At 42.9% G+C, this 57,671-nt stretch carries 56 protein-coding genes and 4 tRNA genes (2 of these 60 cut by a window edge); 30 read left to right on the top strand and 30 right to left on the bottom strand.

The features are described from left to right. From FTT75_RS04635 to FTT75_RS04615, 5 genes are all read left to right on the top strand, one after another. Positions 1-270, top strand: the 3' portion of a protein-coding gene (locus FTT75_RS04635) for an NUDIX hydrolase (protein ID WP_180185958.1). It extends 216 nt beyond the left edge of the window; the window shows 270 of its 486 coding nt (coding positions 217-486); the start codon falls outside the window, past its left edge; it ends in the stop codon at positions 268-270. A gap of 4 nt (positions 271-274) precedes the next feature. Then, positions 275-1,414, top strand: coding sequence for a tRNA 2-thiouridine(34) synthase MnmA (gene mnmA, locus FTT75_RS04630; RefSeq protein ID WP_005096469.1), 1,140 nt, complete (start codon positions 275-277; stop codon positions 1,412-1,414). A gap of 7 nt (positions 1,415-1,421) precedes the next feature. Next, on the top strand, positions 1,422-2,153 hold the full coding sequence (hflD, locus tag FTT75_RS04625) for a high frequency lysogenization protein HflD (protein WP_005096468.1): 732 nt from the start codon (positions 1,422-1,424) through the stop codon (positions 2,151-2,153). Positions 2,154-2,207: 54 nt separating this feature from the next. Then, on the top strand, positions 2,208-3,596 hold the full coding sequence (gene purB / locus FTT75_RS04620) for an adenylosuccinate lyase (RefSeq protein ID WP_180096464.1): 1,389 nt from the start codon (positions 2,208-2,210) through the stop codon (positions 3,594-3,596). Positions 3,597-3,685: 89 nt separating this feature from the next. After that, the gene (locus tag FTT75_RS04615; protein WP_180000818.1) at positions 3,686-4,327 is read left to right on the top strand and encodes a DUF2238 domain-containing protein; all 642 of its coding nucleotides are present in this window, start codon (positions 3,686-3,688) and stop codon (positions 4,325-4,327) included. Positions 4,328-4,397: 70 nt separating this feature from the next. Here the strand turns inward: FTT75_RS04615 and FTT75_RS04610 are convergent, their stop codons facing one another. From FTT75_RS04610 to FTT75_RS04565, 10 genes are all read right to left on the bottom strand, one after another. Beyond that, the gene (locus FTT75_RS04610) at positions 4,398-4,634 is read right to left on the bottom strand and encodes a hypothetical protein (protein WP_005096465.1); all 237 of its coding nucleotides are present in this window, start codon (positions 4,632-4,634) and stop codon (positions 4,398-4,400) included. A gap of 27 nt (positions 4,635-4,661) precedes the next feature. Beyond that, positions 4,662-5,123 carry a hypothetical protein gene (locus FTT75_RS04605; RefSeq protein WP_005096462.1) on the bottom strand — a complete coding sequence of 154 codons (462 nt, stop codon included), beginning with the start codon at positions 5,121-5,123 and terminating at the stop codon, positions 4,662-4,664. A 109-nt stretch (positions 5,124-5,232) separates the two neighbouring features. Continuing rightward, on the bottom strand, positions 5,233-6,195 hold the full coding sequence (gene sohB / locus FTT75_RS04600; protein WP_180000819.1) for a protease SohB: 963 nt from the start codon (positions 6,193-6,195) through the stop codon (positions 5,233-5,235). A 71-nt stretch (positions 6,196-6,266) separates the two neighbouring features. Continuing rightward, the gene (locus FTT75_RS04595; protein ID WP_180000865.1) at positions 6,267-6,914 is read right to left on the bottom strand and encodes a hypothetical protein; all 648 of its coding nucleotides are present in this window, start codon (positions 6,912-6,914) and stop codon (positions 6,267-6,269) included. A gap of 89 nt (positions 6,915-7,003) precedes the next feature. Further along, positions 7,004-7,918 (bottom strand): phosphate ABC transporter ATP-binding protein PstB, encoded by a 915-nt coding sequence (gene pstB, locus FTT75_RS04590; RefSeq protein ID WP_218209208.1) that lies wholly within the window; start codon positions 7,916-7,918, stop codon positions 7,004-7,006. A 13-nt stretch (positions 7,919-7,931) separates the two neighbouring features. Continuing rightward, positions 7,932-9,323, bottom strand: a complete 1,392-nt coding sequence (gene pstA, locus FTT75_RS04585; RefSeq protein ID WP_005096458.1) for a phosphate ABC transporter permease PstA — start codon at positions 9,321-9,323, stop codon at positions 7,932-7,934. Continuing rightward, positions 9,323-10,702, bottom strand: a complete 1,380-nt coding sequence (pstC, locus tag FTT75_RS04580; protein ID WP_005096457.1) for a phosphate ABC transporter permease subunit PstC — start codon at positions 10,700-10,702, stop codon at positions 9,323-9,325. The genes pstA and pstC overlap by 1 nt, the downstream gene beginning before the upstream one ends. 104 nt (positions 10,703-10,806) lie before the next feature. After that, the gene (locus FTT75_RS04575) at positions 10,807-11,838 is read right to left on the bottom strand and encodes a substrate-binding domain-containing protein (RefSeq protein WP_005171700.1); all 1,032 of its coding nucleotides are present in this window, start codon (positions 11,836-11,838) and stop codon (positions 10,807-10,809) included. A gap of 429 nt (positions 11,839-12,267) precedes the next feature. Next, entirely contained in the window at positions 12,268-13,800 is a 1,533-nt protein-coding gene (locus tag FTT75_RS04570; protein WP_005096455.1) for an aspartate aminotransferase family protein, read from the bottom strand. A gap of 3 nt (positions 13,801-13,803) precedes the next feature. Next, a complete protein-coding gene (locus tag FTT75_RS04565; protein ID WP_180185957.1) occupies positions 13,804-15,177 on the bottom strand; it encodes a diaminobutyrate--2-oxoglutarate transaminase in 1,374 nt (457 codons plus the stop codon). Between the two features lie 476 nt (positions 15,178-15,653). On the opposite strand from FTT75_RS04565, the gene FTT75_RS04560 reads away from it, so the two are divergent. Together FTT75_RS04560 and FTT75_RS04555 are read left to right on the top strand one after the other, a co-directional pair. After that, on the top strand, positions 15,654-16,358 hold the full coding sequence (locus FTT75_RS04560; RefSeq protein ID WP_180185956.1) for an SIMPL domain-containing protein: 705 nt from the start codon (positions 15,654-15,656) through the stop codon (positions 16,356-16,358). Positions 16,359-16,522: 164 nt separating this feature from the next. After that, complete coding sequence (locus tag FTT75_RS04555) at positions 16,523-17,119, top strand: phosphatase PAP2 family protein (protein ID WP_005096450.1); 597 nt, start codon at positions 16,523-16,525, stop codon at positions 17,117-17,119. Positions 17,120-17,193: 74 nt separating this feature from the next. Here FTT75_RS04555 and proB read toward each other — a convergent pair whose 3' ends face one another. Continuing rightward, positions 17,194-18,327, bottom strand: coding sequence for a glutamate 5-kinase (gene proB, locus FTT75_RS04550; protein ID WP_005096449.1), 1,134 nt, complete (start codon positions 18,325-18,327; stop codon positions 17,194-17,196). A 27-nt stretch (positions 18,328-18,354) separates the two neighbouring features. Beyond that, positions 18,355-19,572: an Obg family GTPase CgtA gene (gene cgtA, locus FTT75_RS04545; protein ID WP_180000441.1), complete on the bottom strand. Its 1,218-nt coding sequence runs from the start codon at positions 19,570-19,572 to the stop codon at positions 18,355-18,357. A gap of 265 nt (positions 19,573-19,837) precedes the next feature. On the opposite strand from cgtA, the gene FTT75_RS04540 reads away from it, so the two are divergent. After that, positions 19,838-21,031 (top strand): MFS transporter, encoded by a 1,194-nt coding sequence (locus FTT75_RS04540; RefSeq protein WP_180185955.1) that lies wholly within the window; start codon positions 19,838-19,840, stop codon positions 21,029-21,031. Positions 21,032-21,153: 122 nt separating this feature from the next. Here FTT75_RS04540 and FTT75_RS04535 read toward each other — a convergent pair whose 3' ends face one another. From FTT75_RS04535 to uvrB, 6 genes are all read right to left on the bottom strand, one after another. Then, positions 21,154-21,360, bottom strand: coding sequence for a hypothetical protein (locus FTT75_RS04535; protein ID WP_180185954.1), 207 nt, complete (start codon positions 21,358-21,360; stop codon positions 21,154-21,156). Positions 21,361-21,698: 338 nt separating this feature from the next. Further along, positions 21,699-22,073, bottom strand: a complete 375-nt coding sequence (locus tag FTT75_RS04530; protein WP_005171768.1) for a helix-turn-helix domain-containing protein — start codon at positions 22,071-22,073, stop codon at positions 21,699-21,701. Positions 22,074-22,260: 187 nt separating this feature from the next. Next, a complete protein-coding gene (locus FTT75_RS04525) occupies positions 22,261-23,718 on the bottom strand; it encodes a glyceraldehyde-3-phosphate dehydrogenase (RefSeq protein WP_159515944.1) in 1,458 nt (485 codons plus the stop codon). Between the two features lie 251 nt (positions 23,719-23,969). Beyond that, positions 23,970-24,902, bottom strand: coding sequence for an EamA family transporter RarD (rarD, locus tag FTT75_RS04520; RefSeq protein WP_180185953.1), 933 nt, complete (start codon positions 24,900-24,902; stop codon positions 23,970-23,972). 163 nt (positions 24,903-25,065) lie between these two features. Further along, a complete protein-coding gene (locus FTT75_RS04515) occupies positions 25,066-25,653 on the bottom strand; it encodes a lipocalin family protein (RefSeq protein WP_180185952.1) in 588 nt (195 codons plus the stop codon). Between the two features lie 144 nt (positions 25,654-25,797). Then, the gene (gene uvrB / locus FTT75_RS04510; RefSeq protein ID WP_005096439.1) at positions 25,798-27,819 is read right to left on the bottom strand and encodes an excinuclease ABC subunit UvrB; all 2,022 of its coding nucleotides are present in this window, start codon (positions 27,817-27,819) and stop codon (positions 25,798-25,800) included. Between the two features lie 233 nt (positions 27,820-28,052). On the opposite strand from uvrB, the gene FTT75_RS04505 reads away from it, so the two are divergent. Beyond that, entirely contained in the window at positions 28,053-28,841 is a 789-nt protein-coding gene (locus FTT75_RS04505) for a hypothetical protein (protein WP_180096460.1), read from the top strand. A 280-nt stretch (positions 28,842-29,121) separates the two neighbouring features. Here FTT75_RS04505 and FTT75_RS04500 read toward each other — a convergent pair whose 3' ends face one another. Next, the gene (locus tag FTT75_RS04500; protein WP_074383020.1) at positions 29,122-29,301 is read right to left on the bottom strand and encodes a hypothetical protein; all 180 of its coding nucleotides are present in this window, start codon (positions 29,299-29,301) and stop codon (positions 29,122-29,124) included. Between the two features lie 438 nt (positions 29,302-29,739). Here FTT75_RS04500 and FTT75_RS04495 point away from each other — a divergent pair, with 438 nt between their 5' ends. The 4 genes from FTT75_RS04495 to FTT75_RS04485 all read left to right on the top strand — a co-directional run bounded on the left by FTT75_RS04495 (position 29,740) and on the right by FTT75_RS04485 (position 33,191). After that, complete coding sequence (locus tag FTT75_RS04495) at positions 29,740-30,810, top strand: OmpW family protein (RefSeq protein WP_074383021.1); 1,071 nt, start codon at positions 29,740-29,742, stop codon at positions 30,808-30,810. A 154-nt stretch (positions 30,811-30,964) separates the two neighbouring features. Further along, complete coding sequence (locus FTT75_RS04490; protein WP_005171778.1) at positions 30,965-32,179, top strand: MFS transporter; 1,215 nt, start codon at positions 30,965-30,967, stop codon at positions 32,177-32,179. Beyond that, positions 32,172-32,306, top strand: a complete 135-nt coding sequence (locus tag FTT75_RS15805) for a hypothetical protein (protein WP_005096435.1) — start codon at positions 32,172-32,174, stop codon at positions 32,304-32,306. The genes FTT75_RS04490 and FTT75_RS15805 overlap by 8 nt, the downstream gene beginning before the upstream one ends. A gap of 555 nt (positions 32,307-32,861) precedes the next feature. Next, a complete protein-coding gene (locus FTT75_RS04485; RefSeq protein ID WP_100355231.1) occupies positions 32,862-33,191 on the top strand; it encodes a four-helix bundle copper-binding protein in 330 nt (109 codons plus the stop codon). Positions 33,192-33,329: 138 nt separating this feature from the next. On the opposite strand, the gene sthA is transcribed toward FTT75_RS04485, so the two are convergent. Next, positions 33,330-34,745: a Si-specific NAD(P)(+) transhydrogenase gene (gene sthA / locus FTT75_RS04480; RefSeq protein WP_100328758.1), complete on the bottom strand. Its 1,416-nt coding sequence runs from the start codon at positions 34,743-34,745 to the stop codon at positions 33,330-33,332. A gap of 213 nt (positions 34,746-34,958) precedes the next feature. Here sthA and lipA point away from each other — a divergent pair, with 213 nt between their 5' ends. From lipA to FTT75_RS04465, 3 genes are all read left to right on the top strand, one after another. Next, positions 34,959-35,972, top strand: a complete 1,014-nt coding sequence (gene lipA / locus FTT75_RS04475; protein ID WP_180072149.1) for a lipoyl synthase — start codon at positions 34,959-34,961, stop codon at positions 35,970-35,972. Between the two features lie 708 nt (positions 35,973-36,680). Further along, positions 36,681-39,185, top strand: coding sequence for an acyl-CoA dehydrogenase (locus FTT75_RS04470; RefSeq protein ID WP_180185951.1), 2,505 nt, complete (start codon positions 36,681-36,683; stop codon positions 39,183-39,185). Between the two features lie 169 nt (positions 39,186-39,354). Beyond that, positions 39,355-39,744, top strand: coding sequence for a carboxymuconolactone decarboxylase family protein (locus FTT75_RS04465; RefSeq protein ID WP_180185950.1), 390 nt, complete (start codon positions 39,355-39,357; stop codon positions 39,742-39,744). Positions 39,745-40,084: 340 nt separating this feature from the next. Here the strand turns inward: FTT75_RS04465 and FTT75_RS04460 are convergent, their stop codons facing one another. Next, a complete protein-coding gene (locus tag FTT75_RS04460) occupies positions 40,085-40,342 on the bottom strand; it encodes a hypothetical protein (RefSeq protein WP_180185949.1) in 258 nt (85 codons plus the stop codon). Positions 40,343-40,478: 136 nt separating this feature from the next. Then, complete coding sequence (locus FTT75_RS04455) at positions 40,479-41,660, bottom strand: trypsin-like peptidase domain-containing protein (protein WP_180185948.1); 1,182 nt, start codon at positions 41,658-41,660, stop codon at positions 40,479-40,481. Positions 41,661-41,830: 170 nt separating this feature from the next. On the opposite strand from FTT75_RS04455, the gene FTT75_RS04450 reads away from it, so the two are divergent. The 7 genes from FTT75_RS04450 to FTT75_RS04420 all read left to right on the top strand — a co-directional run bounded on the left by FTT75_RS04450 (position 41,831) and on the right by FTT75_RS04420 (position 44,630). Next, on the top strand, positions 41,831-42,589 hold the full coding sequence (locus FTT75_RS04450; RefSeq protein WP_180185947.1) for a Nif3-like dinuclear metal center hexameric protein: 759 nt from the start codon (positions 41,831-41,833) through the stop codon (positions 42,587-42,589). 153 nt (positions 42,590-42,742) lie between these two features. Beyond that, a complete protein-coding gene (locus FTT75_RS04445; protein WP_100328762.1) occupies positions 42,743-43,369 on the top strand; it encodes a superoxide dismutase in 627 nt (208 codons plus the stop codon). 147 nt (positions 43,370-43,516) lie between these two features. Then, positions 43,517-43,592 (top strand) — tRNA-Asn (locus tag FTT75_RS04440). Positions 43,593-43,597: 5 nt separating this feature from the next. Further along, positions 43,598-43,673 (top strand) — tRNA-Asn (locus tag FTT75_RS04435). Positions 43,674-43,966: 293 nt separating this feature from the next. Beyond that, a tRNA-Asn gene (locus tag FTT75_RS04430) sits at positions 43,967-44,042 on the top strand. 6 nt (positions 44,043-44,048) lie between these two features. After that, a tRNA-Asn gene (locus FTT75_RS04425) sits at positions 44,049-44,124 on the top strand. A gap of 62 nt (positions 44,125-44,186) precedes the next feature. Then, entirely contained in the window at positions 44,187-44,630 is a 444-nt protein-coding gene (locus FTT75_RS04420) for a DUF2726 domain-containing protein (RefSeq protein WP_005096422.1), read from the top strand. 1 nt (position 44,631) lies between these two features. Here the strand turns inward: FTT75_RS04420 and FTT75_RS04415 are convergent, their stop codons facing one another. The 6 genes from FTT75_RS04415 to glnA all read right to left on the bottom strand — a co-directional run bounded on the left by FTT75_RS04415 (position 44,632) and on the right by glnA (position 49,552). Next, complete coding sequence (locus FTT75_RS04415) at positions 44,632-44,889, bottom strand: hypothetical protein (protein ID WP_005096421.1); 258 nt, start codon at positions 44,887-44,889, stop codon at positions 44,632-44,634. Between the two features lie 135 nt (positions 44,890-45,024). Beyond that, a complete protein-coding gene (locus FTT75_RS04410) occupies positions 45,025-46,239 on the bottom strand; it encodes an alpha/beta fold hydrolase (protein ID WP_180075729.1) in 1,215 nt (404 codons plus the stop codon). A 135-nt stretch (positions 46,240-46,374) separates the two neighbouring features. After that, entirely contained in the window at positions 46,375-47,253 is an 879-nt protein-coding gene (gene ubiA, locus FTT75_RS04405; protein WP_005096418.1) for a 4-hydroxybenzoate octaprenyltransferase, read from the bottom strand. Between the two features lie 6 nt (positions 47,254-47,259). Next, on the bottom strand, positions 47,260-47,727 hold the full coding sequence (locus FTT75_RS04400; RefSeq protein ID WP_159515955.1) for a chorismate lyase: 468 nt from the start codon (positions 47,725-47,727) through the stop codon (positions 47,260-47,262). A gap of 35 nt (positions 47,728-47,762) precedes the next feature. Next, positions 47,763-48,041: a hypothetical protein gene (locus FTT75_RS04395; RefSeq protein WP_005096415.1), complete on the bottom strand. Its 279-nt coding sequence runs from the start codon at positions 48,039-48,041 to the stop codon at positions 47,763-47,765. A 95-nt stretch (positions 48,042-48,136) separates the two neighbouring features. Continuing rightward, positions 48,137-49,552 carry a type I glutamate--ammonia ligase gene (gene glnA / locus FTT75_RS04390; RefSeq protein ID WP_180185946.1) on the bottom strand — a complete coding sequence of 472 codons (1,416 nt, stop codon included), beginning with the start codon at positions 49,550-49,552 and terminating at the stop codon, positions 48,137-48,139. Between the two features lie 811 nt (positions 49,553-50,363). On the opposite strand from glnA, the gene FTT75_RS04385 reads away from it, so the two are divergent. The 7 genes from FTT75_RS04385 (at position 50,364) to FTT75_RS04355 (ending at position 55,763) form a co-directional block, all read left to right on the top strand. Then, positions 50,364-50,948 carry an aminodeoxychorismate/anthranilate synthase component II gene (locus FTT75_RS04385; RefSeq protein ID WP_100355236.1) on the top strand — a complete coding sequence of 195 codons (585 nt, stop codon included), beginning with the start codon at positions 50,364-50,366 and terminating at the stop codon, positions 50,946-50,948. A 9-nt stretch (positions 50,949-50,957) separates the two neighbouring features. Then, on the top strand, positions 50,958-52,004 hold the full coding sequence (trpD, locus tag FTT75_RS04380) for an anthranilate phosphoribosyltransferase (protein ID WP_005096410.1): 1,047 nt from the start codon (positions 50,958-50,960) through the stop codon (positions 52,002-52,004). 20 nt (positions 52,005-52,024) lie between these two features. Further along, positions 52,025-52,831 carry an indole-3-glycerol phosphate synthase TrpC gene (gene trpC / locus FTT75_RS04375; protein WP_005096409.1) on the top strand — a complete coding sequence of 269 codons (807 nt, stop codon included), beginning with the start codon at positions 52,025-52,027 and terminating at the stop codon, positions 52,829-52,831. Positions 52,832-53,026: 195 nt separating this feature from the next. Further along, positions 53,027-53,710 carry a Smr/MutS family protein gene (locus FTT75_RS04370; RefSeq protein WP_074383030.1) on the top strand — a complete coding sequence of 228 codons (684 nt, stop codon included), beginning with the start codon at positions 53,027-53,029 and terminating at the stop codon, positions 53,708-53,710. A 93-nt stretch (positions 53,711-53,803) separates the two neighbouring features. Beyond that, positions 53,804-54,352, top strand: a complete 549-nt coding sequence (gene folE, locus FTT75_RS04365; protein WP_005096407.1) for a GTP cyclohydrolase I FolE — start codon at positions 53,804-53,806, stop codon at positions 54,350-54,352. Positions 54,353-54,635: 283 nt separating this feature from the next. Then, a complete protein-coding gene (locus FTT75_RS04360; protein WP_005096405.1) occupies positions 54,636-55,073 on the top strand; it encodes a hypothetical protein in 438 nt (145 codons plus the stop codon). A gap of 129 nt (positions 55,074-55,202) precedes the next feature. Next, a complete protein-coding gene (locus FTT75_RS04355; protein WP_180075681.1) occupies positions 55,203-55,763 on the top strand; it encodes a DUF4385 domain-containing protein in 561 nt (186 codons plus the stop codon). A gap of 19 nt (positions 55,764-55,782) precedes the next feature. On the opposite strand, the gene FTT75_RS04350 is transcribed toward FTT75_RS04355, so the two are convergent. Next, positions 55,783-57,171 (bottom strand): diguanylate cyclase, encoded by a 1,389-nt coding sequence (locus FTT75_RS04350; protein WP_180185945.1) that lies wholly within the window; start codon positions 57,169-57,171, stop codon positions 55,783-55,785. Between the two features lie 163 nt (positions 57,172-57,334). Continuing rightward, positions 57,335-57,671: the final stretch of a DUF4105 domain-containing protein gene (locus tag FTT75_RS04345; RefSeq protein WP_180185944.1), read on the bottom strand. 1,550 nt of this gene lie beyond the right edge of the window; 337 of the gene's 1,887 nt are visible here — the last part of the coding sequence; the start codon falls outside the window, past its right edge; it ends in the stop codon at positions 57,335-57,337.

Below are 57,671 nucleotides of genomic sequence, written 5' to 3'. Positions count from 1 at the left end.
TATACCTATACCCCACCGATGTTCCCGGATCGTACATATTTTCGTTTCTGCTTTTTAGCCAAATCCATTGACTATGACCCAAATGCCACTTTAGATACAGATATTGTCGGCGCAGTCTGGATGACGCTCGATGAACTGATTGAATCTGCTCGTGCGCGTAGTCCATTGGTGATTAAAGCCGTGCAAGATGCGCTTTCAGGTCAAAAATACCCTTTATCGCTCATTTACGAGCACCAAAATTCTCCCTTAATTTCAAATTTGGATGCCTAATCCTATGCAACAACGTGTCATCGTCGGTATGTCGGGTGGTGTAGATTCATCTGTTTCTGCTGCGCTTTTACTTCAACAAGGTTATCAGGTTGAAGGTCTTTTCATGAAGAACTGGGAAGAAGATGACGGCACAGAATATTGCACGGCGATGGATGACCTTGCCGATGCTCAGGCTGTCTGCGACAAAATCGGGATTAAACTGCATACCGCAAACTTTGCCATGGAATATTGGGATCGTGTATTCGAGCATTTTTTAGCAGAATATGCGGCTGGCCGTACCCCAAACCCAGACATTTTATGTAATAAAGAAATTAAATTCCGTGCCTTTCTAGATCATGCGGTGAACTTGGGTGCAGACTTTATTGCCACAGGTCATTACTGTCGTCGCGGTGCAACCATGACCAATTCGCGCGGTGAAGAATACGCACCACTCTTACGTGGTGTTGATCAGAATAAGGATCAAACCTATTTCCTGCATGCCGTACATGGTCGTGAAATTAACAAGACATTATTCCCTGTCGGTGAAATTGAAAAGCCGCAAGTCCGCAAAATCGCTGAAGAATTAGATCTTGCTACGGCGAAGAAAAAAGACTCGACCGGGATCTGCTTTATTGGTGAGCGCCGATTTAATGACTTCTTGAAGCAATATTTACCGGCACAACCCGGAAAAATCGTGCTGGAAGACGGTAAAGAGGTTGGTGATCATCACGGCTTAATGTACTATACGCTCGGTCAACGCGGCGGCATCGGTATTGGCGGAATGAAAGGCGTCGCGGAAGGTGCCTGGTTCGTATTACATAAAGATATCGAAGGCAATCGTCTGGTGGTGGGTCAAGGCCATGAGCACCCACTGATGCAAAGCACCATGCTTTGGAGTGAAGCGATTGACTGGGTGGCCGGCGAGCAGGATATTCCTGAAACAGGTTTCCGTTGCACGGCCAAAACCCGTTACCGTCAGACTGATCAAGCATGTACGGTGTACCAAGATTCAGAATCACCCAATGGTGTACGTGTGGAGTTTGATGAACCACAACGTGCAGTGACCCCAGGTCAAAGTGTGGTGTTTTATTCAGGTGAAGTTTGTTTAGGCGGTGGTGTGATTCATCATACCAATGCACCTAAACCTGATTTTATAAAAGGATGAATTCGGCATGACGGAGTTACCATTTCAACCAGCCACAACGTTGAATACTCGTCAAAATCGCGCTTTGGCGTTAGCGGGTGTGTTTCAGGCCACCCAGCTGACCCATATGACCGCATTGAGTGGTCAGCAAAGTATTGGTGAAAACGGTAACTTTTATTTTGAACAGTTGATTAAAGCCAGTCTCAATATTCGTCCCGGCAATAACGAAAATGCCCAGACCCTAGACTTTTTTAATCAACTGGCCGATATTTCCTTAGGCTTAAAAACATTAGAAAGCAGCATTATTCAACCCTTCAATACTTCGCCAAAATCCAGAATTCCAAAACTTTCCAGCACCAAACTTCCAATGAGCTATGCCATGGCACTTCTTCAATTAGAAAAGAAGGTCTATAGCAATCCCAAATTTGTTGAAATTATTGAACAGTCCCAACAGAAAATTCTCAGACAGCTTTCCTTTTTCGATAACAATTACCTGCACCCCAGCATCATTGCCAATCTGGCTCAAACCTATGTCGATACTGCGGGATCAATCAATCCGCGCATCATGGTTCGTGGCAATGCCGAAGCCTTTAAAGATGCCGGACATACCAACCGCATCCGTGCTTCCCTCTTTACCGGTTTGCAAATGGCACACCTGTGGCGTCAGCTTGGTGGCAGCTCCTGGGGCATGGTATTTGGTAAACGCAAGTTGCTAAAAGATATTCAGAATCTGGCGCGTTTACAGTTTCAGGTGGTTTAACTGATACTGCACGTGTTTCGTTTTACGTTTAATTCCAAAATCTAAGGAATCGATATGAACGCTTTAACTGCACTTTCTCCATTAGATGGACGTTACGCGAGCAAATGTGATGCTCTACGTCCCTTTCTTTCTGAGTTTGGTTTAATCCATGCTCGTGTGACTGTTGAAGTGCGTTGGTTACAGGCGCTTGCAAACCATCCGGAAATTACTGAAGTTCCGGCATTTTCAAGCGAAACTAATGCAGCGCTTGATGCGATTGTAAGCAATTTCTCTGAAGATGATGCCAATCGTATCAAAGAGATCGAACGCACCACCAACCACGACGTTAAAGCGGTTGAATATTTCCTGAAAGAAAAAATTGCCAATATCGACGAATTGAAAAATGCCGGTGAATTCATTCACTTTGCATGTACGTCTGAAGATATTAACAACCTGTCACATGCTTTAATGCTGAAAAGCGGTCGTGATGTACTGGTTGCATCTATGCAGCAAATCATTGATTCAATTGTTGCACTTTCTGAAAAGCATGCTGACCAGCCAATGTTGTCTCGTACGCATGGTCAAACTGCAAGCCCAACGACGTTGGGTAAAGAAATGGCGAACGTGGCTTACCGCCTTGCACGTCAAATCAAACAGTTCAAAAATGTTGAACTTCTAGGCAAAATCAATGGTGCAGTAGGTAACTACAATGCGCACTATTCTGCTTATCCAGACATCAACTGGCCTGCGCATTCACAAGCATTTGTGGAATCTTTGGGTCTAGATTTCAACCCGTACACCACACAAATCGAGCCACATGATTATATGGCTGAACTGTTTGATGCCCTGCGTCGTTTCAACACTATTCTGATCGATTTCAACCGTGATGTTTGGGGTTATATCTCGCTTGGTTTCTTCAAGCAAAAGCTAAAAGATGGCGAAGTCGGTTCTTCAACCATGCCACATAAAGTAAACCCGATTGACTTCGAAAACTCTGAAGGTAACTTGGGTCTTGCCAATGCTGTACTTGCACACCTTGGGGAAAAACTGCCAATTTCTCGCTGGCAGCGTGACCTGACTGACTCTACTGTGCTGCGTAACATGGGTGTTGGTTTTGCACAAAGCTTAATTGCTTTCGAAGCATGTGCTAAAGGTATCGGCAAACTTGAACTCAATGCTGCACGTATCAATGAAGACCTGGACAATGCGCAAGAAGTATTGGCTGAACCAATTCAAACAGTAATGCGTCGTTACAACGTTGAAAAACCATACGAAAAATTAAAAGCCCTGACTCGTGGTCAGGCCATGACTCGCGACATGATGGTTGATTTCGTAAACGGTAACGAGTTAGAAGCTGTTCCAGCTGCTGATCGTGCGCGTCTAGCTGAAATGACACCTGCTTCTTATACAGGTAATGCTGCTGAACAGGCCAAACAAGTGGCTGAGCTGATTGCTAAAATCTAATTTAAAATAAGACCAAAAGGCGAAGCTCAGGCTTCGCCTTTTTATTTATAATGTGTTTTATTCTAAAAACGATATTTCATCATAACGACATGATTGAGCAGCGACTTTCCGCCAAGCATTATGCGAGCCTGGGTATTTTAATTCTGGCGATTCTGCTTGCCAGTATTCGTCCTTTAGAACTGGAAGCGTATCTCTTGCATCAGGCAGGTACAGCTTTCATGCTTATCATGCTGCTGGTCTGTCTGTATAAAATTGGGCTGAATTTTTTAAGTTTTAATTTATATATCCTTTTCCTGATTGTTCATGTGATTGCTGCGCATTATCTGTATTCTTATGTGCCTTATAACCAATGGATCGAACAGATTTTTGGCTTTCATCTGAATGAAGTCATGCATTGGTCACGCAATATGTTTGACCGTTTTGTCCATCTGGCCTACGGATTATTACTTTATCCAATTTTCTATCGCCTGTTTCAGGTCTGGTTGCCGCAGCAAAGACCTGTGGTCATTTTCCTGCTGGTGATTCAGTTTGTGGTGGCCAGTAGCATGCTCTATGAATGGCTGGAATGGCTGATTGCCATTGGTTTATCTCCTGAGGAAGCTGAAAACTATAATGGACAACAAGGTGATATGTGGGATGCGCACAAAGACATCTTGCTTGCTACGATTGGCGCGGCGATAACAGGCGGTCTGCAGTTGATACCGAAAAATCAAAAAAGCCCACCGAAGTGAGCTTTTAAAATCAAAATCTTATTGAATTAAGGTTTGTGATCAACTATTTCATTACATTCATATTTTTCACTTATGAAAGTGGGCAATATTGCATCCAGTCATCTTTCATTTTTTGCAATTCATTACCCGTCAACATTTCGCTGTAATAAATAAAATAGCTTGCATCAGGATATTGAATTTCATGTCTATACATCATCCCACGTAGAGAAATAGAAAATTCTTCTGGGAAATCATCCAAGTTCAATTCTTCAAACTCGTAATTAAAATAACAGTTTTGTGTTGCAAGATATGCTTCAGCTATAGCCATGTTTCTGCTCTAACAATAAAATATGCTTTATTTTATCCGATTAGCTGTAGGGATGTTTTGCATTTCAGTCGGTTCAATCCATTGAACAAACTTAGATTCTGACAAATGTGGATATTTGAACTTATCTAAATATTCAAAGCAGACCTTTTGAGCTTTCGGCATTTTCTCTAGATGCTGATCGAAGAGTAAATGGCGACTATATTGAGCACCATCAAAGCGAATAATCACACCTTCAAACTCCTTACCACCTCGAGTTTTATGCACCTGATAAGACTGCACCACACCACATGCCTTCGATGGAATAACAGGCGGATCATCTGGCTTTAACACAGCATATAGAATAAAGAGACATGTCCCTGGGATAAAACCCAGCCAAAATAAAAGTTTTTTTTGATCTTCATTTTGTAACTTGGCTTCAGCGTACAATGCACATGCTATCGGACAGATCGCGATAGTCAGAAAACCTAAAACAAGAATAAGGGTGAGCATGCCAGTAAAAGCCGCATTGAATTAGATCTTTTATAGTATACTAACAATAACTTAAGGCATAAAAAAGCTCACCGCAGTGAGCTTTAATATATATTCAATTTTAACTGAATTAGAGTTTAGGATCGCGCATTTGTACCAGATTTGCATTGGCTTTGCTTAAGCCTTCCATGACCTTATTCATTACGGTTGGAATCAATGAATCCGCAATTTGCGCTGCCTGTAAACCCAGCTTTTCACCCAAGGTTGGTTTCTTGCGGGTCTGGATCGAATAAACATCATGTTGCGTCAGCAAGTGCAGTAAATATTCATCTGAAGTTTGCAGTTTATCTACCAGATTTAAATCCAGTGCATCACGACCATACCAATGCTCACCGGTTGCCACTTTTTCCACATTCAGCTGCGGACGGTATTTTTCTACAAAATGTTTGAACAAGGCATGCGTTTGCTGTAACTCTTCTTCAAACTTGGCCTTCCCTTCTTCGGTGTTTTCACCAAACATGGTCACGGTACGTTTGTACTGACCTGCGGTATAGAGTTCAAAGTCGATTTTATTGTCTTTCAGCAGACGGTTAAAGTTAGGCACTTGAGCCACCACCCCAATCGAACCGACAATCGCAAATGGTGCAGACACAACTTCATTTGCGATACACGCCATCATATAACCGCCACTGGCCGCTACTTTATCGACACAGATGGTCAAGTGAAAACCGGCATCACGTAAACGTACCAGTTGAGCAGCGGCCAGACCATAGCCATGCACCATACCACCCGGGCTTTCTAAACGCACCACAACACGGTCACGGCCCGCTTTAGCCGTGGATAAAATCAGGGTAATTTCTTCACGTAAACTTTCGACCGCAGAAGCGGCCATATCGCCCTTAAAATCGAGTACATAGATTTTTTGATTGGTTTTCTTGCGTGCACGGCCTTCTTTTGACAGCTGTTGTGACAACTGCAAAAGCTCCAGTTTAGAGCCAGTCGTTTGCGCTATTTTTTTTCGTTGTTCATTGATACGCGCATTTAAATGACTGACACGGATTTCAGCGGGCAGTTTCGGACTATGAAATAACATAAAAAATCTATTCTCTATTTAATTCGGCTTATATCCTTAGATTAGGTCAATTCTGATTTTTTCAACAGCATTTATTGATCTTGTTGCCAAGCATGTCCACGACGAATCAATAATTTATATTGATTCATAATTTCATTGATCGCGAACAAACGAAAATACCAAATAAATAAAAGTGTATAGATTACAGCTATAATCGAAGCATTCATTGGCCACCAGGTTAATATAATAAAACCTCGATGACTTGTCCCCGAAGGGGTCATCAATGAATATACCGCAATAAAAAAAATGATCGTAATAAGCACAAAGAAGTATTCACCAAAACGCGTATGCATTAATGGTTTCTTGCCCTTCTCTTGTGCTTTTAGATAACGATGAAATTTAAATTGAGCATGTGCTGTAATATAAACACGCCATTTTTGTTTAACTTCAATATTATATTTTTGATGCTTTAACATATAAAAAATCACAAAGCCCAAGAAAGTATTCACGATCACAAACACGTCATAGAGCCAACGATGATAGTTGGTCATTCCCTGACTTTGTGAAGTAATGAACAAGCCTTCATAAGGGACAATCAAGGCTAATATGATACTAAACAGCACCATCACTAAACCAAAATATTGATGAGTATATACTGTGCCGAATAGGCTTCGAAACATATCTTTCATCGCGATTTGCGTCAGTTTAGCTTTTTCTTTAAATTCAGGTGTCTGTTGCATTATCATTATAAATCTTAAAAAACTTATAGAACATAACAAAAAACAGAACCCTAAGATTCTGTTTTAAAAGATTTATTTTTAAAATCGTATTAACCAAAACGCCCTGTAATATAAGCTTCAGTCAATTGATGGTCTGGTTGGGTAAAGACTTTCTCGGTCGCATTCACCTCAATTAAATCACCCAGATGGAAATACGCAGTACGGTCAGATACACGCGCTGCCTGTTGCATGGAGTGGGTTACAATCGCAATGGTATATTGAGTTGAAAGCTCAGAAATCAGCTCTTCTACTTTTGCTGTTGCAATTGGATCCAGCGCAGAACATGGTTCATCCATCAGAATCACTTCAGGCGAAACTGCGATGGTACGCGCGATACATAAACGTTGCTGCTGACCACCTGACAAACCTGTTCCCGGCTGATTCAAACGGTCTTTTACTTCTTCCCACAAACCGGCTTTACGCAAACTGCCTTCGACAATTTCTTCAAGATCGTATTTATCACGTGCAAGACCATGTAATTTCGGGCCGTAAGAAACGTTGTCAAAAATAGACTTTGGAAACGGGTTGGGCTTCTGGAATACCATACCGACTTGAGCACGTAGCAAGACCACATCCAGGTTTGGATCATAAATGTCCTGATTGTCCAGCATGACTTTACCGGTCACACGACAACTGTCAATGGTGTCATTCATGCGGTTTAGGGTACGCAGAAAGGTTGACTTACCACAGCCTGATGGCCCAATAAAAGCAATCACTTCATTTTCATAAATGTTCAGGTCAATGCCTTTAATCGCTTCCGCTTCACCATAGTACACATGCACATCAGATGTACTCAGTTTCACATTTGTCGACTTTTCATCTTTTTTGCTGCTACTTTGCATATCGAATTGGGAGACAAACGATGTTGCTGGCTTTGGTGTAGCCTCATCATTAGTGAATTGTGTCTGTTGTGGATTCACGGATTGATCCTTTTTTAAGGAGTTTTGAATAACAGTTGTGTTCATGATTCTGCCCCTATTACCAACGGACTTCAAACTTTTTACGTAACCAGATGGCCAGACTGTTCAAGCTGATCATCATGGCCAGAAGTACAATAATTGCTGCTGCGGTACGCCCTTCAAAGAAGTTACGTAACTCATTGCCCTGCCATAAGAAAATCTGCACAGGTAACGCTGTAGACTGATCAAATGGTGTGGCTGGAACGCTGGCAACAAAAGCACTCATCCCGATTAATAACAATGGTGCGGTTTCACCTAATGCCTGCGCGACCCCGATAATGGCACCAGTTAAAATACCCGGCAAAGCCAATGGCAAGACATGATGGAAAACCGTTTGCAGTCGTGAAGCACCCAAGCCCAACGCTGCCTGACGAATCGAAGGTGGAACCGCTTTAAGCGATGCACGTGTGGTGATGATGACAGTTGGCAAAGTCATCAGACTCAGCACCAGACCACCGACCAGAGGGGCCGATAGCGGTAAATGCATCCAGCCAATAAAGATCGCGGCACCCAGCAAACCAAACACAATCGATGGCACTGCTGCCAGGTTGTTGATGTTGACTTCGACAATATCGGTAATCCAGTTTTTCGGCGCAAACTCTTCCAGATAGATCGCAGATGCCACCCCAATTGGAATCGAGATAAAGATCACGATCATCATCATGAACAGTGAGCCCATGAAAGCGCCTGCCAGACCTGATGTTGCCGGTGAACTACGCGAGTCAGGGCTGGTAAAAATATTAGTATTGAAACTGTTTTCGATTACACCTGAGGCTTTCATCTCGTCCGCCACCTGGCGTACTTCAGGACTGAGTTGTTGCTGTTCTGCTGGTAACGAACGATCAATATTACCCGCCAGCCAGACATCGACATTGGCATCTGCCAGAATTTTAACCTCTGTGCTTTGACCGACCAGACTTGGATCATTCATGACCATGTCACGTAAGCGATAAGCCTCAGAACTGGTATATAAATAACCCAGTTCATCACGCTGACTTTCCAGCTTGCTGTCTCTGGCGATCATGCCGTTGATGATCAGTGCATCCCAGTCCACCATGCCGACATCCATTTGCCAGGCAATCATACGCTCTTCAAACTGCGCCGGAGACTCTCCCGCAGCTGGCTTGGGTTTTGGACCAATCTCTACAATGGCCGGATCGAAATGAATCGGCAAACTCATGCTGCTTTGCCAGAAGGCAGGCAAACCTTTGGATAAAATACTGCCGAAGAGCAATACCACAAAGAACAGACCGGCCAATACCGCAGAGAAACCAAATAGACGGAATGTTTTTTCTTTACGATGACGTCGCCCCAAAGAGCTTTGAATGGTCTTCTTACGCTTTTCACGCAGCTCGGCAGCGACGGATGGATCAACACGCTGATCCACAGGCGTTGTATTTGAAGTACTCATTAGTCGTATTGCTCACGATATTTACGCACGATGATCAGTGCAACAATGTTCAAACCTAGGGTAATCACAAATAAGGTCAGTCCCAGGGCAAAGGCCACCAGTGCTTGCGGACTGGCAAAGTCGGTATCACCTGTTAATTGATTGACGATGGTAATGGTGACCGTAGATACGGCTTCAAGTGGATTGGCATGCAGCTGCGGACTGTTCCCCGCTGCAAGTACCACGATCATGGTTTCACCAATCGCACGGGATGCTGCCAACAGGAAAGCACCAATAATACCCGGCAAAGCTGCAGGTAAAACCACCTGACGGATCGTTTCAGATTTGGTTGCACCTAGCCCCAGAGAACCATCACGTAAGGCACGTGGCACCTGGGTAATAATGTCATCGGATAGAGAAGATACGAATGGAATAATCATGATGCCCATCACCAGACCCGCGGTCAACGCACTGGTGGCATTAATTTCGAGTCCGACCATGGCACCCATGGCTTTAAGAAATGGACCGATGATCATCAAGGCAAAGACACCATAAACAATCGTAGGAATACCCGCCAACACTTCAATGGTCGGTTTTGCCCAAGAGCGGAAGCGCGGTGATGCATATTCTGCCAGATAGATCGCAATCATCAGACCGACCGGTACGGCAACCAAAAGTGCGATCGCACTGACCATGAGCGTACCCCACAGCAATGGCAATAAACCGTAACTGCCCTCGGCACTGCCAGAAGTACTAAAACCCGGGTTCCATTCGGTACCAAAGAAGAAATCCAGTGGACTGACGAAGCTGAAGAAGCGCATCGCTTCACCAAACATCGACATGACAATCCCGAGCGTGGTCAGAATTGCCACACCCGAACACAATGCCAAGCCGATATTAATCATTTTCTCGACTTGGTTACGTGCGCGGAATTCCTGGCTAATACGTTTTTTGGCCCAGACCAGACCTGCCAGTGCAGCCGAAATCACCACTGCCAATTTGGCAAAAGTCCCAATGGTCGAAAATTTAGCTAACTGTTCTGCTGCTGCCAGTTCATAGGCTGCAGGTGTATCACTGACACCGAAACCTGAGGCAAGTGCCTGAACGCGATCAACAACAACGCCCAGACTTGCCGGATCCAGATTGGCCGAAATATCCTGCGGCAAATGGTTGAGTACCACTTGCTCCAGAAAACTTGGCTCAACCATATTCCAAACAATCAAAATTAAAAACGCAGGGATACCACACCACAGTGCAACCAGTGCACCATAATATCCGGGACGCGAGTGTAAGTTTGCAGAATTGCTTCCCTTACCTGCTAAGTTACGGCTTTTACTTAATCCGATTTGATAGGCTATGGCCATAATGGCCAATAACACACCTATAAGTAGCAGATTCATGTATTCTCCACTGTTTTCTCAATTTTCATGGTTTGAAAAAACTTGTTTATCGCAAAAAGCCGATGGTAGGTTGACCCTACCACCAGCGATTTCAAAATCATCGATTATTTTACAATGACCGCTTTACCAGCCTTGAAATTTGCAAGGACTGCTGCGCGTTCTTTATCAGACATTGAAATCAGACCTGCTTTTTCCAGCTTAGAGCCCTTACCAGATACCTTCTTGTTCAGGAAGTATTCAGTAAACTGTGGTAGGCCTTTGATCGATTTCAAGTGTTCGCCTTTCACGTAGAAGAACAATGGACGTGATACCGGATAAGCACCATTCAAAATCGTTTTTTCAGAAGGTGCTACATTGTTCACAGTTGCAACACGTAAGCGGTCACGGTTCTGGTCATAGAAGCCTAGGCCAAACACCCCGACTGCACTTGGAGAAGTTTTCAAACGCGCCAGTGTTTCGGTATAGTCGCCTGCAATTTCAACTACACGGCCATCTTTACGGAATGTGGTACAGGCTTTTTTCTTGGCATCTTTGTCTAGAGACTTAATTGCAGCATACGATTCACAACCTGCATCCACCATTTTCTCCTGGAACACTTCGCGCGTACCATGATTCGAAGCAGGAATCACCAGCGTGATCGGCTCATTCGGAAGTGCTTTGTCAATTTGGTTCCAGCGTGTATACGGATTGGCGACCATTTTCCCATTTGATGGAAGTTGTGCAGCAAGTGCAGCGAAGACATGCTGTGGACGCAACTTATAAGCCGCTTTATTGGCATTTGAAGCAAATACGATACCGTCATAACCGATTTTGATTTCTAATACTTGGTTAACGCCGTTCTTTTTACATTCAGCCAGCTCGGTAGATTTGATTTGACGCGAAGAGTTCGCGATATCAATGGTGTTATCACCCACGCCATTACAGAACTGCTTTAAACCACCTGACGAACCGCCAGAACCGACCACTGGTGTTTTGAATTGTGGGAAGGTATTACCGAATTCTTCCGCCACGATACTGGCATATGGAAGTACAGTTGAAGAACCTGCAATTTGAATCGTGTCACGAGCTGCATGTGCAGTCGTTACAGCAGCTGCCCCTGTTAATGCCAATGCTAAAGCTATATTTGTAAAGCGCATTCTAGTATCTCTCTCATTTATACAATTTGGAGTACGCCACTTTTTATTCAGTTTTGTACTTATTTCGATACATGCATTTTGATTTTAGAATATGACAAATAAGTTACAGCTTTATTACGATTTAATGATTTTTAATTTGTACACTTTCCACCCATAAAATACTTATAAATTTCAACTATTAAATTCTTTTTATCATTCAACTGAAGAAAAAATCTGATCATTAACATGTAACAATTTTTATAAAACCCAATTGAAGAAAAATCTTGCTCCCTAGCCTTACATAATTAGATGACGATTTTATAACAGCTTAAAATAAGTACAGATATTCGGTATTTTTCTGATGAATCTACCTATAGAATTGATCATTCTATGACTCAAAAATAAAAAAAAGGAGATCATTTCGATCTCCTTTTTTCACACCACCATCACTTATGCAATGGGTGGCGTATAAGTACCATCAGCAATTGAATCTTTGATACGATCCGCTTCTGCAAGCACCAGTGCCAGCAAGTTCTTCACGTTATCCAGCGTTGCAACCGGGCTTAAAGTCGTCATTTTCAAGGATTGAACCTGAGCGACTTTCGTCACACCAATATTCGCTTCACCACGTGCAAACAGCTCATCTGCCACGTTCTGGTTCAGTGTATCTAAAAGTTCAACCGGATAGCCCGCTGGAACCACACGGAACAGTACCGAGGCAAATTGCGGCTCAAGCAGAAGCTCCAGACCATCAGTCACTTTAATATAATCTGCCACATCACGCGTCAAACCAACACCGTGATCGATCATTGAACCATAAAGCTCTTCGCCTAATGCTTCAACCGTCATCCACAATTTCAACGCATCAAAACGACGCGTGGTTTGTAGTGACTTCGATACCAGGTTCGGCACACCATGTTCTTCATCATAGGCAGAGTTCAAGTACTCCGCTTCATAATGCATGAAACGATAGTTTGCTTCGTCTTTCAGCAAGAACGCGCCACACGAAATGGTCTGGAAATAATGCTTATGGAAATCGAGCGTAATCGAATCAGACAGCTCGATACCATCTAACATATCGCGATGATCGTTAGACAGAATTAAAGCACCACCCCAAGCTGCATCGATGTGCATCCACGCGCCATATTGGTTGGTGATTTCACGGACTTTCTTCAGTGGATCGATTGCACCTGCATCGGTTGTACCCGCAGTTGCCACCACACATGCCACGATTTTGCCTTCGTTTTGAAGGTGCGCCATGGTTTTTTCCAGTGCGTCCATGTCCATGCGCGCATTTTCGTCCACAGGAACAGTCACTACAGACTGGAAACCCATGCCCATCATCGCCATGTTCTTTTGCACAGAGAAATGTGCATTTTCAGAACAGATGACTTTGACATTACGCATCGCATCCGCAGGAATACCATCACGTTGAACCGACCACGGCTTACCGTTTTCGTCTTTCCAGTTTTTCGCGATGCAAGCATCACGTGCCAGCAGTACGCCCATCAGGTTAGACTGTGTACCACCAGAGGTGAATACGCCTGCCTGACCTGCGCCATAGCCTACTTTTTGACGTAACCAATCGATTAACTGAACTTCCATCAATGAACCGGCCGGGCTTTGATCCCATGAGTCCATTGACTGGTTGGTTGCGTTAATCAGTACTTCCGCAATCTGGCTGGTCACCATGGTTGGACAATGCAAATGCGCAAGCGAATGCGGATGATGAACTTTTAAACTTTTATTCAGAAAAAGTTCAACCATACGCTCTAAAGATTTCTCTACACCCAACCCCTGTTTAGAAGGATTAAACGCAATCGCGCTGCGCAGCTCGTTAATGCTGCCACCCGTGTACATTTTGTCATTTTGCAACCATGCTGCAACCGCTTTGGTCGCTTGATCCATGGCTGACTGGTAGTCAGCGATGGATGCAGCATCATTACAAAGTAAAGCTTTACGATGTTCTGCAAAATCTACCATGAATTATGCGCCTCGAACTGCAACAAGAGCTTCAGCAACTGCTTTCTTAAAGCGAGCAATCACTTCAACACATTCGTCATGCGTGATGATCAATGGGCAAAGTAAACGAATTACCGTACCGTTACGACCACCTTTCTCAAGCAATAATTTATTGTTGAAACATGCCGTCTGGATCGCTGCTGCCAATTGACCATCAGCAGGTAAAGAACCCATGTGATCTGCCTTTTGGCGCTCGTCCACAATTTCAACACCAATCATCAAACCGTGACCGCGCACGTTACCAATACATGGGAATTCGGCAGCTAATTTTTTAATCTCAGCTTGCAGGAAATCACCGCGTTCTTGGGCATTTTGCGCCAGGTTTTGTTCTTTAATGGTATTGATCGTTGCAAGACCTGTACCCATTGCCAACTGGTTACCACGGAACGTACCGGTATGACCTGCTGGCTGCCAAGCATCAAACTTACGTTTAATACCGAGTACTGCGAGCGGCAAGCTACCACCAACAGCTTTAGACATCACCACCACATCAGGTTCGATGCCCGCATGTTCAAAGGCAAACATTTTACCTGAACGTGCAAAGCCCGCTTGAACTTCATCAAGAATCAACACGATGTTGTGCTTTTCAGTCACTTCACGGATTTTCTTCAACCATTTCACAGGTGCAGTTACCACACCGCCTTCCCCTTGAATTGCTTCAAGAATCACAGCTGCCGGTTTAGTCACGCCGCTTTCTACATCTTCAATGAAGTTTTCAAAGAAATACGTTAAAGCGTCAACACCCGCTTCACCACCAAGACCCAATGGGCAACGGTATTCATGCGGATACGGCATGAATTGAACGCCTGGCATCAAACCGTTAACTGCGTTTTTCGCAGACAGGTTACCGGTCATGGCCAATGCACCATGTGTCATACCGTGATAGCCACCAGAGAAGCTGATCACCGAGCTACGACCGGTAAAGGTTTTCGCAAGTTTGATGGCTGCTTCTGTTGCATCTGCACCCGATGGGCCACAGAACTGCAAGCAGTATTCTTCTTGACCACCTGGAAGATAAGAAAGAAGTGCTTCAGTAAAAGCATCTTTTAAAGGCGTAGTTAAATCCAGTGTATGTAATGGCAAGCCGCTTGCAATTGTATCCTGGATACTTTGAATGACTGCAGGATGATTATGGCCCAATGCCAACGTCCCTGCCCCAGCTAAACAATCAAGGTACTCAGTACCTTCAACATCGGTAACCCAGCAACCTTGTGCTTTCGCTATCGCTAACGGTAATTTACGTGGATAACTACGCACATTCGATTCCATCTGACTTTGGCGAGTCAAGTAGTATTCGTTTGTGGAATTGGTGGCAGGGTTTACAGAAGTAACGCTCATATCGAATTACCATCTCTGATATGGGTGAAAGAAATAAGTCTGGTGACGTTTGGTCCTTTGACTCGGCGCTTTATAAAGAGGTTCTAGCTAGCAGTTTGTATTTAAATAACTAGGAGGCGGATGATACCGAATTTTTCAGGAAAATAAACAACTTTCAGTCGCATTTTGTCCTAATCTTTATCGAAAAAAAACATCACACCAACCTATAACCTGTATGATCATCTTACAGTGTGACAGCAGAAAGAAAAGCGGGTTCTTTTATGCTTTTTTGTAGCACAGCTAACATTCAGGCAAAAAAGCTTAAAATCCACCATTAAGCACTTAATTATTAACGATAAACATAGATCAAGCAAGAGTGTAAAATGAAAGAAAATTTAACACTCTTACCACAAATATTTCGTAAAAAGATCACAATTGAGATTTAATATTTTAACAACGGTTTAGATGGCCAATTTTAAGAAAAACAGGACAATTTCATGCGTCTCTTAACACTTACCAGTTTTATCCTTGCATCTACCTTGGCCACAGGCGCATTTGCAGCTCCGGCTGAATCGCTGAATTACAATGTTGTGAATCTTTCAGCAGAGGCCAGTCGTGAAATCTCAAATGATGAAATGCATGCCGTGCTTTATATTGAAAAATCCAACAAACAGCCAGCTGAATTGGCTACACAAATTAACCAGCTAATGAATCAGGCCATTGCCACAGCGCGCAAATATCCAACTGTGAAAATCGAGACGGGCGCACAAAGCACTTACCCTATTTATGACAATGATAACCGCAAATTGAAAGAATGGCGTGGACGTGCCCAGATTCGTCTGGAATCGAAAGATTTTAAAGCGGCGTCTCAACTGATTGCTGAATTACAACAGCACTTCCAGACCCAGTCAATTAACTTCAAAGTTTCAGACGAAAAGCGCAAAAAAGTTGAAAATGAGCTGATGATTGAAGCCTCTAAAAACTTCCAGCAACGCGCACAGGCCCTGACTCAAGCTTGGAACAAACCGAGTTATCAACTGGTAAACTTAAATCTGAATACCAATAACTATTCACCACAACCTGTACCGCGTATGGCCATGATGAAAGCTGCATCGGCGGATATGGCTGTTCCAGAGCAGGAAGTTGCTGCGGGTGAATCGCAAATGACGGTGAGTGCCAATGGTGCGATTCAGTTTAAATAAGATTTCATCATATTATTCGGATTTTTAAGAACCACCCTTTTGGGTGGTTTTCTATCATTTGAATATTCTTTAATAATCAAGGCTACAAATTCATACAAATTCAGGTAGGAATTGAGGTTTGACCTGTTTAGAGTAACGGACATTTGTACCAATCCTCTCTGCTCATGTCTCTTGACCAACTGAATCTTTACCTGTTTCATATCCTAAATGTACCTGAACACGCCTCGATCTGGATGATCCAATATGCCTCCCTGATTGCGCATGATCTGGTTTATCTCTTTCTGCTGATTTTTGCTATTGCCTGGTTCCGTGGCAGTTATGAAGTAAAAACTGGCATTATCAAGGCATTTATTTTTACAGCAATTACCTTGTCGATCAGCGAGGTATTGTCCGCGATCCTGAATACCCCACGTCCGTTTGTAATAGATATTGGTCGCACCCTGATCGAACATGCACCTACAGGTTCTTTTCCCAGCAATCATATGAGTATTTTTAGTGGGATTGCCCTATCTTGTTATTTTTCATCACAACGTGATTTGGGAAGAATTCTAATCTGGACAGCTTGGCTAGTAGCTTGGTCACGTGTTTATGTCGGTGTGCATTTTCCGATGGATATGCTGGGTGCATTCCTGATTGCAATAACAGTAAATTTAGCTGGATTACCATTGTGGTGGAAATATCAGGATAAACTCATGCAGTTTATTTTAACTATTCATCAGTCACTGTTTGCGCCATTAATCCGGATGGGCTGGATTAAATAAATCGCATTAAGATGTCATAAAAAATCCCGCTCGAAAGCGGGATTTTTTATGATTGAAATTTAAATCTGAATGACTTAGTAAATCGCCATATGATTGCGGTGAATCATCTCGAGTGAACGTGCTTCACCTAGAACCTGATGCACTTTATCAGAAGCCAGACCACGTACAATATCTGCCGAACGCGAACTAAAGTTAACACGACCGACTGCAATTCGGTGACCTTGTGTATCCACACATTCCACCACATCACCGCGCTCAAAATGTCCTTCAACCGCTTTGACGCCGACAGGCAACAAGCTACGATGATTGTCTTTAATGGCCTTTACCGCACCATCATCAATTACCAAACGACCTGCCGTTTGCAGGTGTGCTGCCAACCATTGCTGATGCGCGGTCATCCGATCTTTGTCAGTCACAAACAAGGTTCCTAACAATTCACCAGACATCAGACGAGATAGCACAGCATCACTATCACCGCTTGCAATTAAGGTCGGACAACCGGACTTTGCCGCCAGTCGTGCAGCACGAACTTTGGTCAGCATGCCGCCGCGACCAAATTTACCACCACCACCGGCCATCTCAAACAGGCTCTCATCCATCGCACGTACCGTATGGAACAGTTTGGCATCTGGATTCGAGCGTGGATCTGAGTCAAACATACCTTCCTGATCGGTTAAGATAATCAGAAGATCGGCATGCACCTGACCTGCCACCATGGCAGCCAGCGTGTCGTTATCACCAAAGCGGATTTCATCGGTAGAAACGGTATCATTTTCATTAATCACCGGAATCACGCGCCAGTCAATCAGGTTCTGCAAAGCATCACATGAATTGAGATAGCGGCGACGATCTGCCAGATCATCATGGGTCAATAATACCTGCGCCGTTCGAATCTGGTGTTTCTCCAGTACGCTTGACCAGGTATGAATCAGGCCCATCTGACCAATGGCAGCACAAGCCTGAAGACTGGGTAGATCGGTGGGTCGATTCTCAAGTTTCATTCGCACCATACCTTCAGCCACAGCACCGGAAGACACCAGAATAATCTCGTGTCCTGCATTGTGTAGATCTGCGATTTGTCCCGCCCAGTGCGAGATGGCATCTAAATCTAAACCTTGTCCGTTTGCTGTGAGTAAAGATGATCCGATTTTAACAACGATTCGTTTACAACCCTTGAGCTGACGCTGCCCATCTACCACTTCTATCATCTTGTCCTCAGACTCTTCTCTCAGAGATTAGCGTACGTAGTACACTTCCACATCACTATCATCATCGCCATCTTCATCATCTTCATCGTCGCCCAGAATACCGGCAAGACGTTGCTGACGACGCATCTCACGATACGCTTCTTTTGCAGCGATGGTTTGTTCACGTGTTTCAGCTTCAAGCTGATCACGGAATGCTTTCATTTCTGCTGCATATTCTTGATCTTCAGCTTCGCGTTCACGCTGCTCTTCGATCTGATCCATCAGGTAGTAAACCACGTCTTTGGTACCTTCAGCGGTTAAGCCAGAAGTTTCAAAAACCGGGCCTTCCCACTGCAATTCTTCAAGAATATGAGTACACCATTCTTCACGTGTTTCTTCAGCCAATTGGTCGACTTTATTCAGCACCAATACGATCGGCAGTTTTGAAAGTGTTGGGGAGAAATTTTCTAACTCTTTCAAAATTGCTTTGGCATTATGCGCCGGATCTGAACCATCAATCGGTTGTACATCAACGATGTGTAACAAGATACGGGTACGTGCCAGATGCTTCAGGAAGCGAATCCCCAGACCTGCACCTTCAGATGCGCCTTCAATCAGACCCGGAATATCGGCCATCACGAATGAACGGTGACTGTCAGCATCGACCACACCCAGGTTTGGCACCATGGTAGTAAATGGATAATCTGCAACTTTTGGTTTTGCAGCCGATACTGCACGAATGAAGGTTGATTTACCCGCATTTGGCATACCCAGCAAGCCGACATCTGCCAGAACTTTAAGCTCCAGACGGATTTCACGGAATTCGCCTTTTTGACCATGCGTACACTTACGTGGTGAACGGTTGGTCGATGATTTAAAGTGCGTATTTCCTAAACCACCGTCACCGCCTGCTGCCACTTTCACGCGTTGACCATCTTCGATCAAATCGCCAATAATGTCGCCAGACTCAACATCTACAATTGTTGTTCCGACTGGAACTTTTAATACGGTGTCTTCACCGCCACGACCAGCACAGTTCGCCCCACGGCCATTTTTTGCTCGTTCTGCACGGAATTTACGTGTATAACGATAATCAACTAGCGTACTGGTGTTGTCGTCAGCCTGTATATAAATACTGCCACCACGACCACCATCACCACCATCTGGACCACCAAATGGCACGAATTTTTCACGGCGAAAACTGGCTACGCCATTGCCACCGTCGCCAGCCTCTACGGTAATGACTGCTTCATCAACAAAGCGCATATTGCCAATCCTCTAAAAACTTTAAAACCCCATATTCTGCCATATTTTAAAGAATTTCTCGACTATATTTATATGCTATTCCATGAAGATCGCTTATTTAATCCTGTCATGTTATTGAGCAGCCATTAATTTTTGATAAGTTTCAAAACTAAGCTCTATGCTTTTGTTTTAATATACTTTTTAATGATCACTTGATTGTTTTTAATTATTTCTGCTTTGTCGTGCAACTGCCTATAGTGTAGGCAATGTTAAAAGAGTCGGGCCTATGAGCAATTCAGAAAGGAAATCTGTCAGTCCATTGTCATCACAATTTGTATTATTGATGGCAATGGCATGTGGCTTATGTGCAGGCTCTGCCTATTTTAACCAGCCTCTGATCTATTCAATCGAGAAAAGTCTGGGCATTAGTACCAGTCAGGCCGGTTTTGCCGTGGTGATTGCACAGATTGGTTATGTCCTCGGCTTAATGCTTTTGGTTCCTTTGGGAGACTTTCTGAATAAACGCAAACTGATCGTTAACCTGATGGTCTTTGCAGCCATTTCGCAGATATTGCTTTCATTCAGTACGACTTTATCAATGTTATATCTGTTTACCTTGTGTGCCACCTTTGGCGCAATCTCGGCGCAGATCTTAATTCCTTTTGCATCGACCATTAGCCCACCTGAATCCAGCGCTGCTACAGTGGGTAAGCTGATGAGTGGGTTGGTGATGGGAATTATTCTGTCACGTACCTTTGCCGGCTTTGTTTCCACTTACTGGTCTTGGGAAGGTGTGTATTTATCCAGCGGTGTGATCACCTTGCTCTTTGCAGCACTCATGTGGAAAAAACTACCCGATACTCAAGCTCAGGCAGGCTTAACTATTGGTGACATTTACCGCTCTTTGTTTAGCCTTGCAGGTCAGAATCCACATTTAATCCGGCGTGCCTGTGCGGGTGCCTTGGGTTTTGGAATTTTATCGATGATCTTTACCTCGATGACTTTTGTATTAGGCAATGCACCTTATTATTTCACCGATTTCGAAATTGGGTTATTTGGCTTACTGGGTGTGATCGGGATTTATTCATCAAGCTGGTCAGGCAAAACCGTAGGACAAGGTAGAGAAAATCTGGTCGCCAAGCTATGCATTGTCCTGATGTTCGGCTCTACACTGCCCTTATATTTTGCCCAGCACAATATTGTAATCTATGCGATTGGTGTGCTGATGGCCTACTTTGGTCTGACAGCCTTCCATGTTTTGAATCAGAATCTGGTTTATCGGATTGATCTTAAATCGCGTTCACGTATTAATGCAGTCTATATGACGATTTACTTTAGTGGTGCCGCTTTAGGTTCGCTTAGTGCAGTCTATGCTTGGCAACACTTTGAATGGATTGGATGTGTAGTATTAGGTTTAGTTTTCTCGATTGGAATTTTAATGATTGATCGCTTGGATTTTAAGAAAATGCAAAACGCTTGATTCACAAAGGAATAAATTGAGCGGTTTATTCCTTTTGTTATTCAGCTATTATGAAATATTATTTTTACTAAATCATTATTAATTTGTTTAAGTATCTGTGTAGCCCCAACTGAATATATAGGCTATTCATTTGAATACTCACACCATTTTTCCAAATCCTCCTCTTCATCAATAGCTTCCATTACTTGCAATAGATCATAATGCACTCTCTCAAATCGTAGAGTTTTTTCCACTAATTCATACTTATTTAACTCTCTAAGAAAATCAAAATATAGAATTAATATTGGATAAATATCCTCAAAATAACTTTCAAGTTCTTTCGTAACCATTGCTGTATCTTTTCGCTTTGGCCATGTTAAGGAATAGTTTTCTAGAACTCTGCAATAATGAATAAATTTTTTATATATCTCATTACTATACTCTGCAATTGTTTCAGCACTTTTTTGCTCTCACCAACTCGTATATGTCATCAACACGGCAATCGGTGCAAATATCCCTGCTGACCAAAGCAAGAGATTGGTCGCTAAAGCAATATCAACATCTAAAAGTTTGAAGATTGCATAAATCGCAATGCATAAAACTAAAATGATTGCATACACTGCCAGTAAAGTAGCCAACAGATTTTCTGACTTTTTCGTCTCTTGCTACCCCAAAAGCAATTTAGCTTCTATTTGGCAACACGTTGTTTATTTTCCAAAATTTCCGGTAAACCACGTTCAATCCAGTGAATCATTTGCATCACTTTATCCGCAGCTTGTGAACCGGTAATGGTCAACTGATATTCCACTTTGGGCGGCACAACCGGATAAACCGTTCTGAGCACAAAACCATCTTGTTCCAGCACTTTTAAAGTCTGGGAGAGCATCTTTTCACTCACCCCTTCAATCCGTTGTTTCAGTTCACTAAAACGATGCACACCTTCACTCAGGCAACGCAACACCAAGACCGACCATTTATTGGCAAGATGTTCCAATATTTCACGTGATGGACATTCAGTTGATAAAACCTGCCCTAGTAACGGACTAATTGCATAATTTGTCATAAATCTATCTCGGGATTTTATTACTTACTGATTTTAATATACTTACTCTTTGTAAGCTAACAGATTAATATTTCGTCAGCAAGCTGATTTACATTTCGTGATTGAATCGAATCCACCCGACTTCAATAAAAAATAAGTATAAAAAAAGAGCCTCCATAGAGACTCTTTTTTAAACTACATCAACAAATTATGCATTTGTTTCTGCAGGAACTTTAGGATAGCTTACGCCGCCCATTTGTTCAGCAATACGTAATACCTGGCAGCTATAACCCACTTCGTTATCGTACCAAACATAAGCAGTTAAACGGTTGCCTGAAGTGATTGTTGCTTGCGCGTCAAATACACCTGCAGTGCGTGAACCAATAAAGTCAGAAGAGACCACTTCAGTCGAGTTGGTATAACCGATTTGACCTTGAAGGATCGAACCGATTGAAATCTGACGAATGTATTCATTCACTTCATCACGATCAACGTCTTGACCTAAAGTCAGGTTAAGAATTGCAAGTGATACGTTTGGCGTAGGAACACGTACAGAGTTACCTGTCAATTTACCTTGAAGTGCTGGAAGCGCTTTAGCAACTGCTTTCGCTGCGCCAGTTTCAGTAATGACCATGTTCAATGTTGCAGCACGGCCACGACGATCCGCTTTATGGTAGTTATCGATCAAGTTCTGGTCGTTTGTGAACGAGTGAACTGTTTCAACATGACCATTTAACACGGTGTATTTATCATGCAATACTTTCAGTGTTGGAGTAATTGCGTTAGTCGTACAGCTTGCGGCAGAGATGATGCTATCTTCAGCAAGGATGTCCGCCTGGTTCACACCGTAAACCACATTCTTCATGTCACCTTTACCAGGTGCAGTCAAAATAACACGAGCAGCGCCCGGGCATTTCAGGTGTTGAGCAAGACCTTCAGCATCACGCCATTTACCAGTGTTGTCGATCACAAGTGCATTGTTAATACCATATGCTGTGTAATCCACTTCAGAAGGATTAGACGCATAGATCACTTTAATGAAGTTACCGTTTGCAATAATTGCTTCGTTTTCTTCATCTACAGAAATCGTGCCTGCAAATGGGCCATGAATCGAGTCACGACGCAGTAGAGATGCACGTTTTTCCAAATCACCATCAGATGATTTACGAACCACGATCGCTTTCAGGCTAAGACCGCGACCCAGACCTGATTGACCAATCATCAAACGTGCCAGGATACGACCGATACGACCGAAACCATAAAGAACTACGTCTTTATGTTCTACAGCAGCAGCATTGCCTTCTAGAGATTTAACAACGTCTGCAACAAATGCATCGATGTCGCCGCCTTTTTCTTTAAATTCAACAGCAAGTTTACCTAGATCAACTTCAGCAGAACCGATGTTCTCAACTTTCGCCAATGCTTCAAGAATTGGGAATGTATTTACAACCGAAAGTTCAACATCGAGTACGCGAGTACGGCGGTGTGCTTTCAAGATCTGAATCACAGAACGGTTAATTAAAGAGCGACCATAAACTGTAGCTACAATATTTTTTTCACGATATAACTGACCAACAAGGGCAATCATGCGTTCCGCAAGTTCTTCACGGTTTTTCCAGCGACCTTGGTGCTCTGCATGTAGGGCAACGATAGTGTCTTTGCTCACAGATACGTCCTCTAATTAATTGTAAATCTAGGCATAAATTTCAAAACCCCATAATTGTAATGGAATTGGAGGCAACTTTGAATCAAAAGCTCACCGAGACGAGTGGTTTTTAACGTATATTCACTATAAATCTGGGAAATAGTTGCAATTAGCTAAATGATTTTGCATTCAAAAATTTTAAAAGCATGCGTTTTCCCGTACGGAGCAGAAATTTGTTAAATGTTGTTTATTCATTCGATCTCTTTTTAATTTTAAGAGTCTAGTCGATCCTGATAGTTTGCCAGATTTTTCTTAAGTGCTAATTGCTGTTTACGCTGCTTAAATAGATGCAGAATTCCTTCAATCACCAGCACCAATACGGCAAGCCAAATTGGAATATAAGTCAGCCACTCGCCAGCTTCCACACGCTCCCCCAAAGCCATCGAGGCAAAGGCCAACAGCACAGGTTCCAGATAACTCAACAATCCAAAGATCACAAAGGGTAAATATCGGCTGGCGAGAATATAGCTACCGAGTCCCAGTGCGCTCAAAAAACCCAATACCAATACTGCCCAGATTAAATGAGAATGATTTAACATGAGCTGCATCGAGTCGCTATAAATAAAACCCAGATAAAATGCAGCGGGCAAAATCAGAAATAGATCCCACCAGAAGCCCCCCAGATGATCCGTAGCAAATTTACGCCGCATGAAGAAATACAAAGGATAGGCCAAAGCCACATAGACCGTTTCCCATGCAATTGAACCAATTCGCCAGATCTCATGCCCCACACCCAATACCGCCAAAGCGACAGCGACCATCTGGAATGATGATAATTTCTCTTTATAGAGCATACAGCCGACCAGCACCATCACCAGAGGCAACAAAAAATAACCGAGTGAGACTTCTAGGCCACGGCCATTAATAGGGCCCCACAAGAACAGCCATAACTGTGTGGTACATAACAAAGAGCTGATCAGCAACCAGATCAAAAACGCAGGTTGCTGTAAAACCCGCTTAAAGATACTGCTGATATGTTGCAGATCACCCGACCACCACATAAAGGCAGTTAAAAACGGAATCGTGGCCAGCATGCGCCAGGCAAAGGTCTGTTCACTATCTAAAGGCTGCAAGAAAGGCGTAAATACATAGAGCACCCCGAAAACCACCGAGGCCAATACAGATAACGCAATGCCTTTATACATAGTCAAACTCTACTTTCATTCGCCGGCATTATAACGATTAGTACACTAGAAAGCTTGATGCTTCATCTATTTAAAGTGAAATCACTACCCTACTTTGAAATATATTTTTGCTCATAAAAATAAAAAACCATGCCTAAGCATGGTTTCGATTAAGAAGATATTTCTATCTTTGCGTTTGTTTGGTATGAATCACATCACTCAGGTCATAACCCACAGACTGTGCATATTGCAAATATTCGTTTACAACATTTTTATCTAATTGCGGATTACGTGACAGTATCCACATGTATTTACGTTTAGGCTCACCGACCAGAACGGTTTGATAATTCTCATCCAGTTTTAAGACCCAATAATCGCCACGCCCGACCGGAATCCAGCGAATAAAGTCGGGCAGGAAACTGACTTTTAATTTGGTATTTTGCGGTGGATCTTGCACAAATGCCTCACCCAAGGATTGGGTGGGCTGACCATCTTTTTTAGTACAGCGGTTATCGACCACAATATTGCCATTTTCATTCAAGGTATAGGTTGCAGTGACATCACGATCGCATTTATTTTGAAAAGACAAAGGCTTGCGCGCCACTTCATACCAAGTCCCCAAATAACGGTCCAGTTCTACTTTTTCAACGGTCGGTAATGGCTCCTTTTGCGCATAGGCCATCGTCGCTGCGCCCAAACCAAGAAGAACCGCACTACCCACAGCAATTTTTGCCAGCTTCAATCCATTACCTGAAGAATTTTGAGTTGTCATAAAAATACCTATTATATGTTCACAAAATATTTATTTAAAAATTTTCTGTTCTTACAATAGCCTTATCCAAGCACTTGATTTGTTACATTATGTTTGGTTTATGATTGACTTTAGGTCATCGAAATAAAACTTCATGTAAAAAAATCAATCAAACATCTGGGCTTTTAAGCGCAAAATTTCATCACGCAGACGTGCAGCCTGCTCAAACTGTAACTCTTTAGAGGCTTTCAGCATTTCCTTTTCAAGCTTGTTAATATGCTTCGCAAACATTTTCGGGTCTGCCATGATATGTCGTTCATCTGCACTGATCGCGCGCGCCTGATCAGAAGCTTTCAATTCAATTGAATCATCATCCAATATTTCACCGGTATCGATTTCCTTGATTACCTGACGGACTGCGCTACGCGGAGTAATACCATGCTCTTCATTAAACTGAATCTGCTTGGCACGACGTCGATCTGTCTCATCAATGGCTTTTTGCATTGAGTCAGTTATTCGATCTGCATACAAAATCGCCCTCCCTTTCAGGTTACGCGCAGCACGCCCGATAGTCTGAATGAGAGAACGCTCAGAACGCAGGAAACCTTCTTTATCGGCATCCAGAATCGCAACCAGTGACACTTCCGGCATATCCAGACCTTCACGCAGCAGGTTAATCCCGACCAGCACATCGTGTACGCCAGTACGCAGCTCATGAATAATCTTGACGCGCTCAACGGTGTCGATATCCGAGTGTAAATAAGCGACCTTAATCCCGTACTCTTTTAAATAAGAGGTCAGGTCTTCTGCCATGCGCTTGGTCAAGGTGGTGACCAGTACCCGCTCATTGATATCTTTGCGCAGATTAATTTCTGAAAGTACATCATCGACTTGCGTCAGTACCGGACGAATTTCAATTTCAGGATCGATCAGACCGGTCGGACGTACCACCTGCTCGACAATCTGCTGCGATTTTTCCAGTTCATAACGTGCTGGCGTTGCGCTGACATAAACGGTGGTCGGGACAATGCGTTCCCATTCTTCAAATTTCATCGGGCGGTTATCTAGCGCGCTTGGCAAACGGAAGCCGTAATTCACCAGATTTTCTTTGCGCGAACGGTCGCCTTTATACATGGCACCAATTTGTGGCACAGTCACATGCGATTCATCAATAATCAGCAAGGCATCATCGGGAATATAATCGAACAGGGTTGGCGGCGCCTCGCCTGAAGGACGTCCAGACAAATGACGCGAGTAGTTTTCGATGCCATTGGTATAGCCCAACTGCTGCATCATTTCCAGATCATAACGGGTACGCTGTTCAATCCGCTGCGCTTCCAGCAATTTGTCATTTTCACGAAAGAACACCAGTCGTTCTTTGAGTTCTTCCCGAATGGTTTCAATCGCGCGGGATAAATTGTCTTTTGGCGTGACATAGTGACTTTTGGGATAAATCGTCACCCGCGGGACTTTGCGCACCATTTTTCCGGTCAGTGGATCAAACCAGCGGATGGAGTCGACTTCATCATCAAACAGTTCAATCCGGATGGCATCCTGATCCGATTCTGCCGGAAAAATATCGATAATTTCCCCACGAATACGATAAGTACCGCGCAGGAATTCCAGTTCATTACGCGAATACTGCATTTCGACCAGACGGCGGATAATGTCATCACGACCAATGCGGTCGCCTTCCACCACATGCAGCAACATGCTCATGTAGGCATTCGGATCACCCAAACCATAAATTGCAGAAACTGATGCGACAATAATTGCATCACGACGTTCTAATAATGATCGGGTCGCGGAAAGACGCATCTGGTCAATATGGTCATTAATTGCGGCATCTTTCTCGATAAAAGTATCTGAAGATGGCACATAAGCTTCCGGCTGATAATAATCATAATAACTGACAAAATACTCGACGGCGTTATTCGGGAAAAATGCTTTAAATTCGCCATAAAGCTGTGCAGCCAGCGTTTTGTTATGTGCCATGACAATGGTCGGACGCTGGGTCTGTGCAATTACATTGGCCATGGTATAAGTCTTACCCGACCCGGTAACGCCCAGTAAAAGCTGATCATGAAAGCCCTGTTCAATACCCTTGACCAGCTTTTCAATGGCCTGTGGCTGATCACCTGCGGGTTGATAACTGGTTACTAATTCAAAGGGTTGCTTATCAGTCACAGCTACATGTCTCAACTCGAATGCGGATCAGGAATTTTAGCAGATTTCAGACTTGCCGGAGCAGATTCCATAGCCAAAATACCGAAATCCAACAGATGATGACAGTCGAGAAATATGTTGAGAATTCTCATATTTAGTCAGTCTTTCAACATTCAGGCCATCCCTGCTTTTTACTTGACCCCAACCCCGATCAAAGGCAACATGAAGATCAGGATGGCCTCGAATAGACAATTATGACTTACCACTATCACGATGAAAATATTGTTAAATCCCTTCCGGAAAATACCGTGTTTGTTTTTGGCAGCAATCTGGCGGGTCAGCATAGCGCAGGCGCAGCAAGAACAGCGCTTGAGCATTTTGGTGCAGTCATGGGCGTCGGTCGTGGCTGGTCGGGTCAAAGCTATGCCATTCCAACCATGAACGAGCATTTGCAGCAAATGCCGCTGTCACAAATCCAGCACTATATCGATGACTTCAAGATTTACACCAAAAACCATTCTAAAAATAAATATTTTATTACGTCTTTAGGATGCGGGATCGCAGGTTATAAAGTCGAAGAAATTGCACCGATGTTTAAAGGCATTTCACGCAATGTCATTTTCCCGCAATCTTTTCGCCCTTTTGTAGAAAAACCTTTACCTAAACTAACAGCAAATTTCCTACATACCATATTCCGTGATTCAGTCATTTTAACTCCGGCGACGGATGAACTGATTGAAGAACTACCACTAAGTGAAAATGAAAAAAGTCTGGCAAGAATTATTTTAAATACCCAGATCTATCCAACCGACAGCAATGGGCGGGAACGTGTCTTTGAAATTGAAGATATTCTGCATAACCTAAATACTAAACTGGTCGACTTCCAGAGTCATTCAGAAGGCGGCATGCTGTTTGGTGGTGTAATTTTAGCGCTACTTGAGCTATATAATCTCAATGAAAAAGACTTTATTGATGTATGGCAAGGAGTACGAGAAATTGCGCCACCGAAACCGGAAAATAAAGCACGTAAAACTATTCGCTAATAACTTATCTCTCTAAAAGCCAATTTCTGAATTGGCTTTTTTATGGGTATAAGATGTGCAAGGTCAATAGATCAACTAATTATTTTATTCTGCTTAGCGATGAGCTTTTTGAGATGCTGCATGTATTCGATCAAGATCATGCAAATGAGAAATGAGAAAAATCTGGCCAGGGTTTTATCTGCTCGAGAAATAAGGAAATAGATGAAATATTAATTGCTGAATATCTAAAAATTTACACAAAAAAAGCCATGACTCATCATAGCTTTTTGAGTTCGACCAATTAACGTTTACCCATTGAACGACGCGTACCGCGTGGCGGCATCCAGGTACGGTCAGCATAACGCTGCGGTCTTGGTCTTAAATCTTCCAGAACTTCTTCCGCAGCATTTTGCTCCGCTTGTTTGATCGGGAAAGGCAAATTAACTAGGGGCTTTTTTTGGGGAGGCGTTTGGGTGCTCATATGATTCACTCAATAATATATGTGCCTATTGTACAAAAAAACTCAGGTGACTGGGTAGCATGATCTAGGATAAATTCATCCAGCTCTTTTTCTGGCTGCAGTCATGCAGAAAAAAACTAGCCAATTCTCAAACCACTTCCCCCCCTGTGCTTTGTCTCAACTCAAACATGAGCGTCAAATACAAAATCAAAAACATGCTGATAAAAAGACCAAATGTTTTCTAAGGCCAGCTGGGCATAATGGACTTAAATAGCTATTTTTCAGGTAGTTTGATCTAAATAACCCAATCCCACAAAACATAAAATATACGATAGATACAAATATTAACCAACGGTTAACCTTTGACCTGTTGTTCTATAACTGAATTTTTTAATGAAATTCACATAATAAATTTACTAGAAAAACGAATAAACACAGTGGACATGGAGTTCCAAATCAATGAAAACAATGCTGGCATGTATGGCAGGCCTAGCCACTTTACCTATGGTTGCACATGCAGATTCACCTTATTTTAGTCTGCAGGATGGAGATGGCTTTAAGCGCTTTTCTGTATCAGTCGGTGCCTTGCATGTCATGCCGCAAGGTAAAGCACAGCCTGTTCGTGTCAATACTGCGATTAATGAAGGCTATCAATCTAAAGTTGGAGATATTCAGGCGCAAACCGTCATAGACAACCTTGACCCCGACCGCAAACCAAACCGTGTGGTTGAAGGATTAGTCAGACTAATTGGTGCATTTGGGGGTAAAGTATCTAGTGGCCTTTCTGGAGATTCCTACGTATATGGTCTTTCAGAATGGGATAATCCAGGAACAGGTCTGGAAGCCGATGATGTCACTACCTTAGGCATTATGTCCAACTACTATTTTACCGATAATATTTCGTTTGAAATGAAAGCCGGCATTCCTCCCAAGGTCGATATCAAGGGCAAAGGCACAATCTATGCGCCATTTGCCGCTGTGGCAACGCCATTAGGCGGGATTGCAGGTAATTTGAATCTTGCTAATGACATTAGAATTACAGATCTAGCCCAGTCTAGCAAAGCAGCAGAAGCACGTGCCTGGACCCCTGCTTTTGAATTCCAGTATCATTTTGGTAAAACCGGGGTCAATAAATTCAGACCTTATGTAGGGGTAGGCTTAATGTACGCTTATTTCAATGAGCTTGAAATGGATAAAGGCATTGAATCTGATCTCGTTGCTGCAGGTCATATGATCCAGAATATTATTAATCAGAATGCTGGTGCTTCCTTGGAAATGAAGGACAGTACTGGCAGAATGAAAGTGGATCTTGAGGCTACCGATGCCTTTGCTCCCGTAGCGACTGTGGGCTTCACTTATGATTTCAATGAGAAATGGTTTGCAGTTGGTTCAGTATCTTATGCCCATTTGAAAAATGAATCTAAAATTACAGTAATTAATGAAAATACCGGACAAACCCTGATTAGCTCAAAAGCTGATGTGGAAATCAATCCTATTCTGGCCTATGCAGGATTCGGGATGCGTTTCTAATTTCAAGATCAGGTTTTAGGAAAACGGCTTCGGCCGTTTTTTTAAGCTTAAAATATTGATAAAAAAAATTTATCTTTTGATTAATTTTTATTTTATCGCCTCCATAGCTTGAATCGAATACCATAAGCGCTTATTTCATCTGCATGCTCACCCTATGTCCGATACTCCATTTTCCAAAGCGCTTATTTTTATGCTGATTGGCTCCGCTATCATTCTGGCATTGTCATTGGGCGTACGTCATGCATTTGGTCTTTATCTGGTGCCGATGAGTGATGAATTTGGTTGGGGACATAATGTTTTTAGCTTGGCGATTGCCATGCAAAACCTGATCTGGGGAGCAGTACAACCCATTACTGGAGCCTTCGCAGATAAATATGGCAGCAAGATTGTCGTTGCCGTAGGTGGGGCACTCTATGCCGTGGGCTTGCTACTCATGGCGGTCAGTTCTACTGGACTGCTGTTAAATCTGAGTGTGGGCCTGATTTTAGGTCTGGCCCTGTCTGCAACATCTTTCCCGGTTTTACTGTCTGCTGTAGGACGTGCTGCACCACCAGAAAAACGCAGTCTGGCGATGGGTATTGCCAGTGCGGCCGGATCTTTTGGCCAGTTTATCATGCTGCCTTCGACCCTGTTGCTGTTACAGAATGTCGGTTGGTCAGGAGCATTGGTGGTCAGTGCGATTTTGATTGCCCTGATTGTACCACTGGCCTGGATGCTGAAAGCACCAATGTATATTCATCCAAATGCAGCATCTACACCCAATAAAGTGTCCCTCAGTTTTAAACAGATTCTGCTGGTAGTGAAAAATCATAAACCCTTCTGGTTTCTGTCTATGGGCTTTTTTGTCTGCGGTTTCCAGGTGGTATTTATTGGCATTCACCTGCCGGGTTATCTGATTGATCACGGTTTTAATGCCACCACAGGGACTATTTTTCTGGCATTGGTGGGTCTATTTAATGTGGTCGGCACCTATACTGCAGGCTGGCTCGGGGGTAAATATTCCAAACCGCATTTGTTGATGGGTCTCTATGGCTTACGCGGGATCGCAATTACTGCCTTTCTCATGCTGCCACTGAGCACATGGACAGTCTATGCCTTTGGTGTCATTATGGGATTACTCTGGCTATCGACCGTTCCGCTCACCAACGGCATTGTGGCGAATATGTTCGGGGTGAAATACCTGACCATGCTCAGCGGTATCGTGTTTTTTACCCATCAGGTCGGCTCGTTTTTCGGTGGTTATCTTGGTGGAGTCAATCATGACTTGAGTGGTAATTATAATGCTGTCTGGATGCTGTCGATTGCCTTAAGCATTTTTGGCGTATTGGTACATTTCTGGGTCAATGAGGAGCAAATTGTGCATGACTGATTCTATGCTCATACTCAAAATCTCGATTGCTGTGGCGCTCTTGCTTTTATTCGCTCTGTCGGTGGCATTATGGATCCAGACACCGCAGCTGTTTGAATACTTTAATCAGGCCTTTTGTGCGCATTAAACTGCTGAAATTTACTCAGCTAAATAAACACAATTCACAGCACAATAACTTAAATGATTCATAATCAATAGAATAATAAAAATACAAGGTTATTCATAAACTGATCATTACTTTTTTAATTTTATTTCAATCTGGAAATTTTCTTAGATGCTCATGAACAAGAAAATTCCGAGACTTTACACTCCCGTTGTCTTTTTCCAGCCGATCAGTACCATTTGCTTAAACGGATCAGTCTTGCCAGTAGTCGCCCGTTTTAATGAGAAACATCATAATAAAAAAGGGATAATCCAGCCTTCCAGAAGAATTAGATCAGCGAGGTATACACTTTCAGCATTGAGGAACTAACCACCTCAACGGTGTTTTATTTTTGGGATATTGCCAGTTCTGCTCGAGTGAATTTTATTTTCAAGCTTAATCAATATAAGATTCTTTCGTATATCCTTTACATAACCAAGTTATTCTTTACTTTTTCTCACCTAATTAACCTAGTGTGTTTTCCTTTTTCTGCTTAGCGTATTCAGTCATGAATATGTTTATCGCCTTAAGGAGAAAAAGATGAATACCAGTCATTTGTCAGATTGTGTTCAAACCTGTATGAGCTGCTCCCTCACCTGTATTGCTTGTGCAGCTGCCTGCTTAAAAGAAGAACATGTAGAAATGATGCGTGAATGCATCCAGCGTTGTCTGGATTGTGCCGATATTTGTCAGCTCTGCGCGCGTATGGAGCAGAAGCAATCGCCTTTTATGCAGGAAATCTGCGAGCTGTGTGCCAAGGCTTGTGATTATTGCGCAGAGGAATGCAGTCAGCACCAACATGAACATTGTCAGCAATGTGCAGAAGCCTGTCGCCGTTGTGCAGAAGAATGCCGAAAAATGGCTGCTTAAAAACCAAGTTAATCAACTTTATCTTCATCCGAATTGAATTGGTCAATGCTTTATCTTCTAGCTGATTTAAAGCATTTAAAACAAAAAACCCGCAAGCCTTCACTTACGGGTTTTTTAAATCCAAGGCAAACATCTCGCTTAGAATAAACGATTCATACCATTGAGTGTCGCTACACGGTAGGCTTCCGCCATGGTCGGATAGTTAAACGTGGTTTCCACAAAATACTTGATCGTATTGTTTGGACTGTTCATCACCGCCTGACCAATGTGGATAATTTCAGATGCATTATTACCGAAGCAATGTACACCCAAAACTTCCAGCGTTTCACGATGGAACAAAATCTTTAATTCGCCCATAGTGTCACCGGTAATTTGCGCACGCGCCAAATGACGGAACGAGGCCTGACCGACTTCATACGGAATTTTTTCTTCAGTCAACTGCTGCTCAGTTTTACCAATCGAAGAAATCTCGGGAATGGTATAAATTCCGGTTGGAATATCAGTAACGGGGGCAACGTCTGGCTCACCGCTCATATTGGCACCCGCGCAACGACCTTGGTCATAAGCAGCAGATGCAAGCGACGGCCAACCGATTACATCACCGGCAGCATAGATATTTTCAACTTCAGTCTGGTATTGATCATTTACCGTCAACTGACCACGGCTGTTTGGTTTCAGGCCAACATTTTCCAGCCCTAAACCATCGGTATTACCTGAACGGCCGTTACACCACAAAATTGCATCGGCTTTAATTTTTTTGCCGCTTTGCGTGTGCATCACCACATGATCATCAAATGTTTCTAAAAAGTCGATCTGTTCATTGTGACGAATCAGCACACCTTGCTCACGCAAGTGATAAGACAGCGCATCGGAAATTTCATCATCCAGATAGCTTAACAGTTTGTGCTGGGTATTGATTAAATCAACTTTATGCCCAAGACCAATGAAAATCGATGCATATTCACAGCCAATTACACCTGCGCCATAAATGATGATTTTCTGGATAGAAAAGTCCAGATCCAGAATTTTATCTGAATCAAATACACGTGGATGATTAAAATCAAGAATTTCTGGGCGATACGGACGCGAACCGCTGGCAATGACCAGTTGCTTAAACATCAAGGTTTCTTTAATGCCATCTGGACTAAATACAAAAATAGTATGTTGATCCTGAACATAGGCTCGACCATGATAGATATCGATCTTGTTACGGTCATAGAACCGTGAATGTGTATCTACTTGTTGTTGAATCACTTTATGCGCATGACGCAATACTTGCTTCATGGTGAACTGTTTCCAGTCCCCAACTTTCTGAAACAGTGGATCACGTTGATAACGGATAATACTGGATACCGTTTGACGCAATGCTTTACTTGGAATGGTACCTACATGGGTACAGTTACCACCTAGCTGTTCACGCATCTCAACGATTGCAACACGCTTACCAGATTTGGCAAGTTTCATTGCCGCGCCTTCGCCCGCAGGGCCCGAACCTAGAACTACCGCATCATATTTAACGAAAGTCCCACTAACGACCTCTTTTTTACGTGGCATTCAACGCTCCTCAAAATTAAAAAATTCACTTTAATCTACCTGCTTATTATGACGTAAATCCTGTTGATTTTGTGTATTTAACTCACATATATTGGTTGATGAGAACATTTTTTAAATGAATACCCCTTTTTGCCCTATTTATAGCTAAGTTCGTTATAATAAACGCGCTATCTTTGATCATCTCCCCCTTCAAAAACAGTGGAAAAGTTGAATATGTCTGAAAACCGTAAACCTGAACAGGGTGTCAAACTTCGTGGCGCAGAGAAAGTCGCTCGTATTCCTGTAAAAGTGATCCCTACGGTTGAAACACCACGTAAGCCGGACTGGATTCGCGTAAAGATGGCAGCGCCGGAAGAAGTACAACGGATTAAAACAACGCTTCGCGAGCAAAAACTACATACTGTCTGTGAAGAAGCAGCCTGTCCAAACCTGCCTGAATGTTTTGGTGGCGGTACCGCAACCTTTATGATTATGGGTGATATCTGTACCCGTCGCTGTCCATTTTGCGATGTAGCACATGGTCGACCAAATGCATTGGATGCAGATGAACCGCGCCACATGGCCGAAACCATTGCTAATCTTGGGTTGAAATATGCCGTGATTACCTCTGTAGACCGTGATGACTTACTCGATGGTGGTGCGCAGCATTTTGTCGATTGTATTAAAGAAGCACGTGCTTTAAGTCCAAAAACTTTGCTTGAAATTCTGGTACCGGACTTCCGTGGCCGTATGGATATTGCACTGCGCATCATGACCGAATGTCCACCCGATGTGTTTAATCATAATATTGAAACAGTACCGCGTTTATATAAGGCGATGCGTCCAGGTTCTGATTATCAGCACTCTTTAAACCTGTTAAAAATGTTTAAAGAATATTGCCCGAATATTCCAACCAAATGTGGCCTGATGGTCGGTATTGGTGAGACTGAAGAAGAAGTGCTTGCCTTACTTGACGATTTACATGCACACGGCGTGGACTATGTGACGATTGGTCAGTATCTACAGCCTTCTAAAGAACATGCAGCGATTGATCGCTTTGTGACCCCTGAAGAATTCGAACGTTATACCGAACATGGCCAAAAACTGGGCTTCCGCAATATCTGGGCAGCACCCATGGTTCGTTCAAGCTACTTTGCCGATCGTCAATACTATGGCGAACCGGTTCCAGCAGTGCGTCGTAAAACTGACCCTGCCAAGAAAATTGCTGTTCAGGCCATTGAAGCTTAGTCCTGTTTAAACCAATGAAATAAAAACCCTCTCAAGTAGAGTAATGCCAGTCAGTTAAGCAATTGACTGGCATTTTCTTTTTTAAATTCAGTATTATATTTGATAGATAGCAAAGTCATCCGCAACTGTTTGAGGCCTCAGGTGTATTGCACCGCAAGATTAAAAAAATGATGGTTTCCATGACAAATTGACGAGTCGATAGTGGCTGACGAGTTTTGCAGTGAGGGATCACAAGATGCCTTCCTTGCGAAGTTTCGCTTCTCATTTGGGCGAAACCAAAGTAACAAATGATTTACAAATATTTGATTTAAAAAGTTAAGACTCCATCTTGAACGACTAAAAAGTTAAAGAGTCTATTTCTAAATTCTTTAACTGATCAGCATTACTCTCCAGTAGAGGGCTTTTTAATATCCATTATTAAAATTTTACTGAGCGTTAAACCCCATTTTTTATTTTAGATAAAGATTAAGTCATTACTTATCTTCACATTTCTTTGCGCGTTCTCACTTGAAGATTGATCATTTTTCCAACAACCTCAAAATAGATGCAAGACTTAGACATATCGTTGCCATACTTAAAAAGATCATTCTCACAAATCCAATGCTAAACCTGTCTGATTCTCGAACGACTAAAAATGAATGAACGGTGGTGAAATATCCGAGAAATCCAGACAAAGCCGGTGTTGTATAAATCTGGAGAAATATAACAATGTCATTTATTTTCGCTGTGCTACTGCTATTACTGAGTTTATGGGCAGTTTTCTATTTTCAGCTCTCGCGTAGTGCGGGTGCAATCGTGCTGATGGTCGTGTCAGTGGTCTGTGCCTTTCTTAGTCCGTGGTCACTGATTCTTGGTATCCCACTCATCCTGATCAGCCTCGTGGTGATAATCGACCCTCTGCGCATGTCGTTTATTTCCAGACCGGCCTATAAAGCACTGGCCAATGCCATGCCGAGCATCAGTCCGACAGAGCGTGAAGCACTGGACTCCGGAACCAGCTGGTGGGAAAAAGAACTGTTTATGGGTGCGCCGAACTGGGAAACCTTTAATAGCTATCCTTATCCAAAACTCTCGCTAGAAGAACAGGCTTTTCTGGACAATGAAGTTGAAACCTTGTGCAGCATGCTGGATGAATGGGAAATTCACGAGCAGAAAGCGCTGCCTGATCATGTCTGGCAATATATTAAGGAGCATGGTTTTTTGGGCCTGATTATTCCCAAAGAATATGGTGGTCGCGCATTTAGTTCTTTTGCTCAAAGCCGGGTGATGAGCAAGATTTCCTCTCGCTCCCTCACCACGGCCGTGAGTTGCATGGTACCGAACTCTCTCGGCCCGGGTGAACTATTGCTGCATTATGGTACTGAGGAACAGAAAAACCATTACCTGCCGGGCCTGGCGCGAGGTGAAGAAATTCCCTGTTTCGGCCTGACCAGTCCTGAAGCCGGCTCTGATGCAGGCGCTATTCCCGATACTGGCGTGGTCTGCTATGGCCAGTTTGAAGGTCAGGAAGTCCTAGGCTTGCGAATGAATTTTTCCAAACGCTGGATTACGCTGGCACCCATTGCAACAGTGGTAGGTCTGGCCTTTAAAATGTATGACCCGGATCATCTTTTGGGCGAACAGACAGAATATGGTATTACCTGTGCCCTGCTACCTGCCAGTCACGAAGGGGTGCAAGTAGGTCCTCGTCATAATCCCGGCCCACCATTCATGAATGGTACAGTTGAAGGTAAAGATGTATTTATTCCTCTGGACTGGATTATTGGTGGCGTAAAAAATGCCGGTAAGGGCTGGCGCATGCTGATGGAATGTCTGGCTGTGGGTCGTGGCATTTCCCTACCGGCACTGTCCACTTCTGCGGCAGAAATGACTTATTTAAATGTCGGGGCTTTTTCCCGAATCCGTCAACAATTTAAAATTTCAGTCGGCAAGTTTGAAGGTGTTCAGGAAGCCAATAGTGAAATTGCCAGTGATACCTATATGCTGGAAGCTTTCCGTTATCTGGTGACTTGTGGCCTTAATCAGGGCGGCAAGCCTGCTGTAATGACAGCGATTGCCAAATACTATGCCACGGAGGGAATGCGTAAGGTGGTGAATCACGGGATGGATGTGGTCGGTGGCCGCGCCATTCAGATGGGGCCACGTAATTTTCTGGCACCTTATTATCAAGCGATTCCAGTCTCCATTACCGTTGAAGGTGCAAATATTCTCAGTCGCTCCCTGATGATTTTCGGTCAGGGTTCAATGCGCTGTCATCCTTATCTCTATGAAGAATTACAACTCTTACAGGCTGAAGACCCGGCAGCAGCACTCAACCCTTTTGATCATTTGCTGTTTAAACATCTGGGTTATACCTTTAACCGTACCGCCCGTTCCTTTGCCTACGCATTTACGGGTGGTTCAAGTACAGCACCTCAAAGTGCAGTTGAGTTTACCCGACCTTATTACAAGGTCATTAACCGGCTGAGCGCCAACTTTGCCTTAACCGCAGACATGTGTCTGGGTTTGCTGGCAGGCGATATCAAACGCAAAGAAATGCTGTCCGGACGTCTCGCCGATATTCATGCTCACCTGTTTATTGCCTCCTCTATTCTGAAGTATTTTGAGCATAGCAAAAAGACTGAAGCTGAACGTTTGCATGCACAGCTTGCAATAGAAAAGTCACTCTATACAGCGCAGGAAGCATTTTATGATCTGTTTGCTAACTTCCCGGCCGGTGCAGCAGCAGGCATGGTCAAGCTGTTATGTTTCCCATTTGGCCGTCCCGTACACAAACCCTCAGACCAGCTTAAACAGCAGGTTGCAAATAGCATGATGGAAGATAACGCATTCCGTCAGGTATTGAAAAAGCATGTCTATTACAATACCCATGAAACTGATGTCACTGGACGCATGGAATCGACTTTCGCTTTGCTACTGGATATTGAACAGCTTTGGGATCGCTTTAAAAAAGCTGAAAACAAAGGTCAGTTTAAAGGTTTAAGCTTTGCCGAGCATGTGACAGATGCACAGCAACATGGCTTTATTAATGATAGAGAAGCAGAAAAACTGCTTCACTATAATGCACGTCGTTATGACAGCATGCTCACAGATGTCTTTGATCTGCATTTACAGGAAGTATTGGAGTTGGAGAACCCCCATATTCGTAAAGCAGATGCGACAGGAACCGATACTTCTGTTCAAACCGATCCTTTACACTCAACTTCGCCTTAAATCAAACTTTGACCAAAGGTGTCATAAATTCCAAAGTGGGATCGTAGTTGAATATTTCACTTTAGAACCTTTCCAAGTGGCTTTTTAGCCACTTTTTTACGACTATGGCACGATGGTATTTCGCATAAAAAGCACTAAGCTAGAGCTATAAGAAAATTGAGGGTAAACCATGTCACAACAAGATTATGAAAATGGCCTGAAAGTGCGTACTGATGTCATGGGCGAAAGCTTTGTCAAACGTGCACAGCAAAATACCGTGCCTTTTACCCAGCCTCTACAAGACTGGATTAATGAACATGCCTGGGGTTCAACCTGGCAACGTGAAGGTGTATTGCCACGTAAATATCGTTCTTTAATTACCATTGCTTTCCTTACGGCTCAAAAAAGCCCCACTGAACTAAAAGGCCATGTTCGGGGCGCTCTTAACAACGGTGCGACGGTTGAGGAAATTCAGGAAGTGTTACTCCATAGCCTGCCATATTGCGGTGCACCAGCAACTCAGGAAGCATTTCGGGCGGCACTTGAAGTGATCCAGGAATATCAGGTGAATCAGGAATAATTTGGTTGCAGATGAAATTGAGCCGTTTTAGAAATAAGCTCAAAATTTAATTTTGCAGATGATTCATAAGTTACTTAGGCTAAATAAAGCTCAGCTGATTTTAGTTGCTTACCCTGATCTCAGCCTATCCGTCAAATGAATATGTACCGAGAAATTGTAGATTCTCGGTACATTACAATAATGATTCTAAAATAAAACTGATGGATTTTTTAGAGTTGAGCACCTACTTATAAAAACTCGCATCTTTGATCATATACAGCCCGATCACTCATAAGATCAAATCAGACCGATCCAATAAAATAGTGGCTCAAAATAAGCCTTAGTTCAATGAAGATTCACACTAGAGCCAGTACACATTAAAGCTATAATAAAACTCCAGCACTTCAAAACGTACGTTATAGCCCAGTTCAGTCAACTCGGCTGATAAAGCCCGAATATCTTCCAAAAGCAAATGTTTGGGAAATACAGTAATGACTGCGGTATTGCCCTGTTTCGCATTTTCTTCAATTAACTTGGCTAGACGCGGCTTATAGACCTCAATATTTAAATTGGCCACATCTGATAAAACCTTGGCCTGATCCGCCGTCATAAAAGTCATTTTTTATTTTCTCTTTTGATGTAATTTCATCAAGTTAAATGATTTAAACCAAAAGCCGTATTTCATTTTTGTATCAGGTAACTAAAAAATAACAAGCAAAAAAATCCCTCTGCAGAGGGATTTTTTTAAATAAAACTTACTGACCTGGCAGTGGAATATATTGAGAAGAACTGTTTTGTGCTTTACGCTCAGTCACCACCACATCCAGCATCATGGTTTTGCCGGCACGCTCTACTTCAATCTGAATGGTACTATTCGGTTTTTGCAGGGCAACAAAATTAATCAAATGCGAAGCCGAACTGATCTCTTCCTCATTCACTTTCATAATTTTGTCGCCACGCTGGATGCCCGCTTTCGCTGCCGGTCCATCTGCCAGCACTTCTGCGACGGTCACCCCTTTCTCTTTAGGTTGCAGTACATCATCACGTTCTGTCGGTAATAAACTGATTCCTAACCAGCCACGAACGACACGGCCATCTTTCAGAATAGCATTCATCACCTGCTGGCAGATTTTGGCTGGAATGGCGAAACCAATCCCCAGTGAACCACCAGTTTGCGAGAAAATTGCCGTATTCACCCCAATCAGGTTACCTGCGACATCGATCAAGGCTCCGCCTGAATTTCCCGGGTTAATTGCAGCGTCGGTTTGCACAAAGTCTTCATAGGTATTAATGCCCAGATCTGAACGCCCTGTTGCTGAAATAATCCCTTGCGTTACGGTTTGACCCACACCAAATGGGTTACCAATGGCCAAAACGACGTCACCGACTTCATTGTCACTGAGTTTAAATGGCAGAACTGGCAATTGTGTCAGTTCAATCTTGATCACGGCCAGATCGGTATCCGGATCAGTTCCAACCACCTTGGCTTCAGCACGACGGCCATCCTGCAAAGCCACTACAATCTGATCGGCTTGCGCAATCACGTGGTTATTGGTCAGGATATAACCGTCTGGACGTACAATTACACCTGAACCTAAACTATTTTCATTCGGGCTTTGTCCATACTGGTCAGGCAACTGATCGCCAAAGAATTCACGAAATACCGGATCGGTCAGTAAAGGATGCGCCTGTTGCTTGACTTTTTGGGTGGTAAAAATATTCACAACAGCCGGTGCTGCCACTTTTACAGCAGCACTATAGGAGACCACGCCTCCTGAACGCGATGTATCAATCAACGGCTCTACTTTTTCAGCAGGCATTTTGACGCCATCTGGCGCAACTGGTGCCTTTGGTTTTTGTAGTTGTTGCCACCCCAAAAAACCGATAATGACTAAAATCAGTAACACCCAGGGTAACCATGTAAAGGTGCGGCGCACGTTGCTATCCTCTAAAATATTTTAATTCGTTGATGACTAAGTAATTTGTGTTCTATTGTAATGCTAAATACATAACTAAACACAAAAAATTCCACAGAGATTTGTGCAGCTTTAGTTACAATTAAAGCTATAGATAAATATGGGCAAGTTTTTAAACTTACAGGAATTTTATGGCGAATTTGAACGATATTATTCAATGGTGTGACCAGACTTTAGCGTCACGTGAATTTAAGGACTATGCACCGAATGGCTTGCAGATTGAAGGCAAATCCGAGGTGAATAAAATCCTCTGTGCCGTGACCGCCTCCCAGAGTGCAATTGAAGCTGCAATTGAGCAAGGCGCTGATTTATTGCTGGTTCATCATGGTTATTTTTGGAAAGGTGAAGCTTATCCAATTACCGGCATGCGTGGTAAACGAATTAAGACTCTGATTCGAAATGATATCTCTCTGGTTGGCTATCATCTGCCTTTAGACAGTCATCCAACTTTAGGCAATAATGCGGCGATTGCAGATTTATTAGAACTGGAAAATATCGAACAGTTGGATCCGAGTGAACGCCATCCGATTGGCAATATTGGCTATTTAAAACAACCGATGCGTCCTGAATATTTTAAAAACTATGTTTCAGAAAAACTTGGCTTTGATGCAATTCATCTTCCTGCGGACAAAACTCAAATCCATAAAGTCGGTTTCTGTACCGGTGGTGCGCAGGATTATATTCATAAAGCAGCGCTACAAGAGTGTGATGCTTATATTTCTGGTGAAGTGAGCGAACGCACCTTCTATGAAGCTCAGGAACTGAATGTACATTATTATGCCTGTGGCCATCATGCCACTGAAAAATATGGTGTACAGCGCCTGGCCAAAGCGATTTCAGAACAGTTTAATATTGAGTATGCTTATTACGAATTAAACAATCCGATTTAATTCTCGCTGACAGCATTTTCCACGAGCTTTATTTATATATTTTCAGGATTTATTGTGTATTGTTATTTATACGTAATGCCCATTTGGTCCGATTATCTATTACAATAAAGCCACTTATTGTTAAAACCCAGCTAAATGCAAGGAATTGAGAACATGACAACCATTACTTTACCAGCATTACCTTATGGCTACGAAGATCTTGCTCCACACATCAGCAAAGAAACTTTAGAATACCATCACGACAAACACCACAATACTTATGTGGTTAACCTGAACAACCTGATCGCTGGTACTGAGCTTGAAGGCAAAACTCTAGAAGAAATCATTACAGCAACTGCTGGTGATGCGTCTAAAGCAGGTATTTTCAATAACGCTGCTCAAGTTTGGAACCACACGTTCTACTGGAACTGTATGGCTAAAAACGGTGGCGGTAAAGCAACGGGCACTTTGGCTGCAAAAATTGATGAAGCTTTCGGTTCTTACGAAAAATTTGCTGAAGAATTTGCTGCTGCTGCAACCACTCAGTTCGGTTCAGGTTGGGCTTGGTTAGTGGCTGACCAAGTAAACGGTCAACTGTCAATCATGAAAACTTCAAATGCTGATACGCCAATGGCACATGGCAAAATTGCAGTATTGACGATTGACGTTTGGGAACATGCTTATTACATCGATTTCCGTAATGCACGTCCTAAATACATCTCTACTTTCCTGGAAAGCCTAGTAAACTGGGATTATGCAAATGCGAAATATGCAGGTCAGCCTGCAGGTGTTGAGAAATAATTCTTTATTTCTTTGCTAAAAAATCACCCATTTCGGGTGATTTTTTTATTTTTAAGCCCCAAATGAATATTTATAAAGCAAACAATTCATTTCTTTACATTAATTGATTGACGACCTTGGGTTTCCTGCCTAAAATGCCGATCAGATTCTCCAATAGCTCAGTCGGTAGAGCGACGGACTGTTAATCCGCAGGTCCCTGGTTCGAGCCCAGGTTGGAGAGCCATCTATTCTTCCATAGCTCAGTCGGTAGAGCGACGGACTGTTAATCCGCAGGTCCCTGGTTCGAACCCAGGTGGAAGAGCCAAGATTCTAAAAAACCCACTCATTGCGAAGTGGGTTTTTTTATATCTGCTTTTTTTAAATTGAGATCGGTAGTGATATCTGTATATACAATCAGCTACCTTATATTCTCTGATCCAGATCACTTACAAAAATTAAGGCTGATAACAATCTGACTGCTCAGACTGTTTACATAAACATAACAGTTTGAACTCCAAGCCTTTTCGACTATTTTTAAAACACTTGATTCAATTTCTTCGGCTTTTTTCTAAAAGTGCCTTGACCCCTTTTCAAATCTCTCTATAATCGCTGTCAGATTCTCCAATAGCTCAGTCGGTAGAGCGACGGACTGTTAATCCGCAGGTCCCTGGTTCGAGCCCAGGTTGGAGAGCCAATCTATTCTCCCATAGCTCAGTCGGTAGAGCGACGGACTGTTAATCCGCAGGTCCCTGGTTCGAGCCCAGGTGGGAGAGCCAAGATTATGAAAAAACCCACTCATTGCGAAGTGGGTTTTTTTATTCGTCCCTATTTGTGATCTGTGTTTAATTTGAGTCAGTTTATATTTTTTGTGATTGGCTGCCTGGCAACTTTTGCGTTAGTTTGCCTGCTCTTCCCACATCTGTTCACCCGTCAAAAAAAATTCTATCCGAAGCGTGTGATTACTGCTTTTGAAAGCAGGATGTTTACACGCCTAAAAGAAGCCTTTCCTCATCATCATATTCTGGCTCAGGTTGCCTTTAGCGCCTTGATTACGCATGACCAGATGAACATGCGTAATCAGTTCAATCGTAAAGTTACAGATTTTGTGGTGCTTGATCGTGACTATAATGTACTGGCCATTATTGAACTGGATGATCCCAGCCACATTGGCAAAGAGCAGGAAGATGCTGAACGGGATGCTATGCTGATTGCAGCAGGCTATACCGTAATTCGATACACTCAGATTCCAAGCATCAGACAACTGCAAAGAGATTTGAGATAATTTAAGGTAAGGTTACTGCGCTTTCGGATGCAGCTTGGGTTGAATTTGTATCTTGCTCTGCTTTGAGCTTTTCCGCAGCTTCTCGCGCTTCGATGCGGGCAATCATTTCTGCCTGCTGCTGTTTATATTTTTCCTGATTTTTAGCATCACTATTTACCGCAAGAAAAGCCATACTCACCAAAAATATCGGTATACATAATACCAGCGCACCTAAAATTACCAGCTTTTTAACACTGCGGGGCTGCGGCTGCTCAGACATAACAAACCTACTTTAATTTCGTCATTTAATTGCACTGCTCAATATAACAAAATAAAGTCATAGCTCAAGTCTTTGAAAAGTTTTACTGTAAAAAAGGAGCCGAAGCTCCTTTGTAGATCTTAATAACTCTATTCTTTACTTAGCTGGCATATGCTCTTCAATAAATGCAACCAGTTCAGCATTCTTTTCTACAATTGCTTGAGTATGTCCTGCACCCTCAACCCCTAGGAAAGTCACGTCTGTACCCAAAGCTGCCAAATTCTTTTGCAAAACATCTGTAACATCATAAGGTACTGCCATATCTTCCTTACCCTGAATAATCATGACTGGTACACTGATTTTTTTAGTCGCGGGTTGGTTCTCCACCAAAAATTCTTTCACAGATCTGTTTTGATCAAAAGCATCTATCAACCCCGGATATTCAGCTACTGTTCTTCCAGGATTCTGCCGCAACCATTGATCGATATCTGCACTAAACTCTGTCATTAAATCGCCTAGACACAAGCCATTTTCACCAGTGGTTCCTTCTGCACGCTCAGCAACCAGTTTTGCACTGGATTCAAAAATATTCTGATATACAAAATTTGGCTCATAAGCTTTAATTCCAACTGCCACATATGCTGCATAAGCAAGTAATTCTGAATACACAGCTTTGGCAGTTCCTGCCGGAACAACACCAGCACCCTCGCCCAAAACTAATCGATTTAAAGCTTGTGGGGCAACTGTACCAATAATATAACCTAGGCTGGAGGCTGGTGCCGCAGCAACCGCTGCCTTATAGTTTGGATCATTTCCTGCAAATTCTGCCGTTGCAAGCGAAGCATGCCCCCCTTGTGATTGACCCACAGAAACCCAAGCTCCATTAAATCTATTCCCTTGCTGTTGCTTAAATCCTTTCACTGCATAAATTGCAGATTGTGCCGCACTCTCTAAATGTAAATAAGGATGAATGCCCTGTGTACCCAATCCTTCATAATCAGGAGCAACAATCACATAGCCTTTGGCAAGCAGACTCTCAGCCATGGCTTTAAAGCGTGGGTTAAAAGTATTTCGACTTGGCGCACAACTATCACCGCTCCCTACTGTACCGTGCTCCCAGACAACAACACGCCAACCATCTCGTGGTTGTTGTGTTCGCGGATAAATTACCAAGGCAGTAGCTTCTGCAGTCCTATTCTGTACATTTGGCATGTTATAGCGCATAACCCGAATACTTGATGCTTGAGACATAACATCTTGGGTATACGTTTGTTCACCGAGAAAAACCTGAGGCTGCGGGACAAAGAAATCATTATCATCATCGTTACACGCAGATAAAAATAGTACCGAGGAACACAGCACACCTAACATCAATTTCTTATAACTGTTCTACATATTTCTATCCTTTTATTGTTATTCCCTATCTCTTAATCGAGATCACTCAAAATTAATCATAAAAAAAGCATCCTTTATAGGATGCTTTTGTTGTTATCCGACATACGGTAATTATCTTAGAGCAAACAATATTCCCACAAAAATAATGAGGCCAATCCAACGGTTATGACGGAATGCCCAAAAACATAGCTGTGGATTTTTATCGCGAGTTTTAAACCATTGGTAAATAAAATCAGCAGCAACCAGCAAAAGTGCTAACAAGCCAAATGGAATCAATAAATTTTCCAGCCAAAGTGCAGCACCTATCAATAAAATACTGCTCGCCTGCAAGGTGCTAATGATTGGAATATCATAGCGACCAAACAGAATTGCGGTTGATTTTACTCCAATCTTTAAATCATATTCACGGTCTGCAATCGCATATTGAGTATCGTAGGCCACAGTCCAGGCCAGATTACCAAAATACAATAACCAGCAAGTCAGATCAGGTGTTTGCCCAACAGCGGTATAGGCCATGGGTATGGCCCAGGAAAATGCTGCACCCAAAAATACCTGAGGCAAATGGGTATAACGTTTCATAAAAGGATAAATAAACGCTAACAGCAAAGCCCCAAATGACCAGTAAAAAGTTTCGATCGGCAAGAAAAATAGCAGACAGGCGCTGGCAGCCACCAAAACCAGAAATACCATCACCGCTTCTTTGGCGCTGATGACTCCGGTCGCTAGTGGTCGGTTTTTAGTACGCTCCACATGCGCATCGACTTTACGGTCAGCAAAATCATTGATGGCACAACCCGCCGCCCGCATAAAAATCACACCCAAAATCATGGGAATTAAAATTTCAATGCGTGGCATCCCCTGAGCCGCGATCCATAACGCCCACAAGGTTGGCCAAAAGACCAGTTCAGTACCAATCGGTTTATCAAAACGACAAAGATAATAATAGGCGCCAAGACGCTCACGCCAGGTTATTGCTTGTGCAGTTGCCATATAAAGTCAAGCCCTTGAATTTTGTATAAAGTGTTCAAATGCCGGTAAAAATGTTTCTTGTACGATAAATTTACAGCCGTGCCAAGTATAGCAGCTCTGACGCGTCCAACCCTCTTCTAAAAGAATGACCCGACGCTGGCAGAGTGGATTCGTCCGTTGAAACAGGAACCAGCCAATTGGCTTAGTCCCAATATGCTGAAAGATTCGGGCTTTTTTTTGCAGGCTTAAAATTGGAAAAATACTCTTTGCTTTCACCCAGGGCGACTGTTCTGAACCATAGAGATAGCTTTCCCGCACCCAGGAAGTATGCTGATGTGACATGTGCATCCATTTGGCATTGGCGAAGCTTAAACGCTGAAAATGCTCTTGAATAGGCTCAACATGAAATTGTCCCTGCGCCAAGCCGGTCAATTGCTGTGTCAGAGAACCTGATGCATACAGCCATGGTTTTAGCTCAGCAGACATAGTGGGCATCAAGGTATGCTGATTTTTAGAAAAATACGTCATGTTTAACAGTTATCTGCTTTAGCAATCACTTCAAATTTGCCTTGGGGTGTTTTAATTAAAATTAAGCCTTCAGCGCTTAAATAAAACTCTTTTGGATAGTCAAATGTAAGTGCCAGTTCAGGATTTTTCAGTTCAACAAACTGTGCTTGTTTATAACCTTCAATGGTATGCCCTACTTCCAAATATGTAACTTCAGAAAAATTTAACTTAAAACCTTGTGCATGGTCTTTAGGATCATTCCAAGGAAAAAATCCGGTATGTTTTTTACGTGGTTTAGCCATAACAATCTAATTCAACATTCTTTGCTTTATATTAACCCAGTATAGAAAAAACCCGCGACATGCGCGGGTTTTTTACAGGGAAATTCTTGAAAGAATTACAGGCTGTAGTACATCTCGAATTCAACTGGGTGAGTGGTCGTGTTTAAACGACGCACTTCTTCAGTTTTAAGTTCGATATAGGCATCAAGCATGTCTTTCGTGAACACGCCACCTTTCAGCAGGTAATCATGATCTGCTTCAAGTGCTTCAAGCGCCATATCCAGACTATGCGCCACAGTCGGAATTTTCGCTTCTTCTTCAGGAGGAAGATCGTACAGGTTTTTGTCAGCCGCTTCACCTGGATGAATCTTGTTTTGGATACCGTCGATACCTGCCATCAACAATGCCCCGAAACCGAGGTACGGGTTCATCATTGGATCTGGGAAGCGAGCTTCAATACGCTTGCCTTTCGGGCTTGACACGTAAGGAATACGGATAGATGCAGAACGGTTACGCGCTGAGTAAGCCAGCATAATCGGTGCTTCGAAATGCGGAACCAGACGCTTGTACGAGTTTGTAGAAGGGTTGGTTAATGCATTCAATGAACGCGCATGTTTGATAATACCGCCAATGAAGTACAATGCCATTTCTGAAAGGCCTGCATATTCATCACCAGCAAACAAGTTCTTGCCATCTTTAGAGATCGACATGTGAACGTGCATACCAGAACCGTTATCGCCAACCATTGGTTTAGGCATAAAGGTTGCTGTTTTCGCATATTGATGCGCAACGTTCCAAACCGCATATTTAAACTGTTGAACTTCGTCCGCTTTACGAACCATGGTGTTGAAGCTTACACCAATTTCCAACTGGCAAGATGCAACTTCATGGTGATGTACTTCTACACGACCTGGGCCCATGATGTCTTCAATTTTGGCACACATATCTGCACGCATATCATGTGAAGAATCAACTGGAGGAACCGGGAAGTAACCACCTTTTACGCGTGGACGGTGACCAGAGTTACCACCTTCGTAGTCATTGTTGGTTGACCAGGCCGCTTCTTCAGCGATCAATGTATGGCGCGCGCCAGACATATCGATTTCCCATTTCACTTCGTCAAATACGAAGAATTCTGGTTCTGGGCCAAAGAATGCTGTATCACCAATACCTGTCGATTTTAGGTATTCTTCAGCACGGCGAGCAATCGAACGTGGGTCACGGTCATAACCCTGACCTGTAGAAGGCTCAATCACATCACAAGTCACAACAACTGTAGGCTCGGCAAAGAACGGGTCGATGAAACCGGTTTCTGCATCTGGGCGTAAAATCATGTCAGATGCTTCGATGCCCTTCCAACCAGCAATTGAAGAACCGTCGAACATTTTACCGTCTTCAAAAGTATCTTCGTCGATTGTATCTGCTGGGTAAGTCACATGTTGCTCTTTACCTTTAGTATCCGTAAAACGGAAATCGACCCATTTCGCGCCACTTTCTTGGATGAGTTGAAGGACTTTGTTCGCCATGCTCATTTTGCTCCGATGAATTTTTGTTGCACTCGTTACGTGCGTGTTAGTAGTTGGTAGTCATTAAGCAATTACCGTACCAACTATTCAAAGTATAGATAAAATCTTGAAATCTATATAAGAAATCATGAAGTGACAAAAATACTTTGCGACTATTATACTAGTTGAGAAACTAAATGCACTATATTCAGGCATTCTTCATTTATTTTATTTCTGCTTTATTTTTTAGCGCACCTAAATAGTGCAATCACCTATAGAAGTGTATTAAAAACATAGTTTTTTATATAAAATTTGCTACTTTTTCGTGTATTTGTTTAAAAAACACCCATATGTTGCTAAAAAATTGACTGTTTTCTTATGGTCTGAGACAAACAGAGATCTGCAACATGCAGTTGCTCAGTGAATATTTTGAGGCATTTTCTTTAAATATACTTTCTACACCATAGTCTATATAAATTTCTATTATTCAAGTGATGCTTTTTTCAACAAACTTTAGATCAATATTGCTGATTATTTTTAACTTATCAATTTTTCCCTAAAAAATACACAGCCTAAAGTTTCTTTAAGTAAGTCTATTACTTTAAATCATGATTAAAATTTTATTTCAGTTGATACAGATGCTTTTAAAGCAAATAAATTGAGCAAAATTGTTGCGCCGAATACGGCTATTTTTTGCTATGATGAATAGTGCTTTATTTTCACACAATGAAATCAATGATTTAGTCGTGTCACACCCGTGCTTGCAATAGGCGCAAATAAAGTACGATCTGGACAACTTTAGCACAGTTAAGTGCATTAATTTCAATAGGTTAAGCTCATGCTTTTAATGGTTGACAACTATGACTCCTTTACTTACAACATCGTTCAATATTTTGGCGAACTGAATCAAGAAGTAAAAGTAGTCCGTAATGATGCCGTGACATTGGAAGATATAGAGCGATGGCAACCCAAGTATTTAGTGATTGGCCCCGGCCCATGCTCGCCGAGTGAAGCAGGCATTTCGATTCCTGCGATTCAGCATTTTGCTGGAAAAATTCCGTTATTGGGCGTTTGTCTCGGCCATCAGAGTATTGGTCAGGCATTTGGTGGCAACATCATACGTGCCAAACGTGTCATGCACGGCCGTCTGTCGGATATGTACCACAGCGATACCGGGATTTTCAGTAATCTTCCGTCGCCATTTCCTGCAACGCGCTATCATTCCCTGGTGATTGATCAAGCCACCTTGCCTGAATGTCTGGAAGTGACCTGCTGGACCAATGAAGCCGATGGCTCTATGGAAGAAATTATGGGGGTAAAACATAAGACATTGCCGGTCGAAGGCGTGCAGTTCCATCCTGAATCGATCCTGAGCCAGCATGGCCATCAAATCTTTAAAAACTTTCTCGAAATTTATGCCTAAGAACATCTTATGAATATTCAACAAGCTTTAAACAATATTACCAAAAACATTCACCTGACTCAGGATCAAATGCAAGACGTGATGCGTGCCATCATGTCAGGTGAAACCACTGATGCCCAGATTGGTGCCCTGCTCATGGGTTTACGCCTTAAAGGCGAAAGCATTGATGAAATTACCGCAGCCGCACGGGTCATGCGTGAACTGGCTACCAAAATTGATGTCAGCGATATTCCCTATTTAGTCGATATTGTCGGTACAGGCGGTGATGGTCAAAACCTGTTTAACGTCTCTACCGCGTCTGCATTTGTGATCGCAGCAGCAGGCGCAACCATTGCTAAACATGGCAACCGTGGCGTTTCAACCAAATCAGGCTCGTCAGATTTACTGGAACAGGCTGGGATTAATCTTGATCTGAATATGCAGCAAACCGAGCGTTGTATCCGTGATGTGGGGGTCGGGTTTCTGTTCGCACCGAATCATCATACAGCCATGAAATATGCAATCGGCCCGCGTAAAGAATTGGGGATTCGCAGCATTTTCAATTTACTTGGCCCGCTGACCAATCCGGCCGGCGTCAATCGCTTAGTCATTGGCGTGTTTTCCAATGAACTGTGCCGTCCAATTGCAGAAGTAATGAAACAGCTCGGTGCTGAACATGTGATGGTGGTGCATTCTCGCGACGGGCTGGATGAGATCAGTCTTGCCTCTGCAACGTATGTGGCAGAGCTAAAAAATGGCGAAGTGACTGAATGGGAAATTACCCCTGAATTGGTTAATATCGAATCTCAAACCTTGACTGGTTTAATTGTAGAAGATTCTGCACAGAGTCTGGCATTAATCAAGGATGCATTGGGCAAGAAAAAATCAGAGATCGGTGATAAAGCGGCCAATATGATTGCCCTGAATGCGGGCGCAGGTATTTATGTCTCCGGTTTGACCAGCAGCTATAAACATGGTGTTGCATTGGCACATGACATTATTTATGGCGGCCAGGCCCTGGAAAAAATGAGTGTGCTGTCTGAATTTACCAAAACCATTAAACAATACGAAGCTTAATTCGGTCAGGAATTTTGATCATGGTGGATATCGCAAATACAATTTTAGGCAAGATTGTTGACCGTAAAACGGAAGAATTTGCTCTACGTTTAAAGCAGAAAAGTTATAAAGATCTGGAAGAGCTCGCTCAAGGTGCATCAGCTGTGCGTGGTTTTGCCCAGTCTTTAATGTCAAAACGTCCGGGTGTAATTGCTGAAATCAAGAAAGCCTCGCCATCTAAGGGGATTATTCGTGAGAATTTTAATCCTGCGGAAATTGCAGCACAGTATCAAGATGCTGGTGCCGCATGTTTATCTGTCCTGACCGATGTGGACTTTTTTCAGGGTGCAGATGAAAATATTCAGATTGCCCGTTCGCATTGTGACCTGCCGGCGCTGCGCAAAGATTTCCTGATCGATCCTTATGGAGTCATTGAAGCACGTGCCTTAGATGCAGATTGTATTTTACTGATTGTGGCATGTCTGTCAGATCAGCAACTGGAAGAAATGTCGAAGACTGCTTTTGAGCATAATTTAGATGTTTTAGTTGAAGTACATGATGAAGCTGAACTGGAACGTGCGCTGAAACTTTCAGATCGCTGCTTGCTGGGTGTGAATAACCGTAATTTAAAAACCTTCGATGTCGATTTAGATACCTCGATTCGTTTAAAGAACTTACTCGATCCCTCTCGCCTGTTAGTCACTGAAAGTGGTATTGCTACCCCTGCCGATGTGGCGATGATGCAACAGCATGATATTCATGCCTTTCTGGTCGGTGAAAGTTTTATGAAACAGCCTCGACCTGATCATGCATTCCGTAACCTGTTTGGTGAGCCTGAATCGGTTTAACTATTGACTAGTTTAATACTTAGACCAAGCCCAATCTCAGGATTGGGCTTTTTTATTTTCAGGATTGATAAGAAAAGAAATAGCATCATGTGAATTCATAAATACCGAGACATGCCATGCAAGCAATTCATTTCTCCTTTATCTATTTTCAGACTATAATTCTGTTAAATTCCGCATCTCCCTTGTTTTTACATTATGAGTAAACACGATTCTTCATTATCTAAAGATCAGTACAACCTGCTGAAATCTTTTAAGAAGCAAATTACACAGCCACATACCCCTGCGGTTGTTGCTGCACCCGTTGAAAAGACTGTCGAGCAAGAAGCTTTAGAAGAACTGGAATTATTCCGCAAGCAAATGCAGGGCGTGCAAAAAATTGAATCGGGAAATACCGTTCAATTGGACAAACCGCGCAAGAAAAAACCGGATGCACAAGTCCTGGCAAAGCGTGCAGCGGCGACTGGCCCGATGGAAACAGATGCCATGGCATTATCGGACACGCAGGCCATGCTCAATCCTGTCGGGAGTCAGGCCAACTTGAGCTATCGCATTGCCACCTTGCAGCATAAAGTGTTTGAAGACTTAAAAGCCGGCAATTTACGCTGGTTTGAAGCTGTGGATCTGCATGGCTGTACCGTGGAAGAAGCGCGTCAGGCGGTGCTACAAATTATCCAGATCGCCAAAGATGAAAACCAGAACGTGATTAAGATCGTACACGGTAAAGGCCCGGAAGCGATTTTAAAAACCTATGTGAATGGTTGGCTGCGTCAGCATCGCGATGTTTTGGCTTTTGTCAGTGCGCCTGAAAAACAAGGCGGTACTGGTGCAGTTCTGGTTCTGCTAAAACGTGCAGAAAAGAATCCAAAGTTTAAACAGTAACCGGTTTTCGCCTCAAAACAAGGCATTGTAAAAGTTTTCTGCTACAATGCCGTCCTTGTTCATTCTCAGTTTAAGTGAATACGTCATATGACTATGCAGCAATCCTACGCAAACATTCTTACTGCCGTTGGCGAAGATCTCAATCGCCCTGGTCTCAAAGATACGCCTGTGCGTGCTGCCAAAGCATTTTCATATTTAACCTCGGGTTATAGTCAAACACTTGAAGAAGTCACCAACAAAGCGGTCTTTCCTTCCGACAACCGTGAAATGGTGCTGGTCAAAAACATCGAATTCTATTCCTTATGTGAACATCATTTATTGCCATTTTATGGCCGTGTCCATATCGCCTATTTACCAGAAGGTCATGTCTTGGGCCTGTCCAAATTTGCCCGTATTACTGAAATGTTTGCGCGTCGTTTGCAAATCCAGGAAAACTTGACCCAGCAAATTGCAGAAGCAGTGGCGGAAATCACCAAAGCACGTGGTGTCGCCGTGATGATTGATTCTGCACATATGTGCATGATGATGCGTGGTGTGGGCAAACAGGAATCGACCACACGTACAGTCTCTTTTATTGGTGATTTTAAAACTGATAAAGAAACCCGCCGTGAGTTTTTAAGTGCAGTGCCAGAAAGCTACTAAGCCTTAAAAGCCAATTATTTAAAGCCTCGATCATTCGGGGTTTTTTTAATTTCTTATAAACTGCTCTGGTCAGAGAATATCGATATCACAGCTGCTGTTGACCAAATTTGCATTCGTTATACTTGCAGCTAAACAATTGCTGCTTATCTTTGCAACAAGCCTACATTTAGATACATGATAAAGTTTTAATCCAGTTAGTCCTCGCTTAAAGTAAATTGACGTTGATATACAGCAAACAGCTTTATATCTTTCTGCTTGATTTTTAATGACAAGGAAAATGACCATGGCGAATAGCAAAAACAATCAGGACAAAGACAGCAAAAAATCTGCAAAAACTGCTAAAAAGACGCAAGATGAAAAACTGAAGAAGTCGAACAAAAGCAGTGACAAGGACAGCGATCGCAAAGTCAGCAAAAAAGCTGAAAGCGCTAAATCTAAAGCAGCATCTTCTAAAAAAGAGAATGCCAGTAAAGATGAAAAAGTAAAGGCGAAGAAAAGTGCGAGTTCTAAAGGCAGCGATAAAGCCAAAGACCTGAAAACATCTTCAGCGAAAAAACCGGCTAAAGCGAAAAGCAGCAATAAGAGCAAAGATGAAGACAGCAAGACGAAAAAATCTTCTTCAAAAAAATCAGCACCGGCCAAAAAGCAGTCAAGCACTTCGTCCAAGAGCAAGTCTGATAAAGCCAAAACCTCGAAGACCAGTTCGAAAAAGTCAAAGTAAAATCCAAGCCTCATGACTGGGGCTTTTCTTGATCCTGATCTCGGGTGAGTAGATCAGTAGAATTATTTTATATTTTTTAGTGTGTTCTTTATTGGGTGATATCTACTCTTCTAAATATAAGGCAAAGATATGAGTCCAGCAGCCAAAAATCCGCCGCCAAAACGTCAGTCACGGGTGGTGTCGAATAGTTTTGATTATTCTCTGGACTTCGAAAAGATTAATTTTCGCAAACGGCCCGAGTTGTACCGAATTGGCCGAGGAGAACAAGGCGTATTATTGGTGGAGCCTTATAAATCTGAAATTCTGCCGCACTGGCGCTTTGCGGATGAAGAAAAAGCCCAAGCCAGCAGTGACAAAATTTATCAGCTATTCCTAGCTTATTTAAAACAAGATGATTTTATCGGTGCGGACATGGCACGCAAGTTTTTACAGATGGGTTATACCCGTGCCCGCCGTTACGCCAACCATAAAGGTGGGAAAAAATATGATGGGCCGGTTCCGCAAGATAAGAAAGGCTTAAGCGGCGCACATGGCCGTTCAGAATTGCCACGCAGCCACGAAGATCCGGTCAAAGCAGCGGCCGCCGACATTTTTAAACAAAAATGGAATGATGCGAAAAACCATCCAGACTATATTCAGCAAAAGCGAAAATTTCAGGAATTTATCCAGCAACATACGGCAGAGGAATAAAACTTTTAAGCTAGCTGGATCATTGCTGCCCTACCGGATTTGAGGGCGACTGTGCCATATAGACCCGGTTACGACCGGTATTTTTCGCCATATACAGTGCGGCATCCGCAGCATCCAAAAATCGCTGATAATCCGGATGCCCGTCATAGAGCGTACATCCAATACTGATCGTGATTTTAAACTGTTGTCCTTGCGCGGTTTTAATCATGCCATTTTCAACATATTTACGAATACTTTCGGCAATACTTAAGGCACGTTGTTTATCTGTATCGACCAGCAACAATAAGAATTCTTCCCCACCGACCCGGAAGGCATAATCACTGCCCTGACTGTATTTTTGCAGCGCTTCGGCAATAAATTTAAGTGCCAGATCACCTGCGGCATGTCCAAATTTATCATTGATACTTTTAAAGAAATCGGCATCCATCGCAAGTAAAGACAAAGGTGTATGATTTTTACGGGAAAAAGTGATTTCACGGGAAATCACCGTATTTAAATAACGGCGATTTAACAACTGGGTCAATGAATCATTGCCTGATTCAATATATTCCGCAACCTGAAATAACTGATCGACCAGCAGTTGAATTTCACGGTTTAAGTCACGGATTTGTTGAATCAGCCCCAAGACATTATTTTTATCCGTACAATCCATGATGGTCTGATTAATTGCATCAATCTGATAAATCCGCTCAATGATTAAATCGACCTGGTCCGAACCGGTAAAAGCATAAGAGGCTTTATGGATAAACCATAAACCGAACTCGGATTTGGACAACATCGGATGCTTTAAATTGTCAGGGCTCGAAAAGACCTTAAACATCAGTTCATTTTCCCAGTCCAGCAATGAGCTGCGCTGTTTGTCTTTTTGTACCGCTACATCCTGCATGGCTGAAAAAACACGGTAACTGTGTTTGATTTCCTGATTCATGGCTGTTTTGGCTTCATAAGAACGGCACATGATTTCTGTGGCAAAGCCCATGATTTGCACAATATAACTGCAGGCGGTCAACATGCTGTTTTGAGAAGATGCTTGCAACAGTTCAAAAACCTTGCGTTCAATTTCGCGAACACCACGCATGATTAACCAAGAAGGGATACCGACCCGGGCATGTACATGTCCAACCATCGCCTGCTTTTGTACGGCTTGCACATAACTCTTGTTGATCGGTACGCTAAAACTTTCTGACAGCCATTGAATCAGGGTATTACGCAAACGCTGCTGAACCATCTGGTCGGTCAGGAACTGGGCCGATTCTTTTTCTAAGAGCATATTCTTATAGAATTCTTCGACCAGAATAACAGAATGTTCCTGAACAAAATGAAATGCATGCAATAGATCATCTGCTGAATAATTCTGACAGATCTGCCTCCATTGTTCGGCCAGCATTGCCATGCATTCATTATTCATACGCCCCATTCCCCAAAACACTGCAATTTGCACTAACATTATGTGACAAATATAACAAAATTCGGGTGCATTAACTAAAATATCGACAAGATTATTCCAATTATACTGATCGATGATTCACAGGAAAAGTTTCGTAAACTAGCCCTTAAAATATATAAGCCGTTTAAAAATAACGGATCAGGCCCAAACTCCATTGATCCCAGTCTTTCGCCTGTTGTTGCTGATATTCCCAAGACAATCGAACCGCATTCTGTGCAGTAAAGGCATATTGCAATTGGGTATTTAGCTTCAGATGCCAGCGATGCGAATCTTCCCAATAAGGCAGTTCCACTTGCACCAGACTGTTGATCTGATCAGTCCAGATATTCTGGCAGCCCAAAGTTGGCCCTGCTCCTACGCGCCAACCCTGATCGAGCGCCTTGCCCGCCTGAACGTGAGTTTGCATTTGTGCATAGCACAAATGTTCGCGGCTCGCATTTGCCCAGCTATAGCCCGCTTGG

Source organism: Acinetobacter sp. YH01008, assembly GCF_013420435.1.
GTDB lineage: Bacteria > Pseudomonadota > Gammaproteobacteria > Pseudomonadales > Moraxellaceae > Acinetobacter > Acinetobacter pseudolwoffii.
This window is presented reverse-complemented; position numbering and strand designations above follow the sequence as displayed.

Excerpts from the sequence above, each read along its gene's own strand:
- mnmA (WP_005096469.1), top strand. The coding sequence starts at position 275 with ATGCAACAACGTGTCATCGTCGGTATGTCGGGTGGTGTAGATTCATCT.
- hflD (WP_005096468.1), top strand. The coding sequence starts at position 1,422 with ATGACGGAGTTACCATTTCAACCAGCCACAACGTTGAATACTCGTCAA.
- purB (WP_180096464.1), top strand. The coding sequence starts at position 2,208 with ATGAACGCTTTAACTGCACTTTCTCCATTAGATGGACGTTACGCGAGC.
- FTT75_RS04615 (WP_180000818.1), top strand. The coding sequence starts at position 3,686 with ATGATTGAGCAGCGACTTTCCGCCAAGCATTATGCGAGCCTGGGTATT.
- FTT75_RS04610 (WP_005096465.1), bottom strand. The coding sequence starts at position 4,634 with ATGGCTATAGCTGAAGCATATCTTGCAACACAAAACTGTTATTTTAAT.
- FTT75_RS04605 (WP_005096462.1), bottom strand. The coding sequence starts at position 5,123 with ATGCTCACCCTTATTCTTGTTTTAGGTTTTCTGACTATCGCGATCTGT.
- sohB (WP_180000819.1), bottom strand. The coding sequence starts at position 6,195 with ATGTTATTTCATAGTCCGAAACTGCCCGCTGAAATCCGTGTCAGTCAT.
- FTT75_RS04595 (WP_180000865.1), bottom strand. The coding sequence starts at position 6,914 with ATGCAACAGACACCTGAATTTAAAGAAAAAGCTAAACTGACGCAAATC.
- pstB (WP_218209208.1), bottom strand. The coding sequence starts at position 7,918 with ATGAACACAACTGTTATTCAAAACTCCTTAAAAAAGGATCAATCCGTG.
- pstA (WP_005096458.1), bottom strand. The coding sequence starts at position 9,323 with ATGAGTACTTCAAATACAACGCCTGTGGATCAGCGTGTTGATCCATCC.
- pstC (WP_005096457.1), bottom strand. The coding sequence starts at position 10,702 with ATGAATCTGCTACTTATAGGTGTGTTATTGGCCATTATGGCCATAGCC.
- FTT75_RS04575 (WP_005171700.1), bottom strand. The coding sequence starts at position 11,838 with ATGCGCTTTACAAATATAGCTTTAGCATTGGCATTAACAGGGGCAGCT.
- FTT75_RS04570 (WP_005096455.1), bottom strand. The coding sequence starts at position 13,800 with ATGGTAGATTTTGCAGAACATCGTAAAGCTTTACTTTGTAATGATGCT.
- FTT75_RS04565 (WP_180185957.1), bottom strand. The coding sequence starts at position 15,177 with ATGAGCGTTACTTCTGTAAACCCTGCCACCAATTCCACAAACGAATAC.
- FTT75_RS04560 (WP_180185956.1), top strand. The coding sequence starts at position 15,654 with ATGCGTCTCTTAACACTTACCAGTTTTATCCTTGCATCTACCTTGGCC.
- FTT75_RS04555 (WP_005096450.1), top strand. The coding sequence starts at position 16,523 with ATGTCTCTTGACCAACTGAATCTTTACCTGTTTCATATCCTAAATGTA.
- proB (WP_005096449.1), bottom strand. The coding sequence starts at position 18,327 with ATGATAGAAGTGGTAGATGGGCAGCGTCAGCTCAAGGGTTGTAAACGA.
- cgtA (WP_180000441.1), bottom strand. The coding sequence starts at position 19,572 with ATGCGCTTTGTTGATGAAGCAGTCATTACCGTAGAGGCTGGCGACGGT.
- FTT75_RS04540 (WP_180185955.1), top strand. The coding sequence starts at position 19,838 with ATGAGCAATTCAGAAAGGAAATCTGTCAGTCCATTGTCATCACAATTT.
- FTT75_RS04535 (WP_180185954.1), bottom strand. The coding sequence starts at position 21,360 with ATGGTTACGAAAGAACTTGAAAGTTATTTTGAGGATATTTATCCAATA.
- FTT75_RS04530 (WP_005171768.1), bottom strand. The coding sequence starts at position 22,073 with ATGACAAATTATGCAATTAGTCCGTTACTAGGGCAGGTTTTATCAACT.
- rarD (WP_180185953.1), bottom strand. The coding sequence starts at position 24,902 with ATGTATAAAGGCATTGCGTTATCTGTATTGGCCTCGGTGGTTTTCGGG.
- FTT75_RS04515 (WP_180185952.1), bottom strand. The coding sequence starts at position 25,653 with ATGACAACTCAAAATTCTTCAGGTAATGGATTGAAGCTGGCAAAAATT.
- FTT75_RS04505 (WP_180096460.1), top strand. The coding sequence starts at position 28,053 with ATGACTTACCACTATCACGATGAAAATATTGTTAAATCCCTTCCGGAA.
- FTT75_RS04500 (WP_074383020.1), bottom strand. The coding sequence starts at position 29,301 with ATGAGCACCCAAACGCCTCCCCAAAAAAAGCCCCTAGTTAATTTGCCT.
- FTT75_RS04495 (WP_074383021.1), top strand. The coding sequence starts at position 29,740 with ATGAAAACAATGCTGGCATGTATGGCAGGCCTAGCCACTTTACCTATG.
- FTT75_RS04490 (WP_005171778.1), top strand. The coding sequence starts at position 30,965 with ATGTCCGATACTCCATTTTCCAAAGCGCTTATTTTTATGCTGATTGGC.
- FTT75_RS15805 (WP_005096435.1), top strand. The coding sequence starts at position 32,172 with ATGACTGATTCTATGCTCATACTCAAAATCTCGATTGCTGTGGCGCTC.
- FTT75_RS04485 (WP_100355231.1), top strand. The coding sequence starts at position 32,862 with ATGAATACCAGTCATTTGTCAGATTGTGTTCAAACCTGTATGAGCTGC.
- sthA (WP_100328758.1), bottom strand. The coding sequence starts at position 34,745 with ATGCCACGTAAAAAAGAGGTCGTTAGTGGGACTTTCGTTAAATATGAT.
- lipA (WP_180072149.1), top strand. The coding sequence starts at position 34,959 with ATGTCTGAAAACCGTAAACCTGAACAGGGTGTCAAACTTCGTGGCGCA.
- FTT75_RS04470 (WP_180185951.1), top strand. The coding sequence starts at position 36,681 with ATGTCATTTATTTTCGCTGTGCTACTGCTATTACTGAGTTTATGGGCA.
- FTT75_RS04465 (WP_180185950.1), top strand. The coding sequence starts at position 39,355 with ATGTCACAACAAGATTATGAAAATGGCCTGAAAGTGCGTACTGATGTC.
- FTT75_RS04460 (WP_180185949.1), bottom strand. The coding sequence starts at position 40,342 with ATGACTTTTATGACGGCGGATCAGGCCAAGGTTTTATCAGATGTGGCC.
- FTT75_RS04450 (WP_180185947.1), top strand. The coding sequence starts at position 41,831 with ATGGCGAATTTGAACGATATTATTCAATGGTGTGACCAGACTTTAGCG.
- FTT75_RS04445 (WP_100328762.1), top strand. The coding sequence starts at position 42,743 with ATGACAACCATTACTTTACCAGCATTACCTTATGGCTACGAAGATCTT.
- FTT75_RS04415 (WP_005096421.1), bottom strand. The coding sequence starts at position 44,889 with ATGTCTGAGCAGCCGCAGCCCCGCAGTGTTAAAAAGCTGGTAATTTTA.
- FTT75_RS04410 (WP_180075729.1), bottom strand. The coding sequence starts at position 46,239 with ATGTTAGGTGTGCTGTGTTCCTCGGTACTATTTTTATCTGCGTGTAAC.
- ubiA (WP_005096418.1), bottom strand. The coding sequence starts at position 47,253 with ATGGCAACTGCACAAGCAATAACCTGGCGTGAGCGTCTTGGCGCCTAT.
- FTT75_RS04400 (WP_159515955.1), bottom strand. The coding sequence starts at position 47,727 with ATGCCCACTATGTCTGCTGAGCTAAAACCATGGCTGTATGCATCAGGT.
- FTT75_RS04395 (WP_005096415.1), bottom strand. The coding sequence starts at position 48,041 with ATGGCTAAACCACGTAAAAAACATACCGGATTTTTTCCTTGGAATGAT.
- glnA (WP_180185946.1), bottom strand. The coding sequence starts at position 49,552 with ATGAGCATGGCGAACAAAGTCCTTCAACTCATCCAAGAAAGTGGCGCG.
- FTT75_RS04385 (WP_100355236.1), top strand. The coding sequence starts at position 50,364 with ATGCTTTTAATGGTTGACAACTATGACTCCTTTACTTACAACATCGTT.
- trpD (WP_005096410.1), top strand. The coding sequence starts at position 50,958 with ATGAATATTCAACAAGCTTTAAACAATATTACCAAAAACATTCACCTG.
- trpC (WP_005096409.1), top strand. The coding sequence starts at position 52,025 with ATGGTGGATATCGCAAATACAATTTTAGGCAAGATTGTTGACCGTAAA.
- FTT75_RS04370 (WP_074383030.1), top strand. The coding sequence starts at position 53,027 with ATGAGTAAACACGATTCTTCATTATCTAAAGATCAGTACAACCTGCTG.
- folE (WP_005096407.1), top strand. The coding sequence starts at position 53,804 with ATGCAGCAATCCTACGCAAACATTCTTACTGCCGTTGGCGAAGATCTC.
- FTT75_RS04360 (WP_005096405.1), top strand. The coding sequence starts at position 54,636 with ATGGCGAATAGCAAAAACAATCAGGACAAAGACAGCAAAAAATCTGCA.
- FTT75_RS04355 (WP_180075681.1), top strand. The coding sequence starts at position 55,203 with ATGAGTCCAGCAGCCAAAAATCCGCCGCCAAAACGTCAGTCACGGGTG.
- FTT75_RS04350 (WP_180185945.1), bottom strand. The coding sequence starts at position 57,171 with ATGAATAATGAATGCATGGCAATGCTGGCCGAACAATGGAGGCAGATC.